Source organism: Stenotrophomonas sp. 2619 (genome assembly GCF_040548725.1).
Taxonomy (GTDB): Bacteria; Pseudomonadota; Gammaproteobacteria; order Xanthomonadales; family Xanthomonadaceae; genus Stenotrophomonas; species Stenotrophomonas maltophilia_AP.
In genome coordinates this window covers 173014-230684 of record NZ_JBEPSF010000003.1, presented here as the reverse complement: position 1 = coordinate 230684, position 57671 = coordinate 173014, and the positions used below count along the sequence as shown (strand labels likewise).

At 66.9% G+C, this 57671-nt stretch carries 46 protein-coding genes (2 of these 46 only partly in view); 20 read left to right on the top strand and 26 right to left on the bottom strand.

Features of this window, described 5'->3' with window-relative positions; genetic code table 11:
- Window positions 1-1714: the 5' portion of a TonB-dependent receptor gene (locus tag ABIA71_RS05345; RefSeq protein WP_354283725.1), read on the bottom strand. Its footprint begins 1418 nt before the window's first position; the window shows 1714 of its 3132 coding nt (coding positions 1-1714); the start codon lies at window positions 1712-1714; its stop codon lies off the left edge, out of view.
- Between the two features lie 322 nt (window positions 1715-2036).
- On the opposite strand from ABIA71_RS05345, the gene ABIA71_RS05340 reads away from it, so the two are divergent.
- Window positions 2037-3152, top strand: a complete 1116-nt coding sequence (locus ABIA71_RS05340) for a LacI family DNA-binding transcriptional regulator (RefSeq protein WP_502961032.1) — start codon at window positions 2037-2039, stop codon at window positions 3150-3152.
- Between the two features lie 491 nt (window positions 3153-3643).
- A complete protein-coding gene (locus ABIA71_RS05335) occupies window positions 3644-3922 on the top strand; it encodes a hypothetical protein (RefSeq protein WP_354283723.1) in 279 nt (92 codons plus the stop codon).
- Window positions 3923-3951: 29 nt separating this feature from the next.
- Here the strand turns inward: ABIA71_RS05335 and ABIA71_RS05330 are convergent, their stop codons facing one another.
- The 3 genes from ABIA71_RS05330 to ABIA71_RS05320 all read right to left on the bottom strand — a co-directional run bounded on the left by ABIA71_RS05330 (window position 3952) and on the right by ABIA71_RS05320 (window position 7799).
- Complete coding sequence (locus ABIA71_RS05330) at window positions 3952-5115, bottom strand: serine hydrolase domain-containing protein (protein WP_354283721.1); 1164 nt, start codon at window positions 5113-5115, stop codon at window positions 3952-3954.
- A gap of 188 nt (window positions 5116-5303) precedes the next feature.
- Window positions 5304-6308 carry an extracellular catalytic domain type 1 short-chain-length polyhydroxyalkanoate depolymerase gene (locus tag ABIA71_RS05325; RefSeq protein ID WP_354283719.1) on the bottom strand — a complete coding sequence of 335 codons (1005 nt, stop codon included), beginning with the start codon at window positions 6306-6308 and terminating at the stop codon, window positions 5304-5306.
- 87 nt (window positions 6309-6395) lie between these two features.
- A complete protein-coding gene (locus ABIA71_RS05320; protein ID WP_354283717.1) occupies window positions 6396-7799 on the bottom strand; it encodes a GntP family permease in 1404 nt (467 codons plus the stop codon).
- Between the two features lie 156 nt (window positions 7800-7955).
- On the opposite strand from ABIA71_RS05320, the gene ABIA71_RS05315 reads away from it, so the two are divergent.
- From ABIA71_RS05315 to ABIA71_RS05300, 4 genes are all read left to right on the top strand, one after another.
- Window positions 7956-10154 (top strand): TonB-dependent receptor, encoded by a 2199-nt coding sequence (locus tag ABIA71_RS05315; protein WP_354283715.1) that lies wholly within the window; start codon window positions 7956-7958, stop codon window positions 10152-10154.
- 11 nt (window positions 10155-10165) lie between these two features.
- Window positions 10166-11044, top strand: a complete 879-nt coding sequence (locus tag ABIA71_RS05310) for an alpha/beta fold hydrolase (protein ID WP_354283713.1) — start codon at window positions 10166-10168, stop codon at window positions 11042-11044.
- Window positions 11041-11526, top strand: coding sequence for a MaoC family dehydratase (locus ABIA71_RS05305; RefSeq protein WP_354283711.1), 486 nt, complete (start codon window positions 11041-11043; stop codon window positions 11524-11526). Before ABIA71_RS05310 ends, ABIA71_RS05305 begins: the two co-directional genes overlap by 4 nt.
- 69 nt (window positions 11527-11595) lie before the next feature.
- Entirely contained in the window at window positions 11596-14928 is a 3333-nt protein-coding gene (locus tag ABIA71_RS05300) for a hybrid sensor histidine kinase/response regulator (protein ID WP_354283709.1), read from the top strand.
- A gap of 7 nt (window positions 14929-14935) precedes the next feature.
- Here ABIA71_RS05300 and ABIA71_RS05295 read toward each other — a convergent pair whose 3' ends face one another.
- Window positions 14936-15610: a response regulator transcription factor gene (locus tag ABIA71_RS05295; RefSeq protein WP_354283707.1), complete on the bottom strand. Its 675-nt coding sequence runs from the start codon at window positions 15608-15610 to the stop codon at window positions 14936-14938.
- Between the two features lie 88 nt (window positions 15611-15698).
- Here ABIA71_RS05295 and ABIA71_RS05290 point away from each other — a divergent pair, with 88 nt between their 5' ends.
- Entirely contained in the window at window positions 15699-17537 is a 1839-nt protein-coding gene (locus ABIA71_RS05290) for a 3-hydroxybutyrate oligomer hydrolase family protein (RefSeq protein WP_354283705.1), read from the top strand.
- 25 nt (window positions 17538-17562) lie between these two features.
- Window positions 17563-19230, top strand: coding sequence for a fatty acid--CoA ligase (locus ABIA71_RS05285; RefSeq protein WP_354283704.1), 1668 nt, complete (start codon window positions 17563-17565; stop codon window positions 19228-19230).
- A 55-nt stretch (window positions 19231-19285) separates the two neighbouring features.
- Here ABIA71_RS05285 and ABIA71_RS05280 read toward each other — a convergent pair whose 3' ends face one another.
- Window positions 19286-20011: a hypothetical protein gene (locus ABIA71_RS05280; RefSeq protein WP_354283703.1), complete on the bottom strand. Its 726-nt coding sequence runs from the start codon at window positions 20009-20011 to the stop codon at window positions 19286-19288.
- A gap of 217 nt (window positions 20012-20228) precedes the next feature.
- On the opposite strand from ABIA71_RS05280, the gene ABIA71_RS05275 reads away from it, so the two are divergent.
- From ABIA71_RS05275 to ABIA71_RS05265, 3 genes are all read left to right on the top strand, one after another.
- Window positions 20229-21815: an SDR family NAD(P)-dependent oxidoreductase gene (locus tag ABIA71_RS05275; RefSeq protein ID WP_354283702.1), complete on the top strand. Its 1587-nt coding sequence runs from the start codon at window positions 20229-20231 to the stop codon at window positions 21813-21815.
- 461 nt (window positions 21816-22276) lie between these two features.
- Entirely contained in the window at window positions 22277-22483 is a 207-nt protein-coding gene (locus tag ABIA71_RS05270) for a DUF6229 family protein (RefSeq protein ID WP_038688320.1), read from the top strand.
- A gap of 83 nt (window positions 22484-22566) precedes the next feature.
- Complete coding sequence (locus ABIA71_RS05265) at window positions 22567-25461, top strand: type 2 lanthipeptide synthetase LanM family protein (RefSeq protein ID WP_354283701.1); 2895 nt, start codon at window positions 22567-22569, stop codon at window positions 25459-25461.
- Window positions 25462-25468: 7 nt separating this feature from the next.
- Here ABIA71_RS05265 and ABIA71_RS05260 read toward each other — a convergent pair whose 3' ends face one another.
- Window positions 25469-26833 (bottom strand): XAC2610-related protein, encoded by a 1365-nt coding sequence (locus tag ABIA71_RS05260; protein ID WP_354283700.1) that lies wholly within the window; start codon window positions 26831-26833, stop codon window positions 25469-25471.
- Window positions 26834-27045: 212 nt separating this feature from the next.
- Between ABIA71_RS05260 and ABIA71_RS05255 the strand changes: the two genes are divergently transcribed.
- The 3 genes from ABIA71_RS05255 (at window position 27046) to ABIA71_RS05245 (ending at window position 30715) form a co-directional block, all read left to right on the top strand.
- The gene (locus tag ABIA71_RS05255) at window positions 27046-28269 is read left to right on the top strand and encodes an MFS transporter (protein WP_354283698.1); all 1224 of its coding nucleotides are present in this window, start codon (window positions 27046-27048) and stop codon (window positions 28267-28269) included.
- Complete coding sequence (locus ABIA71_RS05250; RefSeq protein WP_354283696.1) at window positions 28266-28919, top strand: YcxB family protein; 654 nt, start codon at window positions 28266-28268, stop codon at window positions 28917-28919. Before ABIA71_RS05255 ends, ABIA71_RS05250 begins: the two co-directional genes overlap by 4 nt.
- A 344-nt stretch (window positions 28920-29263) precedes the next feature.
- The gene (locus ABIA71_RS05245; protein ID WP_354283694.1) at window positions 29264-30715 is read left to right on the top strand and encodes a TIR domain-containing protein; all 1452 of its coding nucleotides are present in this window, start codon (window positions 29264-29266) and stop codon (window positions 30713-30715) included.
- Window positions 30716-30823: 108 nt separating this feature from the next.
- Here the strand turns inward: ABIA71_RS05245 and ABIA71_RS05240 are convergent, their stop codons facing one another.
- The 7 genes from ABIA71_RS05240 to proP all read right to left on the bottom strand — a co-directional run bounded on the left by ABIA71_RS05240 (window position 30824) and on the right by proP (window position 37377).
- The gene (locus tag ABIA71_RS05240) at window positions 30824-31147 is read right to left on the bottom strand and encodes a thioredoxin family protein (protein ID WP_354283692.1); all 324 of its coding nucleotides are present in this window, start codon (window positions 31145-31147) and stop codon (window positions 30824-30826) included.
- Complete coding sequence (locus tag ABIA71_RS05235; RefSeq protein ID WP_354283690.1) at window positions 31144-31566, bottom strand: baeRF12 domain-containing protein; 423 nt, start codon at window positions 31564-31566, stop codon at window positions 31144-31146. Before ABIA71_RS05235 ends, ABIA71_RS05240 begins: the two co-directional genes overlap by 4 nt.
- Before the next feature lie 119 nt (window positions 31567-31685).
- Window positions 31686-32315, bottom strand: a complete 630-nt coding sequence (locus ABIA71_RS05230; RefSeq protein WP_354283688.1) for an ATPase — start codon at window positions 32313-32315, stop codon at window positions 31686-31688.
- A gap of 3 nt (window positions 32316-32318) precedes the next feature.
- Window positions 32319-32657, bottom strand: a complete 339-nt coding sequence (locus ABIA71_RS05225; RefSeq protein ID WP_038688332.1) for a type II toxin-antitoxin system prevent-host-death family antitoxin — start codon at window positions 32655-32657, stop codon at window positions 32319-32321.
- 140 nt (window positions 32658-32797) lie between these two features.
- A complete protein-coding gene (locus ABIA71_RS05220; protein ID WP_502961019.1) occupies window positions 32798-35140 on the bottom strand; it encodes a GH92 family glycosyl hydrolase in 2343 nt (780 codons plus the stop codon).
- 96 nt (window positions 35141-35236) lie between these two features.
- The gene (locus ABIA71_RS05215; RefSeq protein WP_354283684.1) at window positions 35237-35653 is read right to left on the bottom strand and encodes a hypothetical protein; all 417 of its coding nucleotides are present in this window, start codon (window positions 35651-35653) and stop codon (window positions 35237-35239) included.
- Between the two features lie 236 nt (window positions 35654-35889).
- Entirely contained in the window at window positions 35890-37377 is a 1488-nt protein-coding gene (gene proP, locus ABIA71_RS05210) for a glycine betaine/L-proline transporter ProP (RefSeq protein WP_354283682.1), read from the bottom strand.
- A gap of 371 nt (window positions 37378-37748) precedes the next feature.
- Here proP and ABIA71_RS05205 point away from each other — a divergent pair, with 371 nt between their 5' ends.
- From ABIA71_RS05205 to ABIA71_RS05195, 3 genes are all read left to right on the top strand, one after another.
- The gene (locus ABIA71_RS05205; RefSeq protein WP_354283680.1) at window positions 37749-38279 is read left to right on the top strand and encodes a hypothetical protein; all 531 of its coding nucleotides are present in this window, start codon (window positions 37749-37751) and stop codon (window positions 38277-38279) included.
- A 179-nt stretch (window positions 38280-38458) separates the two neighbouring features.
- Window positions 38459-38887 carry a PAS domain-containing protein gene (locus ABIA71_RS05200; RefSeq protein ID WP_354283678.1) on the top strand — a complete coding sequence of 143 codons (429 nt, stop codon included), beginning with the start codon at window positions 38459-38461 and terminating at the stop codon, window positions 38885-38887.
- A complete protein-coding gene (locus tag ABIA71_RS05195) occupies window positions 38887-40428 on the top strand; it encodes a flavodoxin domain-containing protein (RefSeq protein WP_354283676.1) in 1542 nt (513 codons plus the stop codon). The genes ABIA71_RS05200 and ABIA71_RS05195 overlap by 1 nt, the downstream gene beginning before the upstream one ends.
- 47 nt (window positions 40429-40475) lie before the next feature.
- On the opposite strand, the gene ABIA71_RS05190 is transcribed toward ABIA71_RS05195, so the two are convergent.
- Complete coding sequence (locus tag ABIA71_RS05190) at window positions 40476-41231, bottom strand: helix-turn-helix domain-containing protein (protein WP_354283674.1); 756 nt, start codon at window positions 41229-41231, stop codon at window positions 40476-40478.
- 11 nt (window positions 41232-41242) lie between these two features.
- A complete protein-coding gene (locus tag ABIA71_RS05185) occupies window positions 41243-42163 on the bottom strand; it encodes a M14 family metallopeptidase (RefSeq protein ID WP_354283672.1) in 921 nt (306 codons plus the stop codon).
- A 158-nt stretch (window positions 42164-42321) separates the two neighbouring features.
- On the opposite strand from ABIA71_RS05185, the gene ABIA71_RS05180 reads away from it, so the two are divergent.
- Window positions 42322-42750 (top strand): GNAT family N-acetyltransferase, encoded by a 429-nt coding sequence (locus tag ABIA71_RS05180; protein WP_354283670.1) that lies wholly within the window; start codon window positions 42322-42324, stop codon window positions 42748-42750.
- Between the two features lie 385 nt (window positions 42751-43135).
- Here ABIA71_RS05180 and fusA read toward each other — a convergent pair whose 3' ends face one another.
- Together fusA and ABIA71_RS05170 are read right to left on the bottom strand one after the other, a co-directional pair.
- Window positions 43136-45178, bottom strand: a complete 2043-nt coding sequence (fusA, locus tag ABIA71_RS05175) for an elongation factor G (RefSeq protein ID WP_354283668.1) — start codon at window positions 45176-45178, stop codon at window positions 43136-43138.
- A gap of 433 nt (window positions 45179-45611) precedes the next feature.
- On the bottom strand, window positions 45612-46364 hold the full coding sequence (locus ABIA71_RS05170) for a hypothetical protein (RefSeq protein WP_354283666.1): 753 nt from the start codon (window positions 46362-46364) through the stop codon (window positions 45612-45614).
- Window positions 46365-46622: 258 nt separating this feature from the next.
- Between ABIA71_RS05170 and ABIA71_RS05165 the strand changes: the two genes are divergently transcribed.
- Entirely contained in the window at window positions 46623-48824 is a 2202-nt protein-coding gene (locus ABIA71_RS05165) for a TonB-dependent siderophore receptor (protein WP_354283664.1), read from the top strand.
- Between the two features lie 142 nt (window positions 48825-48966).
- On the opposite strand, the gene ABIA71_RS05160 is transcribed toward ABIA71_RS05165, so the two are convergent.
- The 7 genes from ABIA71_RS05160 to ABIA71_RS05130 form a co-directional block, all read right to left on the bottom strand.
- Window positions 48967-49734, bottom strand: a complete 768-nt coding sequence (locus tag ABIA71_RS05160) for a heme ABC transporter ATP-binding protein (protein WP_354283662.1) — start codon at window positions 49732-49734, stop codon at window positions 48967-48969.
- Window positions 49731-50774 (bottom strand): FecCD family ABC transporter permease, encoded by a 1044-nt coding sequence (locus tag ABIA71_RS05155; protein WP_354283660.1) that lies wholly within the window; start codon window positions 50772-50774, stop codon window positions 49731-49733. Before ABIA71_RS05155 ends, ABIA71_RS05160 begins: the two co-directional genes overlap by 4 nt.
- A complete protein-coding gene (locus ABIA71_RS05150) occupies window positions 50771-51817 on the bottom strand; it encodes a heme/hemin ABC transporter substrate-binding protein (RefSeq protein ID WP_354283658.1) in 1047 nt (348 codons plus the stop codon). The genes ABIA71_RS05155 and ABIA71_RS05150 overlap by 4 nt, the downstream gene beginning before the upstream one ends.
- Before the next feature lie 46 nt (window positions 51818-51863).
- Window positions 51864-53240 (bottom strand): YncE family protein, encoded by a 1377-nt coding sequence (locus tag ABIA71_RS05145; RefSeq protein WP_354283656.1) that lies wholly within the window; start codon window positions 53238-53240, stop codon window positions 51864-51866.
- Between the two features lie 127 nt (window positions 53241-53367).
- Window positions 53368-54375 (bottom strand): alpha/beta hydrolase, encoded by a 1008-nt coding sequence (locus tag ABIA71_RS05140; protein ID WP_354283654.1) that lies wholly within the window; start codon window positions 54373-54375, stop codon window positions 53368-53370.
- A 187-nt stretch (window positions 54376-54562) separates the two neighbouring features.
- A complete protein-coding gene (locus ABIA71_RS05135; protein WP_038692209.1) occupies window positions 54563-54751 on the bottom strand; it encodes a hypothetical protein in 189 nt (62 codons plus the stop codon).
- A gap of 275 nt (window positions 54752-55026) precedes the next feature.
- The gene (locus ABIA71_RS05130; RefSeq protein WP_354283652.1) at window positions 55027-55557 is read right to left on the bottom strand and encodes a TetR/AcrR family transcriptional regulator; all 531 of its coding nucleotides are present in this window, start codon (window positions 55555-55557) and stop codon (window positions 55027-55029) included.
- 154 nt (window positions 55558-55711) lie between these two features.
- On the opposite strand from ABIA71_RS05130, the gene ABIA71_RS05125 reads away from it, so the two are divergent.
- Window positions 55712-56299 (top strand): NAD(P)H-dependent oxidoreductase, encoded by a 588-nt coding sequence (locus ABIA71_RS05125; protein ID WP_354283650.1) that lies wholly within the window; start codon window positions 55712-55714, stop codon window positions 56297-56299.
- Between the two features lie 57 nt (window positions 56300-56356).
- On the opposite strand, the gene ABIA71_RS05120 is transcribed toward ABIA71_RS05125, so the two are convergent.
- A protein-coding gene (locus tag ABIA71_RS05120) for an amidohydrolase family protein (protein ID WP_354283649.1) crosses the window boundary here: on the bottom strand, window positions 56357-57671 show its 3' portion. It continues 131 nt past the right edge of the window; only the last 1315 of its 1446 coding nucleotides appear in the window; its start codon lies beyond the right edge, outside the window; it ends in the stop codon at window positions 56357-56359.

Genomic DNA, 57671 nt, shown 5'->3' with positions numbered 1-57671 from the left:
TGAACAGCCCCACGATGTTGACCGGTTGCAGCAGGTCCATCAGCCCGTTGGCAACATCCCCGTCTACGTTGGCCACGCCCCAGTCACCCAGGGTGTTGTAATTCTCCGCTGCCTGGATGCGGTGGGTGGTCTGCTTGCTCGAGTCCACGCCGAACTGGAAGCGACCCTTGTCGAAGCTCCACTCACCGTCGACGCGACCCTGCTTGATCTCGCTGATCTGGCTCTGCGAATTGATGCGCAGTACCTGCGAACCAATCTCGCCCGGCACGAAGCCCGGGTTGACCACGCCGTTGGTCTTGGCGATGGCATCGGCCGTGCTTGGGTACCAGACCTGGGTGCCCACCGGCAGGCCGTTGTTGAAGTTCATTTCCTGCACCCATGACCCACCGCAATGCGGTCCGGTGGTGCAGTTGTTGGTGCCGGCGATGCTGCTGAAGATGGAGCCGCCCCCGGTGAGCGGATCGTTCGGCCGGCTTTCGTTCTTCGAATTGTGCGCGTCGAAGGTCAGCTTGAACCGGTCGGTGACGTTCCACAGTGCATTGAAACCGAGCGATCCCAGCTTGTACTTCTGCATGCTGCGCTGTTGTTCAAGCCCGAAATCCTTGGTCCCCGCGATCTCACGGATGTAGATCGGCGTAGCGACCGCACCGCTGGTGTCGAAGGTTACATCGGTGTAGTTGCTGTTCTGCAGCCACATGCCCTGCTCGCCACGATTCTCGGTGATCTCGTTGGTCGAATAGGTGTAATCCAGGGTCAGGGTCACCGCGTCGGTCGGGGCGAACTGCAGTACCGCCTGGCCATTGACGCGCTCACGCTCGAACTCGGAGAACGCGTAGCGAAGGTCGTTCGGGCGACCGTACAGCGCGCCCACCGCCGGTGCATTGACCACGGTCGGGTTGCCGGGCATGGTGCCGGTCCACGGCTGGATGTTCCAGTAGTTGTTGGTGGCCTGCACCGAGCCACCCTTGCGCTTCTGGTAGCTGGCACTGACGCCGACGCCGAACGTCTTGTCCGGATTGCTGTAGCTGAAGATGCCGGACAGCTCCGGCGTCAGGTCGTCGGCGAACGGTTGGCTCTGGTCGTAAACGGCTTTGGCGCCGACACTGGCGACGGTGCCCTCATGGTCGAACGGGCGCGCGGTCAGGATGTTGATGGTGGCGCCGATCCCTCCGCTGGGCACGTTGGCCTGGCTGGTCTTGTAGACCTCGATGCCATTGATGGCTTCGGCCGCCAACTGGGCGAAGTTGAAGGCGCGGGTGCCGCCGTCCACGCCGCCGATGGCCACCTGGCCCGACGCGCCGAACGCATCCGCGCCCGGCATCTGGCGGCCGTTGAGGGTCACCATGTTGAACTGGGGACCAAAGCCACGCGCGGTTACCTGTGCACCTTCACCATCACGACGTTCAATGGAGATGCCGGTGATGCGCTGCAGGGACTCGGCCAGATTGGTGTCGGGGAACTTGCCGATGTCCTCGGCACTGATCGCGTCCACCACACCGGCCGAGTCGCGCTTGATATCCATCGCCTGGCTGAGGCTGTTGCGGATACCGGTGACCTGTACGGTGTCCAGCTGTGTCGGGCTGGGCTGGGTCTGCGGCTGGGCAACCGGTGCCGGCGCTGCCGCGTCCTGTGCGAATGCGGGATTGATGACCAAGACGCCGCCCACGAACGTGAACATGGCCCTGGATGTGAACTTCGCCAGCGTACGGCTCATGAACGAGCCCTCCGGCCTGGGGTATGACGGATCGAAAACGCGCTCATGACTCTCCCCTCTGACATACGATCGAATGGATGTACCGCCCCTCCAGGGGGCACGTACGGGCGATGCCCGTCTTCCACACCGAACATCGCAGCGCGCTGTGCGCTCACTGCGACTCAACTCGCTTGCAGGCTTGCCAGAACAGCCGCGTGGTAAAGGGGGGGTACCCGCTGGCCTTACCCCGGCACAGTGGTAGCGCTACCATCACGTCACGGGCGCAGACTAATCACCCGGGATAACGCTTGTCATCATGCAGCGCAGCAAAGGAGCCGAGCCCTTGAAGAACAGCCCGAAAGCGGCCCGTCGCAAAGCGAGCGGCATCACCATTGACGACGTTGCGGCGCATGCCGGGGTGTCGGCGATGACCGTGTCGCGCGTCATCCACGGCCATGCAAGCGTGCGCGACGCCAATCGGGAACGGGTCATGCGCAGCGTGCGCGAACTGGACTACCGGCCCAACCTTGCCGCAAGCGCCCTGGCGGCAGCGCACCACACCTGCATCGCGCTGATCTACACCAATCCCAGTTCCAGCTACCTGCGCGAGCTGCTGGTGGGTGCGCTACGCGGGTCCACCCGGGCGGCGGCGCAGTTGGTGATCGCCACCTGGGACGAGCTAGGCACCCAGGCACGGTGCGAGGCGGCCCGGCAACTGTCCACCAGCGTGGCGGGCGTGATTCTTCCACCGCCCCTGTGTGAATCCAAAGCGATCGTCGACCCGTTCGTCGCCGCCGGCGTGGCCGTGGTTTCGATTGCGTCCAGCCAGTTGAACGACAGGATTTCCTGCGTGCGCATTGACGATCGCCAGGCAAGCCACGACATGGTGTCCCACCTGATCGCCCACGGACACACCCGCATCGGGTACATCAAGGGAGATCCGAACCAGACCGCGAGTGCACACCGCTGGCAGGGCTACCGGGATGCGCTGGCGGATGCCGGCATCGGTTACGACCCGGCGCTCGTCCAGCCCGGCTTCTTCACCTACCGTTCGGGACTGGACGCGGCCGAGCGGCTGCTGAGCCTGCAGCCGCCGGCCAGCGCGATCTTCGCCAGCAACGACGACATGGCATCGGCGGTTGTTTCCGTGGCGCATCGTCGCGGCCTGGAGGTGCCGGGTGATCTTTCGGTGGTGGGCTTCGATGACACCTCCGCCGCCACGATGGTATGGCCGGAACTGACCACCATCCATCAACCGGTGGCAGAGATGGCAGACAGTGCGGTAGACATCCTGTTGCGGGAGATTCGCCGCACGGACTCCTCGGGACGCGTAACGGTCAACCAGGTTCTTGCGCACCAGCTGATCACGCGTGATTCCGTATCGAGGCCTGTGCTGACGCCTGGACGGCTGCCCTCGCCGGAAGCAACGGACCGAGTCACCGACATCGATGCGCAATGACGCTGAAGCAGCCTGAGGCTGCCTCTTCCACAATTACTTCGGAGGCGCTGACGCCTGCGGGGAATCGGGCTTCGCAGGCGAGGCCATGTCGGCCGTGGCGTAGGCGCGCGCTTTGACACGGAAGGGAGCCATGCATCCGGCAAGGGGAATGCAGAGGGAGACGGACAATGCAACCAACGCCAGTGTTTTCATCGAGGGTGCCATGCGGTGGGGTTACGTCCCTTCAAGCGCCGGAGCGTGGCGCTGGTCATTGTAGACCTGTAACCGGTTCGGGCTCCTGAAGGGAGGCTTCCAGCAAGGCTACGCATGCCGCGAGAATGCCGCCAACGACGAATCCGATGCCCCCTGTACCGATCCAGGCATCCTGGCGCGAAGTACGCGCTTCCGCCTGCCCTGCTCCCGGCGTCCTCTGGACCCGAGCCATCTGACCACGGCATCTTCACCGCGTCGCCCTATGCTGGAGACCCTTCGCGTCCAACAGGTAAAGCGCCATGACCAAACTGCACTCATTGATGATTGCCGGCTGCCTGTTGGGTTTCAGTGCCGTGGCATCCGCTGAAACCGTCAACCTGACCAACAGTGCGGACGGCGCAAACCGCGATGCCGGGATCACGGCGGTGAAGAAGAAACTGCAGGACGCCTGCACCGACCGCAAGGGCACGCCGGACGCCGATTCGTTTGAAGTGGTTTTCGAGAAGACCAGCGACAACCCGAATGTGCCCAAGCCCTACTACGTGGACGGCAGGATGACGTGCGAGCTGCCCGGCTGAGGACACCCGGTCGCGGCCGGCCCGGCGCTTCAGGTCTTGGCGGCGCCCTTCTCACGCGCGGCGATCCTCTCGACCAAGGTATCGATCGCCGCCTCCATGGCGCGTGCCGTGTCGTCGCCGCTCTGGTTGGTGATGACGAATATGCCAAGGTCGTACTTGGGCACGATGTAGATGTAGCACTGCGACCTTGGCACGCCCCCATGGTGCGCATAGTAGACGCCCTTCACGGCGTCGCTGCTGACGATATTCCAGAAGTAGCCGATGCTGAACTCTGGATCGAACGTGACCAGGGCGCGGTGCGATTCCGTCACCACCGGCCCACCGGCCAGCTGGAACGTGAGGTACTTCAGCATGTCCGACGTTGTCGCCTTCACGTTCCCGGAAGCGCCCCAGGGTAACTGCGGCATCGGCGTGGTCGGCACCGGATTGTCGCTGTGGTAGCCAATCGCAAGGCGAGCGGCCTCGGCGTCGCCCAGCCGGATTCTGGCCCCAGTCATCCCGACGGAGTCGCCAAGGAAGTCGCGCAGCAGTGTTTCGTAGTCGCGCTTGTAGACCACTTCCAGGATATGCGCCACCAGCTCCGTTCCGGCGCTTGAGTAGGCGTACTCCTTTCCAGGCAACCTGCCGATCTGGACGCTGTGCAGATCCCTCAGGAAGTCCGCCTGACCGTAACCGGCGTACACGGCGTTGAGTTCGCCCGGCGTACGGTGATCGGTGAAGTCGGCGAGCACCGTGTTCGCACGCTCCGGCAGCATGTTCGGCAGACCACTGGTATGTGAGAGCAGGTTGCGAACGCGCAGGGGCTCGCCCTTGTACTGCAGGTTCGGGTAGTCCCCCTGCAGGTACATCCGAATGTCGTCGTCCAGACCCACCTTGTGCTCCAGGACGGCGTTGGCCATCAGGGTGCCGGCCAGGGTCTTGCTCAGCGAGCCGATTTCGTAGAGGGTCGCGTCGGTCGGAGGGCCTGGCTTCCCTGCGTCCATGTCGCCGCGATGCCGGATGAACTCCTTGCCCCGGTACACCACCGCGATCGAGGTTGAGTGCAGCAACGGCTGCTCGATGAGCGTTGCTGCGACCTCGTCGATGTCGGCGGCCAGGTCCTTCGCTGGGGCCTTTTCGTCGCCGCAACCGGCGAGCAGAAGCGCAGCGCACAGTCCGACGCCACTCAGCCATTGCCTGTTTCGAGCGATCATCGAAGTAGCGTGCATGCGTCGGCGCTTGGTCGAGGGCGAAAGGGTTCACACGATAGCGGATCGACGGCGTGCACGCCTGTAGCGGATGTCGGGGTGGCGAACGACCGGGGGCCATGCCGAGACGGCAGCGGACCTACGGTCCGCTCTACGGGATCCCCGGCCCTTGCGCGGGCCGGGGGTTTACAGGCTCAGCGCAGCTGATCCTTCAAAAACAGCCACGTAATCAACGTGGCATCCGGCCCTTGGGGATCGGTAAACGGCAATCCCGTCTGGCTGCCACTCCACGCGTGCCCCATCCCCTGCACCACGTAATGCTGGGCCAGCGTCCTGCCGCCGTAGGCATAGGTGTCAACGCGATACGCGCGGCCACCCGGTACCTGACCGTTGTAGGTGCTGGTGGGCACATACTTCACCGAGTCGTTGTCCAGGCCATCGTCGGCCAGGTCATTGGTCTGCAGGAACTGGCGGACGGCCTGCTGGCCGTTTACCGGATTCACCGTGCTGTCGGCGGTGCCATGGAACACCAGTACCGGGATCGGCCGCGGCGTCGGCGAGCCGGAGCACTGCCAGGCCAGCCGCCCGTTGCTGTCCGGCGAGTAGATGCTGCCGGCCAACAGCGCGTAAGCGCTGCCGGACACGGTGGTGGCGCCCTTGTACATGCCGCCGGAATGGATTGCACCGGCGGCGAACACATCGGAATAGCAGGCCAGCATGATCGAGGTCATCGCGCCGCCAGCCGAAATGCCGGTCACGTAAACCCGGCGCGGATCAACCGCGTAGCTGCCCTTCACCTGGTCCACGATCCCGGCCAGGATCGAGGCCTCACCGCTGCCCCGGGCCTGGTTGATCGGCAGCTGCCAGTTCCAGCAGCGTGCGGGGTTGGCGGTGACGTTCTGCCGGGGATAGACCACGAGGAAGCCTTCGGTATCGGCCACGTCGTTGAAGCCGGAGGCCTCACCCATCAGGTTTGGCCCGGTCACGCAGCCGTGCAGCACCAATAGCACCGGCAGCGAGTGCGCGTCGTCGTAGCCCGCCGGCACCCACACCTGGTACTCGCGGGCGCCGAAAATGTTGCCGAACAGGCCGACATCCCAATGCCCGGCGGGCCCTGCCGCGAACGCGCTGCCTGCCGTTGCCAGCCAGGTGCACAGCACCAGCAGCGCCGCCTTGATCGAACTGATTCCAGAGTTCATAGCCAGATCCTCATGCGTGAGTCGTGGATGAAGTGGTTCCGGGAATCCTCGGGGTCCGGCCGGCCAGAGGGTGCTGCGACGCCGCTGTCACACCCAGCCGGTGGCGTAATAGATGCCGATCACCACGAACACCGCGAGGGTCTTGATGACGGTCACCGCAAAAATGTCCTTGTAGGCCTGGCGATGAGTCAGCCCGGTCACCATCAGCAGGGTGATCACCGCACCGTTGTGCGGCAGGCTGTCCATGCCGCCGGACGCCATCGAGGCGACACGGTGCAGCACCTCCATCGGGATGCCGGCCGCCTGCGCGTTGGCGATGAACGTCTCCGACATCGCGGCAAGGGCGATGCTCATGCCGCCGGAGGCCGAACCGGTGACGCCGGCCAGGCCGGTCACCGTGACCGCTTCATGCAGCAGTGGGTCCTGGATCGCGCCCAGCGCGTTGGCCACCACCATGAAGCCCGGTAGTGCGGCGATCACCGCACCGAAGCCGTATTCCGATGCAGTGTTCATGGCCGCCAGCACCGCACCGCTGATCGCCGCCCGGGTGCCGTCGGCAAACTGGGCGACCACCGGCCGCCAGGCCAGCGCCAGCACCGACAGGATGCCGACCACCAGCGCACCTACCACCGCCCAGATCGCACCGATCTTCGCCACGTCCTGCACCACCGGCGCGGCGTTGCCCATGATCGAGGGCACGAAGCTGTGCGCGCCGCCGTACCAGTGCGGAATGCCCAGGGTGAACAGTTTGTTGGAAACGAATACCAGCACCAGCGGCAGCACGGCGATGCCGGCGTGCGCCAGATGAGTGCCGGCGAACGGGGTGGGCTCGTTCACCAGGGTCGCCGGGTCGCCGTAGCCCTCCCCGCTGCCCAGCGCCACGCGGCGTCGCCACTCCAGGTACGCCATGCCCACGGCAAGCACGAAGATGCTGCCCAGCGTGCCGAGCACGGGCGCTGCCCAGGTGTCGGTCCCGAAGAACGTCGTCGGAATGATGTTCTGGATCTGCGGTGTGCCCGGCAACGCATCCATGGTGAAGCTGAAACCGCCCACGGCCAGCGTCGCCGGGATCAAGCGCTTGGGGATGTTGCTCTGGCGGAACATCTCGGCCGCGAATGGATACACCGCAAACACCACCACGAACAACGACACGCCACCGTAGGTAAGCAGGCCGGACACCAGCACGATCGACAGCATCGCGCGCTGCGGGCCGAACAGCCGGATCGCGGCGCCCACGATGGAGCGGGAGAAGCCGGACAGTTCGATCAGCTTGCCGAACACCGCCCCCAGCAGGAATACGGGGAAGTAGAGCTTGAGGAACCCGACCATCTTGTCCATGAACAAGCCGGTGAACATCGGCGCCACCAGCGAGGGGTCGGTCAGCAGCACGGCGCCAAGCGCGGCGATGGGCGCGAACAGGATCACGCTGTAACCGCGGTAAGCCACCAGGATGAGGAACCCCAGCGCTGCAAGTACGATCAGTAACGACATACGGCGCTTCCAGGTGAGGACGCGCCCAGTATCCGGATCTGGCGATCGCTGCCGACTGGACCTAGGTCCACTCGCCGGTGCGCCATGGCACCGCTAGCCTAGGCTCCATGGGTGGCAATGGGCCATCCGCAACGTGATGCCTTGGGGGAGGACCGAATGAAACGGAATTGCTTGAGCCTGATGATCGGCGCGCTGTTGGCCTCCGGGCCGGTACTGGCACAGGAGGCGCCCCGCGCCGCACCGGCGGCAGGCAAGACCGCTTCGGCCACCACGCTGGACAGCGTCACGGTAACCGCGCGCAAGCGCGAGGAAACCCTGCAGGAGGTGCCGGTGGCCGTCACCGCCTTCACCTCCGAGGCGCTGGACAAAATGAATGTCCAGGACATCAGCGACCTGGATGGTCAGGTGCCGAACCTGACCATCTACGCCGCGCGCGGCGCCAGCAGCACCGTCACCGCCTACATCCGCGGCATCGGCCAGTCCGATCCCACCTGGGGCGCCGATCCTGGCGTGGGCATCTACCTCGACGACGTCTACATCGCACGGCCGCAGGGGGCGTTGCTGGACGTGTTCGACGTGTCGCGCATCGAAGTGCTGCGCGGCCCGCAGGGAACGCTGTATGGCAAGAACACCATCGGCGGGGCGATCAAGTACATCTCGCGTGGCCTGCCCACCCAGAACGAAGGCTTCGCCCAGATCACCGTGGGCAATTACGGTCAACTGGATGCCAAGGCGGCCATCGGCGGGCCGGTGGGCGGTGCCGACAGCGGCCTGCGCGCGCGCGTGGCGGTGGCCAGCATGAACCGCGACGGCTTCGGCGAGAATACATTCAATGACCAGCCGGTCAGTGACAAGCAGATCAATGCCGCGCGGCTCAACGTGGGTGCGTACGCCGGCGACGATTTCGACGTGCAGTTCGCCCTGGACTGGATCGACGACCAGTCCGGCATGCGCGGGTCCAAGATGCTGGCGCCCAACCCGTTCACCCCGGCGTATCCGCCGATGGATGACCGCTACGATATCCGTTCGGGCATGCGCAACCTCAACAGCGTCGAGACCAAGGGCGCCTCGGCAACGGTGAACTGGCGTCCCAACGAAGACCTTGCATTGAAGTACGTGGTGGCCAAGCGCGAGTCGGACAGCGACGCCAACATCGACTTCGACAGCACGCCGGTCAAGCTGGCCGATGTGGGCGGCGCCTACACCGACAACCAGGTCAGCAACGAGGTGCAGCTCAACTATGATGCCGGTGGCAGGGGGCGCGGCGTGGTGGGCCTGTACCAGTTCAGCGGTGAAGCCGGCGGCCAGATCCGCAACAACTTCTTCAACCTGCAGTTCGGCGATACCCGCGGCAAGGTACTGACCGACAGCATCGCGCTGTATGCCGATTGGACGTTCGACCTGACCAGCAAGCTGAAGCTGGACGTCGGCGCCCGTTACACCGACGAGGACAAGCGCGCGATCGTGTTGAACCGCTTCTACGCCGATGCGACCTTCAGCAGACCCATCGCGGTGGCGGCGGATTTCGACAAGAAAACCAACTTCACCAACGTCTCGCCGAAGGTGTCGCTGGACTACCAGATCACCCCGGACATCATGGTCTACGGATTGGCGACGCGCGGTTTCAAGTCGGGCGGCTACAACATCCGTGCCAATGCCGTGGCCGTGCCGCGCTCGGCCGAGCCGTTCGACGACGAGACCGTCGACAGTCTCGAGATCGGCAGCAAGATGGCCTTCCTCGACCAGCGCCTGTTCCTGAACCTGTCGGCCTTCCACAACAAGTACAAGGATATCCAGCTGTCGGTGTTCACCGGCATCGATACCAATGGCGACGGTATCAATGACGCCTTCTTCGGCGACTTCACCAATGCCGGCGCCGGCACCATCAACGGGCTGGAAATCGAGTACCAGTACCTGCCCAGCCAGCACTGGCTGATCTCCGGCAACCTGGCCTGGCTGGATGCCAAGTACGACGAGTACATGGACCGCGGCGTCAACGTGGCCAAGCAGATGAAGTTCACCAACGCACCGGAGTTCTCGGGTGCGTTGAACGTGGAATACCGCACCGATCTGTCCAACGGCGGCAACCTGTCCGCACGGGTGGGCTACAGCTACCAGAGCGAGGTGTGGCCGACCACCGACCTGAGCCCGGTGATCCGCCAGGATGGCTACGGACTGGTCAACGCGGGGGTGATCTGGAGGCTTGACGATGCCTGGACCTTCTCGCTGCAGGGCACCAACCTGGCCGACAAGGAATACCGCACCACCGGCTACAACATTCCGGCGGTTGGCACGCTCATTGGCTTCTACGGGCCGCCGCGCCAATATAGCCTCAGCGTCCGTTACGATTTCTAGGAAGCTTGTGCATGACGCCGTCTTACGATGATCTGTACTGGAACAGCAACGATGGCCTGCGCCTGCATGCGCGCGACCATGCACCGGCCGCGGGGCAACCGCCCCGTGGCACGGTGGTCTGCATTCCGGGGTTGACCCGCAATGCGGCCGACTTCGATGCCCTTGCACACGCGCTGACGTCCGTCGGCTGGCGGGTACTTGCCGTTGACCTGCGCGGGCGTGCACGTTCGGCGCGTGCGCCGGACCCGTCCGGGTACAACCCACGCGCGTATGCCGACGATATGGTGGCGCTGCTGCAGTCGCAGAACATCGACAAGGCGGTCTTCATCGGTACGTCGCTGGGCGTGCTGGTCACCATCACCCTCGCCTCCCGTGCACCCGACCGCATTGCTGCCGCGGTGCTCAACGACGCCGGCCCCAAGGTGCCGCGCGAGGCCCTGGCGCGGATCGGCAAGTACGCAGGCAAGCCGGTGCCGCCGATGGACATGGCGCAGGCCACGGCCTATGTGGAAACCATCGGCAAGGCCTCCTTCCCGCGCTTCACTGCGGACGACTGGCGGACCATGGCCGCAAACACCTTCCGCCAGCGCGACGATGGGCTGCTGGAGCTCGATTACGACCCGGCGATCGTCCGCACCACGCGGCCCTGGGTGCTGTGGCTGCTGCGCCCGGTGCTGTGGCGCGCGGTGCGTGGGCTGACGGCGCGCGTACCGGTGCTGGTGGTTCGCGGGGCGCTGTCGGACATCCTGCCGGCCGATGTGGCACGCAAGATGGCCGCGACGTCCCCATCCGCGCGCCTGGTCGAGGTGCCGGACGTCGGCCATGCGCCGACCTTGTCCGAGCCTGCGGCGCGGGATGCGGTCCTGGCGTTGCTGGAGCGCGTGCCATGAGCGCCGCCCCCTGGGTGGATGAACTGCCGGCCGGGCTGCAGGCGCTGGGGAAGTGGGCCGCAACCGAGCGCGTGGGTGGCAGCACGCACATCACGCAATCGCGGATCGATGCCTTCGCTGACGCCACCGGCGACCACAACTGGATCCACGTCGATCCGGGCCGCGCACAGGCGGAGTTGCCCGGGGGTCAGACCATCGCCCATGGCTTCCTTCTGCTCTCGCTCACCGTCGAAGACGATGTGGCCGCACTGACCGGCTTCCCCGGCATCGCCCACGTACTCAACTACGGCTTGAACAAGGTCCGCTTTCTGGCGCCGGTACCGAGGGGTGCCGAGGTCCGGGTGCGCTCGCGGCTGGTGGCACTGGAACCGCGCAACCCCGGGCAATGGCTGTTGACCCAGCACAAGACCGTGGAGGTTGTCCCCGGCGACGACGTGGCGCTGGTCGCCGAGCAGCTCTCGCTGATCGTGCTCAGCGCCTAGCGCCGCAGTGCCCCACCCCACCGCGCCGGCCTACTGCCCGGCGGCTGCGGTTCTCTCTACACTGGAGCGATGTTGACCCCCACCATCGTCCTGATCGCCTGCATCGCGTGGACCGTGCTGCTGTTCGGCGTCGCCCTGTGGGGGGAGCGCCAGGGGCACCGCCTTTCCAGACTCTGGCCGGCCATTTACGCGCTGTCGCTGGGCGTGCACTGCACGGCATGGACGTATTACGGGGCCGCCTCGCAGGGCGTGCAATGGGGCTTTCCGATACCCCCCACACTGATCGGCATGGCGCTGATCTTCGCCTTCGGCCTGCCGTTCCTGGCGCGGCTCGGGCGACTGGCCAAGCAACACAACAGCGCCACCATCGCCGACCTGGTGGTCGCGCGGCTGCGTACCGACCAGGGGTTGGGCGTCACCATCACCCTGGTGGCCCTGTTCGGCATCATTCCGTACATCGCGCTCCAGCTCAAGGCGGTCAGCCAGGGCCTCGGTGCCCTGCTGGGCGACCAGTTCGCGCCGGTCGGGTGGCAGCTGGACATATCGTTCTGGTTCGCCCTGACCATGGCCGCGTTTACCCTGCTGTTCGGGGCGCGCAAGGCGTCGGCCACCGAGCACAACCGCGGCATCGTGGTCGCACTGGGGCTGGAATCGCTGTTGAAACTGACGGCGCTGCTGGCCATTGGCCTGTATGCCGGGCTGTCGGTGCACCAGGCCGGCACACCCCTGCTGGACAAGATGGCGCATCTGCCGCCGCCGGCGGTCATTCCGGATTTCCTTACCATGGTCGCGCTCGGCGCGATGGCCGCCTTCACCCTGCCCCATCAGTTCCATGTGGGCGTGGTCGAACTGCGCCAGTCGTCGGACCTGAAGACGGCGCGCTGGCTGTTCCCGCTCTATCTGTTGCTGATCGGCCTGCCGTCGGTGCCGATGGCGCTGTCCGGTGCCGCGCAGCTGCCGCCGTCGATGTCGCCCGACCTGTATGTGCTGGCCCTGCCCCAGGAACGCGGCCACCACGTGCTGGCGCTGCTGGCGTACCTGGGCAGCCTGAGCGCCGCCACCGGCATGATGATCCTGTCCGGGCTGACGCTGTCGATCATGCTCGGCAACCACGGTGTGGGGTCGCGTCTGCTGAGCGGCGTGACCGGCTTCAATACCGGCGCCGACCTGCGCCCGCGCGTGCTGGCCTTCCGTCGCGCCGGCATCGTTGCCGTGTTCCTGATGTCGTGGCTGTACAGCCGCGCGATGAGCGGCACCGAGGCGCTCAGCGACTTCGGCCTGATGTCGTTCACCGCGCTCTCGCAGCTGGCACCGGCGGTCCTGCTGGCGGTATATCGCCCGCGCACGCCCTCCCCGGCCATCATCGCCGGCATCGTGCTGGGCTCACTGGTCTGGCTGTGGCTGGTGTTGCTGCCGATGGTGATTCCGGCCGCGCCGCCGTCGGCCAGCCCCGAGGGGCTGCACTGGCTGGCGATGTTCTCGCTGCGCATGCAGCCGGGCCACATCGCCATCAGCATGGGCGCCAGCCTGGCGGTCAACCTGGCCACGGTTGTGCTGGTGTCGCGCGCGGTGCGCCCTTCGCTGCCGCGGCAGCGGGACGCGGTTGCCGCCGCGTCGATGCGCAAGACCGCCGGACGCTTCCTCGGCCCGGAGCGGGCACGCCAGCTGATGGACGGGCACGCCGGGCAGATGCTGGATGACGAACGGGTCACCGCCATCGAACGCGAGCTCACCGCCGTGGTGGGCGCTGGCATGGCGCGGCTGCTGGTGGAGGCCGCGCGCGACGGCGGCGCCGCGCCGCTGGACGCGGTCACCCGCGCCGTCGGCGAGGCCACCCAGGTACTGCGCTTCAACCAGCGCCTGCTGGAAGCGGCCCTGGAGAACATGAGCCAGGGCATCAGCGTGGTGGATGCCCAGTTGCAGCTGGTGGCCTGGAACAGCCGTTACGCCGCGCTGTTCAAGTTCCCGCCGGAACTGCTGCAGGTGGGGCAGCCGGTGGTCAACCTCACCGCGTGGGCATTGGGCCAGCTGAAGATCGGCGACAGCCCCGGCGATACCCGCGACAAGGCATTGCAACGGCGCGTTGCGCACATGCGCCGGGCGACCCCGCACTTGTCCGAACGGATCTTCCCGGACAACACCATCGTGGAAATCCGCGGCAACCCGATGCCGGGCGGCGGGTACGTGGCCACGTTCACCGATGTCACCGCCTTCCGCCGCACCGAGGATGCACTCAAGCGCAGTAACGAAACCCTGGAGCGCCGCGTGCAGGACCGCACCGCCAGGCTGGAGCAGGCCGTGCACGAAGCCGAGCGCGCCAACGTGGCCAAGACCCGTTTTCTCACCGCCGTCGGCCACGACCTGATCCAGCCCCTGCACGCGGCGCAGCTGCTCACCGACGCCATGTCCCAGCATATTGAATCCGAGTTCCTGGACAGCTTCCTGCGCCAGATCCGCGGCGCCCTGGATTCCACCGATGACCTGCTGTCGGGCCTGCTCGATATTTCGCGGCTGGAGGCCGGGGGGCTGGTCGCCGATCCGCGCCCGTTCGCGCTGGCCAGCGTGCTGGATCCGCTGGCGCAGGAATTCGCCGTGCTGGCAGCGGCGCGCGGCCTGCAGTTCCGCCATGTCCGCACCCGCGCCTGGGTGCACAGCGACCCATTGCTGCTGCGCCGCGTGCTGCAGAACTTCCTGGCCAATGCCATCCGCTACACCCGCAGCGGCGGCGTGCTGCTCGGCGTGCGTCGCCGCGGCGACATGCTGTCGATCAGCGTGCATGACAGCGGCCCGGGCATCGCCGCGGAGCAGCAGGCGGTGGTGTTCGAGGAGTTCCACCGCGGCGACCGCAGCAACGGCCAGGGCCTGGGCCTTGGGCTGACCATCGCCCATCGCATTGCCGACCTGCTGCACGCACCACTGGAACTGCACAGCACAGTGGATCGCGGCTCGGCTTTCTCCATCACCGTGGCACACGCCACTGCGCCCGCCGCGCCGCGCATGGAACCTGCGGCCGGTACCAGCACCATCAAGGGCATCCGCGTATTGGTGGTCGACAACGACCCGGACGCGTTGGAGGCCATGCGACAGATGCTGCTTGCCTGGGGCTGCGAGGTTGTCGCGGTGCGCGACGCCAGTGATGTCGGCACGGGTGCACATGAGGCCGCGCTGTGGCTGTTCGACTACCACCTTGACGATGGCGACACCGGGGTTGCGCTGTGGACGCGCCTTGCCGCCGCGCATGGGCCACGACCCACGGTGATTCTCAGCGCCGATACCGGCAGCGACACCCGCGACGCGGTGCGCGAGGTGGGTCTGTCGCTGCTGAACAAGCCGTTCAAGCCGTTGGCGCTGCGCTGGGCCATCAACCACCTGCTGGCCACGCCCCGCCCGGCCACCGCCTGACGCGGGCTCAGGCGTCCTGCGCCTCTTCGATCTGCCGCGAGGGATCGGCCAGCCCCATCTCGTGCAGCACCCGGATGGCCTGCGCGCGATTGCGTACGCCCAGCCGGCCCATGATGCGGGTCATGTGCGCCTTGACCGTGCGCAACTGCACGCCCAGGCGGTCGGCGATCTGCTTGTTGAGCAGCCCTTCGGCGACCAGGCTCAATACCCGGTACTGATGCGCCGACAGGCTGGACAGGCGCGCGGCAAGGTCGGCGTCCTTGCTGAAGGGCGCCACCCGCGCCACCGGCTCGCGCAGCAGCGCGGGGATCCAGCGTTCGCCTTCCAGCACGCTCAGCAGCGCCGACTGCAGGTCGGTCAGCCCCGAACTCTTGGGAAGGTAACCGGCAGCGCCCAGGTCGATGGCACGGCGGATCACGTGCGGCTCTTCGTTGGCCGACACGATGATGATCGCCAGCCCCGGCTGCAACGCACGTATGGTTGCCAGCCCGGCAAGCCCGTGGTTGCCCGGCATATGCAGGTCCAGCAGCATCAGGTCGATCTGCTGGCTCTCGAGTGCCTCCAGCACGCTGTGCAGGGAATCGGCCTCGCTGATCTGCAGATCGGCAACGGCTTCCTCGGCCGCGCGATGCAGTGCCGCGCGGAACAAGGGATGGTCGTCGGCGATGAGCAGGGTCGGCATGTCCAGCCGAGGTTAGCAAATCGCCCACGGCTCGGCACGGGTACCTAGGTACGCTGGCGCGTGCTGACGGGCTTGCTACGGTGGCGCCATGAACATCCATCGCTCCCTTGCTCCGCTGTGCGCCGCGCTGGCCCTGTTGCCGGGCGGCATCTCCGTCGCTGATGCCGCCGCGCCCCGCTCGACCGCTGCAGCTCCCGTGTTCGAGCAGTGGCGGGAAACCGCGCATCGCGGCAACGATGACCTGCTGGTTGCCGGGCTGGGAATCGACGCCCTGCGCTCACCCACCGCGCCGGCGTTTGCCAATGCGACCCAACCCACGGCCGAGGAGGCCCGGCGCCGCGCGATCTGGAGCAGCTGGCGCGGGATTGCCGACCTGACCCCCGGCGGCGGGTTCGGCGATGTCTACGGCACGCTGCAGTCGGTACCCGGCCGCGAGTTCTCGGCCTATGCGCGCATTCCCGGCGCCGGCCACCCGCATCGCGTACTGGTGCAGGTGCCCGATTCCTTCGATGCCGCACGACGCTGCCTGGTGGTCGCCGCCTCCTCCGGCTCGCGCGGCATCTACGGCGCCATTGCGGTGGCCGGCAGCTGGGGCCTGGCGCACGGCTGTGCCGTGGCGTATACCGACAAGGGCACCGGTAGCGACTATTACGACCTGGACGCCCAGGTTGGCGTGCAGGCCGACGGCACCCTTGCCTCCCAGGGCGCATTGGCCTTCGTTCCTGCCACGCCACACGCTACCCACGGCATTGCGTTCAAGCACGCGCATTCGGGCGACAACCCGGAGGCCGACTGGGGCCGGCATCTGCTGCAGGCGCTGCAGTTCGGCTTGCAGGCGCTGGACCGCGCCTACCCCGACGCCGCCCCGTTCACACCGGCCACGACGCGCACGTTGGGTGTCGGCGTCTCCAACGGCGGTGGCGCGGTGCTGCGTGCCGCGGAGATCGACGGTGATTGGTTCGATGCGATGGTGGCCGGCGAGCCCAATGTCTCGGTGGCCGGCGCGCCGCCGCTGTACGACTTCGTCACCCAGGCCGCGTTGCTGATGCCCTGCGCGCTGCTGACACAGCAGGATCTGCCACAACCGCCGCTGCACGCACAGGCCGCGGCAGCCGGTAGCCAGCGGTGCGCCCTGCTGGAAGCCGCCGGCCAGGTGCAGGGCGATGACACCGCCACACAGGCCCTGTCCGCACGGCAGCAACTGGCCGACGCAGGCCTGAGCGACGCCGCGCTTCGGGCGGGCGCGTTCTCGACCGGGTTCGATCTGTGGCGCGCCATCGCAGTGACCTATGCCTCGGCCTATGGGCGCTTTGGGGCGGGCGAGCATCCCTGTGGGTACCGGTTCTCGGCCGCGGCCGCTGACGGCACCCCCGGCCCGGCCGCGGCGGCGCTGCGTGCCACCTGGTGGAGCGAAGGCAGCGGCATCCCGCCGGGCAGCGGCGTGCTGCTGGTGGATGGCAACGCCGCGGCAGAGGATCCGCTGCGCGGACTGAACTGCCTGCGCACGCTCGGCCGTGGCGACGGCCCCGATGCCCGCCGGGTACGCGCGGGCATCACCGAGGCGGCCGCCAAGGCCCCACGTCGCGGCCTGCCGATCGTGGTCATGCACGGCCGCGACGACGGGCTGGTGCCGGTCAGCATGACCAGCGATCGCTACGTGGGCTTCGCACGCAAGGCGGGGGCGCAGATCGCGTACTGGCAGGTGGATAGCGCACAGCACTTCGACTCGTTGCTGGCCTTCCCCGATTACCGGGCGCGCTACGTGCCGCTGCTGCCCTACATGTTCGCGGCCATGGACCAGGTGTGGGATCACCTTGAGGATCCCGCCCGCGCCCTGCCGCAGGACGCACGCATCCAGCCCACCCCGCGCGCGGAAGCACCGTTGCTGCGTGAGCAGCTGTCCATTCCCGCCGCCCGCAGCCGTTGACACGCGCCCCACCAGGAATCCCCCCATGTCATTTTCCCCGCCCGCAGATGCATCCGCCCCCGACGCCCATGCCTACCCGCTGCTGATCAAGCAGCTGCTGCTCACGCCGCTGGCGGTGCGTCCCGAGCAGGAGATCGTCTACGGCGACAACGTGCGCTTCGACTACCGCACATTGCAGGCGCGCATCGGCCAGCTGGCCGGGCTGCTGACCTCCCTGGGGGTCAAGCACGGCGATACCGTGGCGGTGATGGACTGGGACAGCAACCGCTATCTGGAAAGCTACTTCGCGGTTCCGATGCTCGGTGCGGTGCTGATGATGGTGAACATCCGGCTGGCGCCCGAGCAGATTGCCTACACCCTCAACCACAGCGGCGCGCGCGTGATCCTTGCCAACCGCGCCTTCCTGCCGGTGCTGGCAGGCATCGATGCGCAGCTGCCGGATCTGCGCACGCGAATCCTGCTGGAGGATGAGGCCGGCCAGCCGCTGCCGGCCGGTTTCGTGACCGAGTACGAGGCCGGGCTGCGTGCGGCCACGCCGGTGAGCCAGTTCCCGGACTTCGACGAGAACACCCGCGCCACGATGTTCTACACAACCGGCACCACCGGCCTGCCCAAAGGGGTCTACTTCAGCCATCGGCAGCTGGTCCTGCACTCGCTGGCGGGGATGGCCGCGCTGGGCAGTGCGGCCACCCAGGGCCGCCTGCACCGCGACGATGTGTACATGCCGATCACGCCGATGTTCCATGTCCACGCCTGGGGCCTGCCCTACGTGGCCACGCTGATGGGCATCAAACAGGTGTACCCCGGTCGCTACCTGCCGGGGCAGCTGCTGGCGTTGATCGCCCGCGAGAAGGTGACCTTCTCGCACTGCGTGCCCACCATCCTGCACATGCTGCTGGGCCATCCCAACGCGGCCGACACCGATCTGCGCGGCTGGAAAGTCATCATCGGCGGCGCGGCCCTGCCCCGCGCACTGGCGCAGCAGGCGCTGGCCCGTGGCATCGATATCTTCGGCGGCTACGGCATGTCCGAGACCTGCCCCCTGCTCACCCTTGCCCAGATTGATGCCAACGCCGTGGCGGCGGGGTCGGACGAGGCGCTGTCGCTGCGCACCAAGGCCGGCATTCCGGTGCCGCTGGTCGACCTGCGCATCGTGGACGAAGACATGCACGACGTGGCCCACGATGGCGTGGCCACCGGCGAAGTGGTGGTGCGTGCGCCCTGGCTTACCCAGGGCTACCTGCACAACCCGGACGCGTCGGCGGCCCTGTGGGCTGGCGGCTATCTGCATACCGGGGACATCGGCAACATCGATTCCGGCGGCTACCTGCGCGTCGCCGATCGCATCAAGGACGTGATCAAGACCGGTGGCGAGTGGATCTCCTCGCTCGCCCTGGAGGACATCATTGCCCTGCATCCGGCGGTCAACGAAGTCGCGGTGATTGGTGTCGCCGACGAGAAATGGGGCGAGCGGCCGCTGCCGCTGGTGGTCAGGCACGCCGGTAGCGAAGTGACCGAAGCCGAGATCATCGAACTGGTCGCAGCGCGCAGCCGCTCAGGCGATATCTCCCGCTTCGCGATCCCAGACCGTGTCAGCTTCGTGGATGCGATTGAACGCACCAGCGTAGGCAAGATCAACAAGAAGAAGCTGCGCGGCCTGCATGACCCGGGGGCAGCGGCCGACGCCCGCTAATGGGCCGCTTGCAGGGCAGCTGTCGGCTCTGCGGCGACGCGTTGCCAGCCCCTGCTCAGCGCCCGACTGCACCATCGATCTCTTCCTGAAGCGCGCTCTCCAGTAAATGCACGTAAGTATCCAGTCTGGTGCGGAGCCCGATCAGGAGCCAGCCTGCCGCATACAGCAACACCATCATCCAGATCAGCAGGCCAGCCACGAGATTGACGTCGAACGCTGCCGCCCAGTCGCCCCACTTCCACGTGCGGAACTGAAGATAGAGGGCGATCAGCACCGGAAAGATGCCCAGTCGCTGGATGCCACCGTAAAGCAGGCCCATGCGCTCATTCATTCGCATCCGCAACGCGCTGGCGAATCGCAGCTTCGCTTCCCGTTGGCATCTCGGGAACAGGCGAAGTTCGTTCACCATGCCCTGCCAATAGGCGAAGTCGGAATCCATCTCTGCTGCATGGGTGAGACGAGGCTTGCGAAATTGAGGTAGCTCGCGCGCGATCATCAGAACCAGGTACACGGCGAACGCCGCCAGCTCAATAACAAGGCATGCACGCAATGCCACTGCGGCCGACGCTGGCGCGAGCACCTGCGGGGACAGTGCCGCGACGAGCAAGCCAATGCCGGCGGCCCCCAAGGCAACCCACAGCGCGTACCGCTCCCATGGGGACGGCCGTGGGGTCAGGCTGTGGGCAACGTACCCCGCAACCTTGGCGTGCAGCCAAGAGAAGGTAAGCTCAGCCCCCTCGCTGCTGCCTTCACATCCAACCTGACGCGAGATGGCGTCCATAAGTGCCCCCTTGGGCGTTCCCTGCCAAGGCCGCGATCATAGCCCCACCAGCGCGCTCCAGGCCCGGCGCCCGGCCCGTTCGACCCCAGAAGAGGCTCGCGAACATCCCTCTGACCCCTCGTTTGGGCAACCAGACCCAGGATCAGGGACAATAGCGCCCCAAATGTGCGCCCTGCGCGCCCGCCCCACGCCAGCCATCGCGCTATCCGGACCCGATTTGAATACCATCGCCCCACCCCTCGACGCCGACGACCTGCCCCTGACCGACCGCCTGCGCGCCGCGCTGGACCTGCTGGAGGCGATCGAGGCCGACCGCACCGTGCTCGACACGCTGCCGGAGGCCGACCGCGTGCGCCTGCACCAGGTGGTGGCCAAGGTCTACCACCCCGAACCCAAGGCCCGCCGGCAGAAGCTGAAGCAGCAGGCCAAGCAGCGCCACCAGGAAAAGGTGGCCAAGGCCGAAGCCCTGCTGGAGCAGACCGGTATCCGCGCCCTGCGTCGCAAGCCGGTCTTCAGTACGCCGAACTATTTCCCGCCGCACGCCGCCGGGCTGCATGACGCGAGCAACGGCGAGAACGCCGCCGAGACCCCGGAGCCGGTGCATTCGCCGGAGCTGCGCCACTGCTACGTGTGCAAGCAGAAGTTCACCCAGCTGCATCACTTCTACGACCAGATGTGCCCGGCCTGCGCCGAGCTCAACTTCATCAAGCGTACCGAGACCGCCGACCTGCACGGCCGCGTTGCGCTGCTGACCGGTGGCCGGGTCAAGATCGGCTACCAGGCCGGCCTGAAGCTGCTGCGTGCCGGCGCCGAGCTGATCGTCACCACGCGCTTCCCGCGCGATTCGGCCGCCCGGTACGCCGAAGAGCCGGACTTCGCCGAGTGGGGCCACCGCCTGCAGGTCTATGGCCTGGACCTGCGCCACACCCCCAGCGTGGAAGCGTTCTGCAACGAGTTGCTGGCCACGCGCACGCGCCTGGATTTCATCATCAACAACGCCTGCCAGACCGTGCGTCGCCCGCCGCAGTTCTACGCGCACATGATGGCCGGCGAAACCGCAGCGCTGCACGAGGTTCCGGAGACGCTGCGCAAGCTGATCGGCGACTACGAAGGCCTGCGCAGCGCCGAGCTGCTGGGCGCAACGTCGACTGCGTCGCTGCCGGTGGTGCAGGACCAGGGCTTCAACGGTGCCAACGGCCTCACCCGCGCCGCCGAACTGTCGCAGGTGCCGCTGCTGGAGGATGAGCTGGTGGCCCAGCAGCATCTGTTCCCGGACGGCCGCCTGGACCAGGACCTGCAGCAGGTGGATCTGCGCGGACGCAATTCCTGGCGCATGCTGATGGCCGAAGTGCCGTCGGTGGAACTGCTGGAAACCCAGCTGGTGAATGCCATCGCGCCGTTCATCATCAACGCGCGGTTGAAGCCGCTGATGCTGCGCACGCCGGGCCGCGACAAGCACATCGTCAACGTGTCGGCGATGGAGGGGCAGTTCTACCGCAACTTCAAGACCACCCGGCATCCGCATACCAACATGGCCAAGGCCGCGTTGAACATGATGACGCGCACCTCGGCGGCCGATTACCAGAACGACGGCATCCACATGAACAGCGTGGATACCGGCTGGGTGACCGACGAGGATCCGGCGGACATCGCGGCCAAGAAAGTGCAGGAAGAGCGCTTCCATCCGCCGCTGGATATCGTGGACGGTGCCGCGCGCATCGTTGACCCGATCATCCATGGCATCAACACCGGCGAGCACGTCTGGGGCCAGTTCCTGAAAGACTACGCGCCGACCGATTGGTAACACCGCCACGCGCTTCCCCGCAGCCCGGCACTCCGGGTTGCGGGGCATGCGACACCCTTTCCGGGTTTCTCTGGTCAGCAGGCTGCTGGCCGCCGACATAATCAGCGCGCTGCTTCACAACAGTGGGTCCTCACAGGCGTGCATTTTCCGCCATCGAGTGAATATCCCCAGGTGATATTGGCCTCGTCCATCCGTTGACCCGTCGATGCTGCAGCACCGCATCGCACTGCGGAGTAGGTATTTTCCTACACGGTCACGAGCGCACATACGGAATGGTTCTGAGCACCATTTCTCAGTTTGACCTGACAAACAATTATGTGCATCTTAGAAATGCGGCCTGACCATCGTCACTCCGTATCGCCAGGCGTCCTCGCCTTGCCATGGAATGGCCGTATCCCAGAGGCGCCAGCTTCGTCCTGGCGCCTTGATCGCTTCATTGTTGATCAACAGGAGAAAGCGGAATGGAACTGAATGACAACGTCGTTGCAGGTTGGCTCAATGGCGCAGACAGCGTCGACGGCTGCGAGAATCCGGCGGGTTCGCTCTTCATCTACGGCCAGGACGCAACCGATGCCGCGCTGACCGCCATGGCACCCACCATGGTGACCGGCGGCACCGGCAACTGCACCACCACCATGTCGGTGATCAATCACTGCATGTGTTGCTGATCTAGCCTGTACCGGCGCGCAGCCGCAGGTGCTGCGCGCCGTCTCCAGCAATGCCGCATCCGGACACTATCGCAGGGAAGGCAATGGCGGGCACAACCGTAGTCGATTCGTTTGCTCTTGTTCTCAACCACATCACCGCAGACCAGCGCGACGCGCTGACCAGACGGCTGAACAGCCTGGCCCCCGGCCTGAGTGCCGCGGAAATTGCGCTGATCAACGCCCAGGCCCAGGCCGCACTGCTTGAAAACGCCCACCTGAAACTCAACCGGCTGTTGCTGCTGGAGCTGCACGCAGCGGTCCGCAGCGGCGCCATCACCGCGACCGACAACGCGGGGCAGTTTGCGCAGTTCGTGCAGCTTGCCACCCATCCCGATTTCAGCGCTCACCTGGACCAGCGCTACCCTGCGGTGCGCCCGCGGTTCCAGCAGATGCTGGCCGCGCAATGCACCGCCGTTGAAGAACTGGCGGCGCGCATCGTCGCCGACCGCGACGCCTTCCCTGCCCTGCTCGGGCGCCCGGCCGGCCAGCTGCTGTCGGTGTCGCTGGGCAAGGGCGACCTGCATTCGCAGGGGCATACCGTTGCCCGGCTTGCATTCGAAGGCGGCAACCTGATGTACAAGCCGCGCTCGCTGCGTATCGACGCCACGCTGGACGCCTTCCTGGGCGCGGTGTTCGGCGACGTGCCGGACCGGGTGCGGGTGCCGCGCGTGATCGATCGCGGCAGCCACGGCTGGGCCGCATTTGCCGCGCATCGCTACTGTGACGGTGACCAGGAACTGCAGACCTACTACCGCGGGCTGGGTCACTGGCTGGCGGTGCTGCGCCTGATCGGCGGGACCGACATCCACCTGGAAAACCTGATCGCGGTCGGGCCGGTGCCGGTGGTGGTCGATGCCGAGAGCGTGTTCGCGCCGGTGATCGAGATCGAAACGTCCGGCTACGGGCAGGCGTACGACATCGCCGTGAAGCTGATGATGAACTCGGTCCTGCGCACGGGCATCGTGCCGTTCCGCACCGCTGGCCTGGGCATGGCCGGCGTGGATCTCTCCGCCGCAGGTGCCCTGCCGGGCGAGCAGCCGCGCGTGCGCGTACCGGTCATTGTCGAGGACCCGGCGGACGGGCCGCGCCTGGGCATGGTCGACGCCGACTTCGCCGCGTCACAGAATCATCCCTCGCCGCATCCGGACGTGTCCCGCTACTGGGACCAGATCAGCGAAGGCTTCATGCAGGCCAGCCAGCGGCTGCGTGCGCTGGACGCGTCGGGGGCACTGATGCCGTTGCTGGCCTCCTTCGAGGGCTGCCAGGTGCGTGACGTGCGCCGCCCGACCATGGCCTACGCCGAGATCGGGCGAATGCTGTGGCACCCGGCATCCCTGCATGACGAGCCCAAGGCGGTCGCGCGCGCGATGGATCTGCTGGTGCGTAATGCGCAGGTGGTGCGTGCGGCGCCATCGGATCCGGCCGCCATCATGGGCGAGATCGACGACCTGCGGCATGGCGACATCCCGATCTTCGCCGCCCCGGTGGCGTCGGAGCGGATCCGCGCCGTGGTCGCCAACTGGCGCGACATGCGCATCGACCTGGAAGACGTCACGATCCGTAGCACGCTGGTGGCGACCGACCTGAACCAACATGCCCTGGCCCGCGCCGAAGCGCGCGAAGGCTACTCCTACGCTGCCCGCGACCCCCGCCCCGACAACCTGGACGTGCGTCGGCGCGCGCTGGCCAGCGCTGCGGTGGAAAGCCTGCTGCGGTTGTCGGTGCGGGGCGACGATGGCTCGATGACCTGGATCACGCCGGAGATCACGCCCAACGGCTGGACCGTACAACCGGTCCGCCCGGACACCTACTTCGGGCTGGGCGGCATTGCGTTCGCACTGGCCGGGTACTGGCTGGAAGTGCAGGCAGGACGTGCGGATCCGGTTGCCGGCCTGGACGCTGCCCTGGAGGGCGCGATCCAGGTGCTGGCCAGCATGTCGCGGCTGGACCATTCGGAGATGGACGGCGGGTTCGTCGGCGCAGGCTCGCGGATCTGGGCACTGCTTGCGCTGGCCGACATGCTGGACCGCCGGGACCTGCTCGACGACGCACGGCACTGCGCGGCGTCGCTGGAGCGGCACAGTTTCGATGCGTCGCCGAAGTTCGAAATACTGGACGGCGTCAGCGGCGCCCTCCTGCCCTTGATCGGGCTGGCCGATGCCACCGGGGAAGCGCGCTGGCTCGCGCTGGCCGCGCGGGTGGCGCGCGTTGTGCAGGCCGCTGCCATCGTCGACGGTGACGGGGCGCGCTGGCCAAGCCCGCAGTTCGACGAACCCATCGGCGGCTTCGCCCACGGGGCGATGGGCATCGGCTGGTCGCTGGCGCGGCTGGCCGCGACCGACGCCGGCACCGCCGCCGAACGCGAGGAATGGCGGCAGCTGGCCGCGGCGGCATTCGCGTTCCAGGAGGCCCTGTTCGAGCCGGCCACCGGACGCTGGCGCGACATCCACCTGAAGGACGGCCAGAAGAACTTCCCGACCTGGTGCCACGGCAGTGTCGGCATCGGCCTGGCCCATGCCGACCTGTATGCGCGCACCGGCAGCGAACAGCACCTGCGCGGACTGCGCCGCGCGGTAGCGGATGCCGCCGGCAAGTGGGGCTTCAGCCACACGCTCTGCCATGGCGACCTGTCCACCCGCGAGCTGCTGCTGCGCGCGGCGGAACTGGACCCGGCCTGCCCGTACGAGGTCGATACCGCCGCCATCGAGGTCATCTCATCGATCGAGGAGCATCACGGCATGGTCGGCGGCTTGACCCGCGCCGCGTTCACGCCCGGCCTGATGATCGGCCTGGCTGGCGCGATCTATGGGTTCTGCCGGATGCACCCGGCGTGCGTGATGCCATCGCCGTTGTTGCTGGAGCGTGCTCCCGGCGCGGTGCGGCGCAGCCAGAAAGCCGCACCATCGACCCGCGAAGCCGTTCCCGCGTACGCCGGCTAGACCGGCGTTACGGCCCGTCGGGCGCCGCGCGGGCCCGCGTGGTGCGGTACTGCATGCGCCCGTTGCGCCAGGTGCCGCGGGTGGTTTCAACATACTCCCCGTCGGCGGAGAGTGTCTCTTCCCAACTGCCCACCTGCTGCAGCGCGCCGTCACGGTAGCGGTAGGTTTCCGAGGCATGCGAACAGCAGCCTCCGCGCGACGCGGAGGTAAGGGTGCGGTCTTGGGCATTGATCGACAGCTGTGGCAGTGCCGACAACGTGGCGTCGTGCACGAACGCGCCGCTGGCCGGGTCGAACAGGAATACGTTGAAGGTGCTGTTCGGGCCGGCACCGCCGGACATGCCCGGTGCCAGCAGATCCGGGTGGCCATCGAAGTTGGCGTCCACCACCTGCAGGAGCGCGTCGTCGTCGCCGACCGGATCGGCCTCGAAATCGCGCAGAACCTGACGCCGCTGGCCGGTGTGGGCGTCCAGTACCTCGATCGCAGCCAGCCTGGCCCCGTCTTCGTCCTGCGCAACGCCCGCACGGAACCTGCTCTCCGGGGTGGCGGCCGCCTGTGCCACCCAGGCAAGCGGGGCCAACGCATCGCGGTCGATCCAGCCGCGCACGGCGCTGCCGTCCTGCGCGATCTGCTCGACCTGGTACCACGCCGGGGTGCGGCGCAGCACGGCCAGGAAGCTGCCGGCGGCAATCGTCGCGACAACGTCCGCGTCGTTGGCCTGCGCGTGCAGGGGCACTGCCGTGCCGACATGCAGTACATCCACATAGTGCCGCGGCTGCTGCAGCGTGAACCGGTCGCTGTAGTGCACCACCTCGTACTGGTTGATGTGGCGCCCGTAGGCCTCTGGCGCGCAGACATCGGCGATGGCGCAGGCACCGGCTTCCTCTGCGGTGGGTGCACGCCGCGGCGGCACCTGCACCGCCCCCAGCAACTGCTTGCGGTCGGCCCAGCGCACCCAGAACGCGGTGGAGGTCCAGTCCAGTGCCGCTTCCCGGTCGTTGGCGCCGATGTTGGTGCGGCAGTAAGGCTGCGCCTCCGAATGCGCGTTCCAATCGGGGAATGCATACGCCGGACACAGCAGGTTGGCGCTGTTGATGTCGTACTGGTAGGCCGGGTCGGTAAGGAAGACCAGCTTGTTGAGCCCTGCCTGCGGATCGCGCGACACGAACGCATAGCGCACCCCGGCCGCCGCCGGAACGGCATGCGCGTAGCGCTGCTGGTAGTTTTCTCCCGCCGGCGGGGTTGCCGGGACGGCAAGCAGCTGCGCGTCGGGCTGCAGCGCATACAGCCCGGGCTGCAGCAGGTCGGGCGCAGCTGCAGTGCTGCCCGCCACGGCCACGGCCAGGGCCAGTACAGGCAAAAGGAAGGCCATGGGATGTCTCGTTGGCAATACGGAAGGCCGGCGCATGCTACCGCGCCGGCGCACATGCTGCCCATGTGCCGGCCATTCGCCCGGTCCGGCACAGGACGGCGCCCCGTAACCGGCCTATCCTTGGCTACCCCTTACCTACGGGCCAGGGACCCCGCGGCGCCCGGGTGCGCATGCGGGGTGCCACTGACCGCACTCCGCTTCCGATACCGTCCATGACTTCGCCTTCCCCCGCGCAACCACCGCTTCCCGTCGCCGCCACCGCCACCGCGCCAAACCAGGGCTTTGCGATCCACATCGTTGGCGCGGCCGCCTTTGCGCACCTGCTCAACGACATGATCCAGGCGGTGCTGCCGGCGGTGTACCCGATGTTCAAGAGCGAGTTCCAGCTCAGCTTCGGCCAGATCGGCGTGATCGCGCTGGTGTACCAGATCACCGCGTCGCTGCTGCAGCCGTGGATCGGGATGTACACCGATAAACGACCGCTGCCCTACCTGTTGCCGTGCGGCATGATAGCCACGTTCATCGGCATCGCGATGATGGCCCTGGCCGGCAGTTACCCGATGCTGCTGGTGGCCGCCGCGGTGGTCGGGGTGGGCTCGGCCACCTTCCACCCGGAAGCGTCGCGCGTGGCGCGGATGGCCTCGGGCGGGCGCTTCGGTACCGCACAGTCCACCTTCCAGGTGGGCGGCAACACCGGCTCGGCGATCGGGCCGCTGCTGGCAGCCGCGGTGGTGATTCCGTATGGGCAGCGCTCCATTGCCTGGTTCATGCTGGCTGCCGCGTTGGCCGTTGGCGTGCTGTTCCTGCTCACCGGGTGGACCATCCGCCACGGGCAGGCAAAGATGAGCAGCCTGGCGCGCAGCACCGGGGTCGGGCTGGGGCGAGGCAAGGTGATCCAGGCCATCGCGGTCATCGCGGTGTTGATGTTCGCCAAGTTCGTCTACATCGCCTCCTTCACCAACTACTTCACCTTCTACCTGATCGAGCGCTTCCATCTGAGCGTGCAGCAGAGCCAGATGTACCTCTTCATCTTCCTGGCCTCGATCGCGCTGGGTACCTTCATCGGCGGCCCGGTGGGCGACCGGATCGGGCGCAAGGCGGTGATCTGGATTTCCTTCCTGGGCGTGGCCCCGTTCGCGCTTGCCCTGCCCTACGCCAACCTGATGGGCACCGCAGTGCTGGCCGTGGCCATCGGTCTGGTGATGTCCTCGGCGTTCGCCGCCTTGGTGGTGTACGCGCAGGAAGCCGTGCCGGGCCGCGTGGGCATGGTGTCGGGCCTCATGTTCGGCCTGATGTTCGGCATCGGCGGCCTCGGCGCCGCCGGCCTGGGCAAGCTGGCCGACGTGCACGGCATCGTGTGGATCTACCACTTCACCTCGTACCTGCCGCTGCTGGGGCTGGCCACGGCCTTCCTGCCCCGGACCCGCGCGCGGTGAGCGAAGCGTGCGGGGATCTGCGCTACACGATTACCGCTGCGCACACCCGCCACTGGGTGGATGAGGCACTGGAACGTGAGATGCGCCGCGACGATGCGCTGGCCGAGCGTCTTGGCGGTATGCAGCAGCGGGCGGTCCTGCCGATGCTGATGCTGCTGCCGGCGTGCGGCGCCGGTTGGCTGCTGATCCATCGCGGCGCCACCCTCGAAACGGGGATCACGCTTGCGCTGGCGGCGCTGCTGCTTGTACCGGCGTGGCATCTTGCCCGCCCGTTCGCTGCGCGGCTGCGCAGCACGATGGCGCGGCAGCAGGCTGACAGCACGGCGACCGGGCGTCCGCTCAATCGTGCCCTCGCCCGGCTCACCCTGTCGATGCGCTTCAAGCGATTGCAGGGCGCGTACCGGGTGCAGTTCGATGCCCAGGGCATGCAGGTATCGCGGGCAGGACAACGACCCGCGTCCCTGCGCTGGAACGAGGTCGTGCATGTGCGGGAAACGGACGCGTTCGTGGTCGTGGCCTGTGCCGCGTTGCATCGCCGCGGGCAGGCGTACTGGATTCCGAAGGACACCGATGCGATGGACCCGGCGGCCTATCGCCAGGGGATGGCCGGCTTGCTGGACCATTGCAGGGCAGCTCCGACGATGGCCTGACCCACCGAAGGTCGGTGCATAGCACCCTCCTAATCACCCAGCGTAGTCGCTTCTGCGTAGCCCCGCGCGAGCGCTCACAGCATCATCCGTAGCAGTCCGCGCCATAAGATCTGAATACGTTAACGACCGCAGTCTCCTCGCAGAGAACTTTACGGGAAAGGCCTGCGAGCGCGGAACTTCATGTTGTGAGGAATTCCGAGGCCACATCCATAGCCGGCAGTGAATCAGAAGCATCATGCTTCGTCCATCACTGCGTCATTCGAGGCTGCGGTTTTAAGCATCAAATACTGCCACTTACTTCTTTCGCGTGTAATCTATCCGATATGAGTTGTAGAGGGGACTACATGGACACCAAAGCCCTTGTGAACCTGACAATGACCTCATTGTCCTGTACGCAGCGGAGCTTGGCAGAGCTGATTGGCGCTAGCCCTGCCCAAGTCCGTCTTTGGAAAAATGGCAGACAGATGCCTGACAGGATTGAAGGCATGCTCCGTGAATTATCTGGAATTGGCCGGCTTGATCCTGAATTTGTGTTGATGGCAGGCTCCGTAGATCAAGCAGAGAAGTGGGCACGAATGATCCACGTCCTTGCCGACTTTGCGCTGGAGGACGCCGAGACTGGATACGACACAGCACCCCTGCAGCGCGACATTGAAACCAGAGATATTCTGATTTCCGAGACATTTAATTTAATCAGGGATCTAGGAGTAAAAATTCCGAAAGTGTTTCCTGTTGAAATTGACTTCGGCCCGATTGATTCCCTTGATGATGACTCGCACGAGCACTACCTGGAAGCGCTTGAAAATAACGTCTACTCATCCCTCATCAAGCGACTGTACGAGGCGCTAAATGACTTGTATGGATTCTATGCGGCCTATATTTCCGAGCTTTACAATGACGATGAGCTTGAGCTCTTTGACACGCCCGCCGAGAACATCGAGCCCTGCCTACTGTCCCTTGCAGCGTGCAAGATAGATTTCCCCGATGCGCTTTGCGTCAACGCTCACCAGTACCGTCACAAGGTAATAAGCAACTACGAGAAATGGCTTGGAATCGTAAAGGAACGTGCGTTTCGCGCTGGTGTGGCGATCCGCGCCGAACCACTTAACCTTGTGTACGATTGCTGTGATAGCTTGGGCCATGCCGCTGAAGCGGAGGCGCTCGGATTCAACACTTCCCGCCTTCACCCCGATGTTCATATGAATGAGCTTCTAGTCGGCATGAGAATAATTCATCAAGTATTGCCAACGATTATGGAAAAGCTGAACATCACTGATTCTTTCAAGCTTGACACCTCCGAGCTCGCGCTTGGCCGCCGCCTTGATAATTTATCTGGACTAGTCAGAGATCCGCCATTTGATCCAACTTCAAAGGGTGAGGGCGCGTTTGATGTATTCATTTCGCACGCCTCAGAGGACAAGGACGCGATCGTAAGAACGCTGGCCAACTGCTTGATTTCGAAGGGCCTTAAGGTCTGGTATGACGAAATGACCCTTCGAATTGGAGATAGCCTTCGACAAAAAATCGACAAGGGACTTGCGTCAAGTCGCGTGGGACTGGTTGTCCTTTCACCCGCCTTCATTAGAAAGGGCTGGACAAACCATGAGCTAGACGGAATTGTCACACGCTCCCTGTCAGGAGAGCAGGTGCTTCTCCCAATATGGCATCAGATTACAAAACAAGAAGTGATGGACTTCAGCCCATCACTTGCAGACAAGGTCGCACGAAGCACTACAACGCACACGGTGGACGAGATAGCGACGGAGATCTGCGAATTGCTTGATTCACGCTCGTAGGCATATCGCACTAAGTTGCGCGTCAGACCCCTCATCACTAGGCCGCTGCTAAAGGCGAGCCTTTTGGAGTGGATGTAGTCCAAGCCTCTAATGAAGAAGTCTGGCGACTTAGAGATACGCCGCCCTGTTGAGCAAAGCCAAATCCGCATCCGCACGCGGGCGCACGACCCGCGCCACTTCCTGCCCGTCATGCAGCAACACCAGCGTCGGCCACAGCCGCACCTGGAACGACCGGCCCAGCGGTCGCCCCTTGCCGTCTTCGATCTTGAGATGGGAAATGTCCCTTGCCTCCAGCCAGTCCTTCACGGGGGCCTGCGCGGCACTGCAGTGCGGGCACCACGGCGCGCCGAATTCCAGCAGTTGCCAGCCGGGAGCCGCGTCGATGGCGGCCCGGCTGGGTTCCTGCGCGGCATAGGCGCGCGTGTAACTCATCGCGGGGACTCAAGCGCCCGCTGGATGTCTTCAAGCGGTGCGTTGGTGAGGTCCTTGGCGATATCGGTGACCAGGCGGGCCTGGACCTCCTTGTGCAGCTGCGGGCGGATACGCCCCAGAGTCTGCGGGTCGGCGATCAGGACCAGGTGCGCGTAGCGGTTGTTGAGGGCGTCTTCATTCAACTGTCCGGCAAGCTGCTTGGCGAAGGTGGCTTCGTTCATCTGCGCGATGCTGGTGTCCTGCGGCATCGAGCCGGACGGACCCTGCCCCGAAACACCTTGCGCGCTGATGTCCTGCAGCTTCAGCGCCTCCTGCTGCTTGAGCTGCAGGGTATGGCCACTGCCGATGTTGGTGAACACGCGGGCCGAGCCGCCGTCTGCGACGACAATCAAGGTGCCTTCCGGGATCTGCTGCTGCATGGTGAACTCCTGTGGAAAAACGGGTGCCAGTGCACCCAGGTCCACCGTAGGCGGGCAGGTGTAAGGACCGCGCATACGAATGTGTTCGCGATGTGTGCAGCGCACGCCCGGCGCAGGGGTCAGGACGCGCTGGCGTGCAGTTCCATCGCCCGCATGACGATCGGCTTTGCCCAGTCCGGGGTATGCAGCAGCTCGGCCACCGACACCGGGTAGTGCAGCCCGCGGCGGTCCCAATGCAGCAGCGGCAGCGGGTTGGCGCAGCCCTGCGCGTCCAGCGGTGCGCTGTTGTCGTAGACCTGCAGTTCGGCCAGGTGGGGCAGCAGCGCCAACAGGTTTTCACGCGATGCGTCGTAGCGGGCGTGAATCTTGTCCTGCGGGATGTCGTGGCCACCCTTGGCAACGCGCGCGGCCACCCGATCGATATGCAGCTGCACGCTGTCCAGGCCGCAGAACCAGATCGCCACGTCATGGGTTTCGCACGCCTCCCGCAGCAGCCGCGCGATGGTGTTGCCGCCCAGGGTGGTTTCAAAGGCGAAATCGCTGCCCTCGGCCATGGCGGTGCGCAGCCGCCGCGCGCCTTCGTGCCAGGCGGCTGAGTTGGCCTCTTCGGCCGCCCAGCCCGCCTGGACCAGGGCGCGGGTGAAGGAATCGGGATTGAACCAGGTCAGGCCATCGGCCTCCAGCCAGGTTCCCAGCAGCGAACTCTTGCCGGCGCCATTGACGCCGGCAAGCACCAGTATCTGCCCCATCGGTCAGAGCGACTTGCCGGGGGTGATCCTGCCGCGCCGGATCGGCTGGCCCAGCACCTTGCCCAGCCCGCCGTCGCGGTTGAGGCTGGCCAACTGCACGTCGAACTGCGCGCGCAGCCGTTCCAACTCGCCGCCGCGCTCGTCGGTGTCGGCTTCGGCGGCCTTGGCCAGCAGCTCCTGGTAGGCCTTGATGTCCACGATCACCGCTTCGGGGTGGTTGTGGTTGGTGATCACCAGGGCCTGCTTCTCGCGCACGGTGCGCATCAGGCTTGGCCAGCCACGGGTTTTTACCGACGATGCAGTGGCCTTTTCAAGGCCGGGCAGGTCCAGGGGCAGGGTCATGGCAGGCTCCAGCGCGGGATATGGGCCCATCATACGCCTTTTGGCCAAATTGGACATAAATCCCAATTTGGCCCTACCCCAGGCCTCGCGAGCCGGGACACCCCCTGCCCGGCAAGGGCGGGACGGGTCCCGGCCACGGGTCAGCGCGACATCGAGTACGGCGCCTGCGCGCCCTCCCCCGGCCATGCCTTGTTCGGCGCGGCCTGCAGCGTGAAGCGCAGCTCGCCGCCGGCCAGGATCTCGGCATGACGCAGGAAGGTGCGCTGCAGCGGCTTGCCGTTGAGCGTCACCGAGCCCACGTACTGGTGACCCTTGCCCATGCCCTCGGTGACGATGCTGAAGCGCTTGCCATTGGGCAGGTTCAACGTGGCCTTCGGCAGGAACGGGCGACCGATGATGTACTCGCCACTGCCCGGTGCCACCGGGTAGAAGCCCAGCGCGGTAAACACATACCAGGCCGACATCTGGCCCAGGTCGTCATTGCCGGCCAGGCCATCGGGACGGTCGGCGTACTGGGTGTCCATGATCTGCTTCAGCCGCGCCTGGGTGCGCCACGGCTGCCCGGCATGGGCGTACAGGTACGCCACGTGATGGCTGGGTTCGTTGCCGTGCGCATACCAGCCGATCAGGCCGGTGATGTCTTCCATGTGCTCGAAGATCGACGGGTCGACCTTGGCCTCGAACACCTGGTCCAGGCGGGCCAGCAGTTTCTCGCTGCCACCGTGTGCGGCGGCCAGCCCGGCCACGTCCTGCGGCACGTACCAGGAATACTGCCAGGCATTGCCTTCGGTGTAGTCGGTGCCGTACCCGCTGGCCGACGGATCGAACGGGGTGCGGAAGCTGCCGTCACGCTTGCGCGCGCGCATGAAGCCGGTCTCTGCGTCGAACGCGTGGCGCCAGTTGCCGGCGCGACCGTCGAAGGTGGCCTGCACGTCCTTGCGGCCCATGGCCTCGGCCATGCGCGCGATGGTCCAGTCGTCGAAGGCGTACTCCAGCGTCTTGCTGGCGGCCTCCCCCTCTTCGTCGATCGGCACCCAGCCCAGTTCGCGGTACTGCGCGATGCCGTCATACGGGCCGTAGTTGGCGGTGGCCACCATGGCATCCAGCGCCTTGTCCGCATCAAAACCGCGGATGCCCTTGACGTAGGCATCGGCGATCACCGGCACCGCGTGGTAGCCGATCATGCACCAGGTTTCCTGGCCGTGGAACGCCCACACCGGCAGCATGCCGTACGCACTGTGCTGCTGGTGGGCGATCAGCGAATTGATGAAATCACTGTTGCGCTTTTCCGGCTGCACCAGGGTCAGCAACGGGTGCAGCGCACGGTAGGTGTCCCACAGCGAGAACGTGGAATAGTTGGTGTAGCCGTCGGCGCGGTGCACGGCATTGTCCGAACCGCGGTACTGGCCATCGGCATCCATGAACAGGGTTGGGCCCAGCATGCTGTGGTACAGCGCGGTGTACGCGCTGCGCAGGTCATGCGCGGGGGCCTCGATCTCCACGGCGGACAACGCCTGGCGCCACTGCTGCTTCGCCTCGGCGCGGACGCGGTCGAAGTTCTGGTCTTTCGCTTCGGCGTTGAGGTTGGCGATCGCGCCCTGCTCGCTCACCGACGAGATGGCCACGCTGACCACCAGCGGCGCATCCAGCGTGCCGAAATCGAACGTGCCCACCAGTTGCCGCCCTTCGATCTGCGGGCGCTGCGTGGGGTCGTTCTGGCCCGGCGGCGGGAAGCCCTTGTAGGCAATGTCGGTTTCGGTGTTGTGCAACGCGTGGCCGGTCAGCGGGCGCGAGAAACGCATCGCGAAATACAGCTGCCGACCCGGGGCCCAGCCGCGGGTTTCGCGGAAGCCGGTGACCGTGCCATCGGGCTGCAGGCGCAGCCGTGACCACAGGATCTTGCCCGGGTAGTCATACAGGCTGGTGCGCAGGTCGAGCAGCACCCGCGCCTTCTCGCCCTTCGGATAGGTGTAGCGGTGCACGCCGGTGCGGGCGCTGGCGGTGAGCTCGGCGCGTACCTTGTAGTCGTCCAGCGTTACCGCGTAGTAGCCTGGCTCGGCTTTCTCGTTGTCGTGGTGGAAGCGCGAGGCATAGCCACTTTTGGGCGTGTCGGGGTCGCCGCGCTCCAGTCCGGGATCACCGGTGAACGGCATCACCAGCACGTCGCCCAGGTCCGAATGGCCGCTGCCGGAGAAATGGGTGTGCGAGAAGCCGACGATGCTGCTGTCGTCATAGCGGTACCCGGCAGCCCAGCCGTAGGCTTTTTCGCGCGGCTGGATGCGGGTGTCCGGACTGAGCTGGACCATGCCGAACGGCACCGTGGCGCCGGGATAGGTATGCCCCTCCCCGCCGGTACCGATGAAGGGGTCGACGGCGGCGTAGGCACGTTCACCCACGTTCGCCGGTGCCGCTCCCGCTGCGCCGGCCACCAACATCGCTCCAACCGCGAGCCCCAACCACCGCACCGTCCCCGTTTTCGTCATGGCGTTTGAATTTAGATCGATTCAAGGTGGGTTCGATCCTAGCACCGGTGCGACGGCGTCGCATGTTGCGGTGCGGTTGGACGCCCTCAGACCCGCTCAACACACGCTCCCGCGCGACCTGAGGCAGAAGCTGCCCCAATAACTGATCAGGTCTGATCGCTTCACGGCGACGGCATTCAGCCGGAAGGTATAACGACCGACTTCGGTCAGAGCGGACGGAGGCACGTCCTGCGTGTAACCGGCGAGGTCGGTGCCATGGAGCAGGCATTGTCCGGGCCTCAACACGAATCGTTGCGATGCCGGCAGCGCACTGATGCTCCAGACCCGTTTCGCGCCGGCCCTGCTCTCATGGATCAGCCAGACCGACTCGACGGAGAAATTCTTCTTCGCGCCAGCCGGTACACAGATCGCCGGAGCACCCTCAATCACGCTCACCACGCCAGGCCCGTGCCGTCCCCATGGCGTGGCTACGACCGGGGCTGGAAGCAGCATCACGCATGCCGCGATCAACATGCCGTACCGCACGTTGGGGAGACGTCTCATATCGTGTCCAATTGGCAACGGCGGGGTCGGGCGCGCAGGCCAGTTGCAAGCGCCAGTCCACGCGGGGACGCTCTTCAATGCCGGTAGCGCAGGGTGCCGATCCCATGACGCCGTTGATATGAACATTGTTGTAGTTCGCGCCGGCCGTAACGCCGCTGCTCACGCGACTGCGCCCCTCGCCTTACACCGAGGGGCGCCCATTCGGATCACGCCGGCCGCGGGTCTTCCGGCACGACTGCCTCGGGCAACGTCGGCTGCGCGTTGTCCACGGTCATCGGAGCGTCGCTGCGCAGCAGGGCCCTCGCTTCGGCCTCGCTGGCCACAGCCGGCGGCGAGCCACGTAGCGGCAAGCGCGCGGTTTCGTTGACGAACAGCATGGTGATGATGCCGATGACGGCCGCGCCCATCAGGTAGTACGCCGGCACCAGCGGGTCGCCCGTGCGCTCGACCAGCCAGGCGGTGACCAGCGGCGTGGTGCCCCCGAACAGCGACACCGAGACATTGAACGCGATCGACAGCGCGCTGTAACGCACCGGGGTGTAGAACAGTGCCGGCAGCGTGGAGGGCATCGAGCTGGTGAAGCACACCAGGGCAAGGCCCAGCAGCATCAGGCCGAGGAAGATCAGCCAGTCGTTGCCGGTACCGATCAGCTTCAGGCACGGAATGGCCAGCGCGAACAACGCGATGCAGGCGCCGATGATCATCGGGCGACGGCCGAGCTTGTCACTGAACAGGCCGCCCACCACGTTGAGCGGCATCATCACCAGCATCACGATGATGATCAACAGCAGGCCCTTGCTTTCGGCGTAGCCCATGGTGACGCTGAGGTAGCTGGGCATGTACGTCAGCAGCATGTAATCGGTGACGTTGAACACCAGCACCAGACCCACGCACTTGAGCAGCTGCGGCCAATGCACGCGGAACAGCGCACCCAGCCCGGGACGTTCGTTGTCGCGCTTGTCGGCCTCTTCGGCGTAGGCACGGAACGCCGGGGTCTCTTCCAGCTTCATGCGCATGTACAGCCCCAGCAGGCCCAGCGGACCGGCCACCAGGAACGGAATGCGCCAGCCCCAGTCCAGCATCTGCGCGCTGCTCAAGGCCATGTGCAGCGCGGTCACGGTGCCGGCGCCGGCGATGTAGCCGCCCAGCGTGCCGAACTCCAGCCAGCTGCCCATCAGCCCGCGGTTGCGGTCGGTGGAGTACTCGGCGATGAAGGTCGCCGCCCCGCCGTACTCGCCGCCGGTGGAGAAGCCCTGCACCAGCCGCGCCAGCAGCAGCAACGCCGGCGCCCACAATCCGATGCGGTCGTACGACGGAATCAAGCCTATGCTGAAGGTGCCCAGCGCCATCAGGATCATGGTGAAGGCCAGCACTTTCTGGCGACCGTACTTGTCGCCCAGCGGCCCGAATACCAAGCCGCCCAGCGGCCGCACCAGGAAGGCCACGGTGAACGTGGCGAAGGTGGCGATCAGCTGTGCGGTCGGATTGCTGGCCGGAAAGAACACCTGCCCCAGGGTGACCGCGATGTAGCCATACACACCGAAATCGAACCATTCCATCGCATTGCCAAGGGCGGCGGCACCCACGGCCTTCTTGAGCATCGGGCGATCAACAACGGTCACTTCATCCACCTGGACGTGGCGACGGCGTTTGAACCACCCGAAATGGGCGTGTGCGGCATGCAGGTCCTGCATTCTGCTTTCTCCTGGAAGCATGGCCACCACCACGCCCGAGGTCCCGCGCACGGCACAGGAAAGAACCGCCTTCGAAAGAACGCGGCACAAGGCGCGAAGAAGGGGTGGCAACAGGCGTTCCCGGACGGCCGCGTGGAATTCCACGGCGCTGCAGGAAGGGTGACCGAGAGACGGGCAACGGCCCGAGACAATGATCAAGCGATGCATGTTACTACACATCGAAAATGTGATCTCCACCTCATCTTCACATTGCGAAGTTGAAGCGCTATCGACGGACACCCCGAATCGTGCAGAATCCGTGCGCCGCCGCGGCGTGCTCACACGGAACGTGCGCGCGGCATCCCACTACCAGCACGAAGAGATACCACCCGATGTCCATCAAGACCACCACCCTGTGCGCCCTGCTCGGCCTGCTTGCACCGACCGCCGCCATGGCCCAGGACAGCACCGCCACCACGCTGTCGCGCCTGCTGGAATGCAAACTGACCGCCGACCAGGTGGCCGCCTTCACCGACAGCATCAACGCCGAGGAAATCACCGACTTCGCCCATGCCGGTTCGGCCGCGTCGGGCGACGCCGCGCTGAGCCTGTGGAAGAGTGACGCGCCGATCACCGCCTGGGGCGAAACGTCCGACCTGGTGCACCTGTCCAGTACCACCGAAATGCTGCTGGCCTTCAAAGTCACGCCGGGGCAGGAACTGGCCCGCGGCAAGGCCATCGTGGATCGCATCGGCGGCATGTCGCCGCGTCCGGACCAGGCCGCGATGGAAGAAACCTACGGCTGGAAGGGCATGGACTACCGCAAGGCGCTCAGCGGCAACCGCAACGCGCGCGTGCTGGTGGACCTGAGCTATTCGCCGGGCTGGGTCACCGTGGGCTGCGCCTACGGCGACATTCTGTAACGCACCGGCAACCGGTAGAACAGACGGCGCGGGAAGCGATTCCCGCGCCGTCTGCGTTTGCGCTGCGACGTTGTGTCGCAGCTGTGGCGCCGGCCCGCTTGATTTTTGTCATGGTCGCCCCGGGGTGGCGCGCCGATCCTGTACGGGACACGCAACCAACTCTCCACAAGGATCCGGCCATGCACTACGCCCCCGACAATGCCCAGCTGTTGAATGCCCTGCAGAACGTCATGGTGATTTCCACCACCGACCTGCAGGGCAACATCACCTATGCCAACGACCTGTTCTGCACGCTCACCGGCTTCACCCGCGACGAACTGATCGGCCAGCCGCACAGCATCGTGCGCCACCCCGACGTGCCCAAGGCCGTGTACAAGGACATGTGGGACACCATCAAGGCCGGCAAGAGCTGGACCGGCATCGTGCCCAACCTAGGCAAGGGCGGCGCCCTGTACGTGGTGGACACCACGGTGCAGCCGCTGTTCGACGCGCAGGGCACCATCACCGCCTACATCAGCATTCGCCGCGTGGTGAACGAACTGATGAGCAACTTCGACGCAGTGGAGTTCAGCAAGGAAAAGTTCGACGCCTTCTACGCTGCCGCCTGATGGACGCTGCCTCCCCGATCCAACGCGTGCTGGTCGGATACGGCTCCGAATCCGGCAACGCACGCGCCCTGGCCCATCGCCTGGGCGCGTTCCCGGCCCTGCAGCGGCACGCGCCGCAGGTGCTGGCCTTCAACGACATCGACGTCGCCTCGCTTGGCGCGGGCGACGTGCTGCTGGCGCTGTCCAGCTCCTTCGGCGACGGCGAGCCGCCCGCCAACGGCGAGCGTTTCGCCGAGGCGCTGCGGCAGACCCCTGCCCTGCCCGGGCTGCGCTACGCCGTGTTCGGGCTGGGGGATACCGGCTACCCGCGCTTCTGCGGCTTCAGCAAAACCCTCGATACCCTGCTGGGTGAGCGCCAGGCACGGCCGATCATGCACCGGGTCGACGCCGATGCAGGCTACGAGCACTTCTTCGACCAATGGGCGCCGGTGCTGGGCGACGTGCTGGACGGCAACGAAGCGGCAGGCCGCGACCTTCGCCTGCAGGTGACCGCGTATGCCGAGGACAATGCGTTCGCCGCGCCGATTACCACGCGTCGTCGCCTCAGCGCACGCGATCCGGCGGCATGGCACCTGGAGCTGGACCTGCGCGGCAGCGGTATCGCCTACCGCGCGGGCGACACCCTGCATGTGGTGGCCCCGAACGACCCGACGCTTCTACAGGCACTGGCGCGCTGGTATGGCCAGGACGAAGCGGTCGACCTGGTGCGCAACAAGGAGCTGCGACTGCTGGGCAGGACCGTGCTGCGCGAGCTGGCACGCCTGGGCGGCAGCGACGCACTGAAGGACCTGCTGCGTAGCAGCCAGCGCCCGGCACTGGAGGCCTACCTGCACGGTGCCGACCTGCTGGATGTCCTGAATGACCACGCCAGCCCCGACCGCGTGCCACTGGCGCGGTTGGCGGAGCTGCTGTCGCATTGCCTGCCGCGCGCGTATTCGATCGCGTCGGCCGCCGGCAGCGCGCAGGCCGCCCTGTGCGTGCGCGAGGTGCGCTACACCCGCAGCGGTCGCGAGCGTCGCGGCACCGCCACCGGCTGGCTGCTGGACGGCGACGGCAGCGCCCGCGTCTACTGCCGCGCCAACCCGGGTTTCCACCTGCCCCGCGACCCGACCGCCCCACTGCTGCTGGTCGGCACCGGAACCGGTATCGCGCCGTTGATGGGGCTGTTGCACGAGCTGGACGCCGCCGGTCAGCAGCGCGAGGTGCACCTGGTGTTCGGCGAGAAGCATCGCGACCACGACTTCCTCTACCAGCAGCACCTGGAGGCGTGGCGCGCCGACGGTCGGCTGCATGGACTGCACACGGCCTTCTCGCGTGACGGCGTGGCCAAGTATTACGTCCAGCACGCGCTGGCCGAGCAGGCCGACACGGTCGGCAACCTGCTGCAGCGTGGCGCGCACGTGTACCTATGTGGCAACAAGCAGCATCTGGGCACGGCCGTGCAGGCGGCGATCAACACGATCGTGCCGGCCCGCGACGGCGGCGGCACGACGTGGGACACGTTGCAGGCGCAGGGGCGACTGCACCGGGAGCTGTACTGAGCGTCACCCGGGCCGTGCTGCGCGCTGCCCGGGCCTGCGCCCGTCCGTCAGCCGGCCGCCCCTGATGCGTCGGTTGCCGCCGCCAGTGCAGCCAGCCGCTCTGGCTGCAGCACCTGCATTTCGCGCTGGTTGACGGCAATCACGCCGTCATCGCTGAGACGGCGCAGCACGCGGCTGGCAGTTTCCGGCGCCATGCGCAGGTAGTTGGCGATCTCCACCCGGCTCATGCTCAGGTTGAAACGCAGCGGCGAGAAGCCGCGCCGGGCATACCGCTCGGACAGGTCCAGCAGGAACGCGGCCATGCGCTCCTCGGTGCGATGGTTGGCCGCCATCAACGCCACCTTGCCGATCTCGGCACTGAGTAGACTGAACAGCTTGGCCTGCAGGCCCGGCATGCGCGTGGCCAGCAGGCTCATGCGCGGGAACGAGAACCGGCACAGGTACACCGTGTCCAGCGCAACAGCGTTGCAGGGGTAACGCGCACCATGGATGGCATTGAGCCCGATCACCTCGCCCGGCAGGCTGAAGCCGAGCACCTGCTCGTTGCCCTGGCTGTCGTTGAGGTAGGTCTTGACCATGCCGCCGCGCACCGCGGCGATCGCATCGAAGGCATCGCCCGCACGGAAGATGTGCTCGCCCGCGCGGAACGGACCCACGTGATCCACCAGCACATGCAGCTCGGCCAGCGCGCTCTTGTCGTAGCCCTGCGACATGCACGCATCGGAAAACGCGCAGGTGCTGCAGAAATGCAGCGCGTCGCCGTCATCGGCGGCAGCGGGGTTGGGGGTTCCCGGCGACGACATGACGGTGGTGATCAGGGCTGGGCCAGCGCGAAGTCCAGGCCGGCGCACACGGCCGCCACCTGTGCATCGTTGCATTCCTGCGGGTTGGTACGCGGGCTGTCCGGATAGACCTCGGTGGTGGTGGCATAGCGGGCGTTGGTGAAGCCGGCGCAGGCACCGATCGAGCGGGATTCCCCCCACACCACCCCGTTGGACTGCAACGGCATGCCGATCAGCTCACCCTTGGCATCGGCCGGCGCGATATGCGTGACCTTCTCCACCGCCGCTACCAGCGCCTGCTGGAACGCCGGCTGCGGGTCTTCGCTGTTGCCGATCACGTAGAAACCATCGGGAATGATGTCCGGCACCAGTTCCTTGCCGTCGCGCGCGCAGCGGGCCGGATCGAATTCCTCCAGGTCGCTGTTGGTGGTTTCGTGCAGGTCCAGATGCACCAGCAGGCCATCCGCGCGTGCGCCCACCCAGCGCATCAGCGCGGCCGCCTCTTCGATCTGGCCACCGTCACGGAAGCTGCGGTTGGGATCGATCGCGTCGGGGTTCCAGCGCTGGATGCGCTCATAGCCCCACGGGCTGACGCACGGGGCCACGATAAGGTTGATGCGCCCGGCGTAAGCCTCAGCATGCTGGTCCAGGAACTGCAGCGCGCCATGCACGCCACTGGTTTCATAGCCGTGCACGCCGCCGGTAACCAGCGCGCTCGGCAGCGCCGGGTCCCACGCCTGGCTCACCACCGCAAACAGCGGGTAGTGGTCCGGGGCATAGTCGAGCTGGCCATACTGGACCACGTCGAACCGCTCGCCCAGGCGCTCAAGTGCGGTCACCACGTCCCCGTGATAACTGCGCTGGCGCTGCTGGCTGGCCCGCCACTGCGCGCGCTCGGCGTCGCCCCAGGGCTGGCCGGGGGTGCCGATCGGGTAGAAATGCGCAAGGGTCATCGGAGGCTCCAGAAGTCGGGAAACGGGCCCGCGCGAAAACGCGTGGCCCAGCCCGCTAGTGTAAATGCAGAAGGCCTGGCCGGTCCCAGCGGCGTCCGCGCAGGCCAGAATGGGCAAGGTGCCGGCCGGCACCTGACACCCCGGAAGGAAGGTAACGCGTGATCGACATCGCCCCTGCAGTTCCCCACCAGGTAGAGGCCCTGGTAGCCCTCGACAGCGTGGCCGGTCACGACCCCGGGCGCGCCGCGCAGATCCGCGCATGGGTGCAGGCCGGCACGTGCCACGTGCTCTGCGTGGACGGGCGCGCAGCGGCCTACGGCGTCCTGCATCACCAGTTCTTCAACTGCGGATTCATCGAAATGCTGATGGTCGGGCCCGGATATCGGCGCCAGGGCCTGGCCCGCCAGCTGGTCGAGCACCTCCGCGCGCAGTGCGCGCGCCCCAAACTCTTCACCTCGACCAACCGCTCCAACACCGCAATGCACGCGCTGCTGCTGCAGGCCGGATTCCAGCGCAGCGGTTACATCGACAACCTGGATGAAGGAGATCCAGAATGGGTGTTCTTCTGCCGGGTGAGCGGCGGCTGATGTTGGCCCCCAAGTGCCACGGCAACGTTGTGGTGATCCGCCTGGCTTTTTCCGTGGCCACCACCCACCCCTTGCTGCAGGATAGGCAACGACACCGCGCTTTTTGGGCGGTGGTCGGCGGGTCGGGCGCTGGGTCCCCATGCCCTTGGAGGCGAAATAAAGGGGGAGGTGGCGGCCGCAGGCCGACGCCGGAGGACATTCGCCGGAAAGGGCATGGGGGCCCAGCCCCCGACCCATCGACGGCCGCGTTTCGAAAGCGTCAAGGCACGCTTCTGCTTGCCCCGCATATGGGCGAAGACCAAAAAAGGGGGGCCGGTTGCCCGGCCCCCGCATGCACCGACCAACGGTCGGTGCCTACCGACGTGTGTCGGTGCCCACCCGCGTGTCATGCGGCCTGCACTTCCTCGTAGCCGTTGAAGCGCATGTCGCTGGACGCACGCCCCTGGGTCAGCGAGCGCAGCGCCGTGGTGTAGCCGGCCAGCCGCGCCAGCGGCGCATAGCCCAGCACTTCCACCTGCGCGCCGTGGTCCTCGATGGACGCCACCCGCCCTTGCCGGCGGTTGAGGTCGCCCACCACATCGCCCACGTTGCCCGACGGCGCATGGATCGCTACTTCCATCACCGGCTCCAGCAGGCGCGTGCCTGCCGTGGCCAGCGCCGCTTTCACCGCCTCGCTGCCGGCGCGATGGAACGCCATTTCCGACGAGTCCTTGGCATGGGTCTGGCCGTCGGTCAGGGTCACCTCGATCCCGACCACCGGATGCCCGCGCGGACCCTCTTCCAGCGCCGCGCGCACGCCCTTCTCCACCGCCGCCACGAACGCCTTCGGAATGACCCCGCCCACGGTGCGGTCGACAAAGCGCACCGCATCGTCGCCGGTGGGCGCCACCTCGATCAGCACCCGGGCGAACTGGCCCTGGCCGCCGGTCTGCTTGGCCACCTTGCCTTCCACGCCCTGCACCGCGCGCGACGGCGTTTCCTGGTAGGCCACGCGTGGTTCACCCACCCGCACCGGCACATTCCACTCGCTGCGCAGGCGCTCCACCATCACCTCCAGGTGCAACTCGCCCATGCCCCAGATCAGGGTCTCCCCGGTCACCGCGTCGGTCGCGACGCGGAACGAGGGATCTTCCTGGGCCAGGCTCGACAGGCCCTGGCTCATCCGGATCAGGTCGGACGCCTTGTCAGCATTCAACCGCCAGGCCAACACCGCGTGCTGGGCATGGATGGTGTCCAGCAACAGGGGCGCGGACGGCGCACTGAGCGTTTCACCGCTCACCGCATCCTTCCAGCCGATCACCGCCACGATCTCACCGGCGACCGCTTCGGTGATGTCGTGGGTGTGGTCGGCCTGCACCCGCACCAGCCGACTGATGCGCCGACCCTGCGCGTGCTGCGAACTGGCCACATGGTCGCCCACCTTCAAGGTGCCCGAGTACAGCCGCACGAAGCTCAACGCGGCATGGCTCTGGTGGGTGATCTTGAACAGCAGGCCCGCCAGCGGTCCCTTCGGGTCCGGCGGCAGCAGCACCTCGTCGTCGCCACGGGTGGCCACGACCGCAGGACGGTCCAGCGGCGAGGGCAGGAAATCCACGATCGCGTCCAGGAGCGTGTCGATGCCCTTGCTCTTGAACGCCGCCCCGGCCAGCACCGGCACGCCCGCACCGGCCAGGGTGGCCCGGCGCAGCGCAGCGCGCAACAGCGCGTCATCCACGGCCTCGCCCGCCAGCCAGGTGTCGGCCAGCACGTCGTCATGGTTGGCCACCGCCTCGATCAGACGCAGACGATACGGTTCCCACTGCGTCTGTTCGTCTGCGGTCCATCCGCTGCGGGTCGGGTTGCCGGCGTCGTCCCACTCCACGCGTTGCCGGGCGATGAAATCGACCCAGCCGTGGAAGTGGTTCTCATCGCCCAACGGCCAGCCGAGCGCCCACGGACGCGCCTGCAGCTTGTCCTGCAACTGCGCCAGCACGCGCTCGAACGACGCACCGATGCGGTCCATCTTGTTGACGTAGGCGATCAGCGGCACGCCGTGGCGACGCGCCTGGTGCCAGACCGTTTCGGACTGCGGCTGCACGCCATCGACCGCGGAAAACACCGCGACCGCGCCATCCAGCACGCGCAGCGAACGCTCCACTTCGATCGCGAAATCGATGTGCCCGGGGGTGTCGATCAGGGTCAGCCGATGGTCGTCGCCACCGCGCGGCGCCCAGTGCGCCTGCACGGCGGCCGCACCGATGGTGATGCCGCGTTCGCGCTCGATCGCCGAGAAATCGGTCGTGGCTGCGCCGTCATGCACTTCGCCGACGCGGCGGATCTCGCCGGTTTTCCACAGCAGGCGTTCGGTGAGCGTGGTCTTGCCGGCGTCGATGTGGGCAATGATGCCCAGGTTGCGCCAATGGGAAAGGGTATGGGTGTGGGTGTTCATGGTGGGTACTCGCATCGCCAACATCGGGGAGCCGCACGCCGCCGTTGGCTAACGGGCGTGCGGCCAGGTTTGGGGCTCGGCGATCTGGTGCATGGCACGTTCTCCTTTGAGGCGTTCTGTAACAGGGGAAGGAAGTAAAACGCGGAAACGAAAAGAGCGCCCGATGGGGCGCTCTGTCTGGGTCGTTCAGGGGGATCGGGTATCGATCAGCCGCCGGATGAGCCGCAGGGCAGACGCGCCCGTTCCACGCTTGCGCGGGTCTGGGTAAAAAACGTCAGGAGCGGTTGCGAACGCATCGGGGTGGCCTGGTAGGAATGGCGCCATTGTAGACCTGTGCCGGCCGGCAGCAAGGGCTTTTATGCACTACCGGCAGAACACTGACGCCCATGCGTCACGCGAATCTCCACTGGCAGAACAATAGAACCGGGGTGTCTCAGTCCTTGCAGCCCGCCGCCGCCCGCGCCTCGCCCACCGTCGCGGCATGGCCTTCGCCCGAGGACACCCAACCGGCGAGGGAGAACGCCGGATCGATGCGGGCCGCCTTCGGCTGCGTACCGATCAACACCTCCATCCAACTGCCCACGGCCGGCAGCTCGGCGATCCTCGCGTCACGGTCGTCGTCGGTGCTGAAGCCGGCATCAGGCCCGGAACGCGGCGTGGATTCTTCCGTGGCGGTCTTGCGCGCACGTACCCGCAAGGCACCGTCGGGCATGCGCTGGGTAGTCACTTCGGCACGCTCCACGCCATAGGCCCACTTTGATTCGGCGCTGCGCGTGGTTTCGCTGCCGTCGTCGGCCACCTCCACGTTCTCACCGGTCCATTGCATCACCTGCACCACGCCGCCCACGCTGCCCATCATCGCGGCGTACACCAGCATCTGCCGCTGCTCCAGCGGCAGCGTGGCCACCTCCGGCTTGTCGGCGGGCACCTTGATGTAGCCGACCTTGCGGCACAGCATCATCACCCCGCCGTCGGCCCAGGTGGTCAGCTGGTCGCCGTCGGCGAAATGCTGCGTCTGCATCCGCGCGATCTCTGCGCCTGCGCTGGGCAGGTGCTGCACATCGATGCTGGCGGCAGCTTCGCTGACCTTGCTCAACGACACCGTGCTCAAGGCGGCTGCATGGGTGGCGCCAGCGAGAGCGAGGAGCGCGGTGGCCAGTGCGATGCGGGTGGGCGTGTGGGTCATGGGATCCATCCTTTGCGGTAGCGCGTCGATCAAGCTCGACGTCGAACAGGGCCGCGCATGATACGTGGGCGAAACGGCGCCGTGGCCCGCTGCGACCGGATGTCGCAACCCCGCATATGCGAATGGGTTGCAATTGCATCAGAGCGCCAACCGGTTAAAATGGCGTGCAGATTCCCCTTGCCTGGATTGGAATCGACGTCCGCAGTGTTGCGCATCGCCGCCGGCCAGGCATTCGCCCCCTTCGTCCCGAGCCGCGCCATGCATTCTCCTGCCCCCCTCCCCTCCAGGCTGCGCCGCACCCTGTTGTCCCTGGCCTGCACCGTGGCCGCCACCACGCTCGCATTCGATGCCCTCGCCCAGCAGGCCACCGCGCTGGATGCGGTGCGGGTCAACGCCTACCGCGCTGCCAACAGCACCAGCGGCGCCACCAAGACCAGCACCAGCATTGCCGAAACGCCGCAGTCGGTGTCGGTGATCGAACGCGCCGAACTGGATGCGCGGGGCGTGCAGTCGCTCAACGACGCGATGCGCTACGTGGCCGGTGTGAGCCTGGAAAGCAGCGGCATCGACAACCGCGTGGACGACTTCCGCATCCGCGGCTTCGATGCGGGCAGCTGGTCCAACAACGTCACCCTGGATGGCATGCGTGCGCCGCAGGGCAGCCAGTGGAACCGCAGCATGTTCGACAGCTGGAACCTGGAGCGGGTGGAAGTACTCAAAGGCCCCTCGGCGGTGATGTACGGGCAGATCGCCCCGGGCGGCATGGTCAACCAGGTCAGCAAGACGCCCATGCCAGACCAGGCCCAGCAGCTGCGTCTGGGTGTGGATGCCAATGGCCAGTACAGCGCCGCCTTCGACGTGGGCACCGGCACCGCCGACAACGACCACCTGTTCCGCCTGGTCGGGCTGTACCGCGACGGCGACACCCAGATCAACCATACCGAACAGAAGCACTGGTTCCTCGCGCCCAGCTACAGCTGGCAGATCGCCGAGCGCACGCGCCTGACCCTGTTGGGCATGTACCAGAAGGACGACGGCGGCTCCACCTACCAGTTCCTGCCGGCCGCCGGCACGCTCAACCCCACCCGCTACGGCTACATGAAGAACAGCACCTTTATCGGCGAGCCGGGCTGGAACACCTTCGACCGCACACTGTGGACGGCCGGCTGGCTGTTCGAACACGCGTTCAACGACCACCTCACCCTGACCCAGAGCGCACGCCGCACGCATGTGGATTCGCTGTACCGCGGCGTGGTCACCTTCGGCGCGCTCAATGCCGACGGCCGCACCCAGAACCGCCGCGGCGTGATGGGCACCGGCGACTCGGACGGCGACACCTTCGACACCCGCCTGCAGGCCCGCTTCACCACCGGCGCGGTAGACCACACCGTGCTGCTGGGCTGGGACTGGCAGCGGGCCGACTGGGAAGGCGTGCGCAGCGCGATGAGCAGCCCGCGTCCGATCGACATCTTCAACCCGGTGTACTCGACCTACGTGCCCACGCTGAGCACCGAAACGCCCACCGCCGGCGTCAACCGCCAGAGCGGCGTGTACCTGCAGGACCAGCTGGCGCTGGGCAACTGGCGCCTGACGCTGGGCGGCCGCTACGACTGGACCAAGGACGACAGCAGCAGCGCCAACCGCAACATCAGCACCGGCATTTCCACTCCGGGTGGGCGCAACGTGATCAAGAGCGAGGCGTTCACCGGCCGCGCCGGCGTGCTGTATGTATTCGAGAACGGCCTGACCCCGTATGTGAGCTACGCCGAATCGTTCCAGCCCTCGACCAAGTCGCCGCTGGACAGCTTCACCCAGGCCACCTTCGAGCCGGTCACCGGGTCGCAGTGGGAGGCCGGCCTGAAGTACCAGCCGGCCAGCGTGGATGGGCTGGTGACGCTGGCGGTGTATGACCTGCGCCAGCAGAACATGATCGTCGACGACCCGGTGGCCAGCCACCGCAACTGCGGCGCTACCGGCACCGCCACCTGCTCGATCCAGGGCGACGAAGGCCGCGTACGCGGGATCGAACTGGAAGGCCGGATCACCCCGTTCGAGGGCTTCAGCCTGATCGGCGCGGCGTCGCAGATGGACGCGGAGATGACCCGTTCGGCGCCCTACAAGGGCAAGGCGCTGGCGATGGTGCCCGACTACAGCGCCTCGTTCTGGGCCGACTACACCTTCCAGGGCGGCGCACTGCAGGGCCTGAGCCTGGCGGCCGGCGCGCGCTACAACGGGGTGAGTTACGGCGACAGCGCCAACCTGTACCGGATTCCGTCGTACACGCTGTTCGACGCCGCGATCCGCTACGACGTGGGCCAGATCGGCAACACCACGGTGCGCCTGGCACTCAACGCCAGCAACCTGGCCGACAAGCGCTTCGTGTCCACCTGCACCGGGGTCTCGTCGTGCTACTACGGCAGCGGCCGCACGGTGACCGCGACCGCGACGCTGGGGTGGTAACGGGGCGATGAAGCGCGGCGGGTGAATCGCACCCCCGGTAGAGCCGACCGTTGGTCGGCTGCCCTTGATCCGGGATTGCGTGGAGCCGGCCAGCGGCCGGCACTACCGGTGCGCGACCCTCATGCCGACCAACGGTCGACACCTACGCGTCGGCCACCACCACCAGCGGCACGCCGCGCTGCGGGTGCTGCAGTACGATCACCGGCTGCTGGTACACGCGGCCCAGATGGGCTTCGGTGAGCACTTCCGCGGGCGTGCCATCGGCGGCCACCCGGCCCTGCTCCAGCAGCACGATGCGGTCGGCGTAGCCCGCCGCAAGATTCAGGTCGTGCAGCACCACGATCACGCAGGCGCCGGCATCGGCCAGCGCGCGCACGCTGCGCAGCGTGCGCTCCTGGTGACGCAGGTCCAGCGCCGCGGTCGGCTCATCCAGCAGCAGCAAGGGGGTCTGCTGGGCCAGCACCCGGGCAAACGTGGTGCGCGCCGATTCCCCCCCGGACAGCTGCTGCACCTCGCGCAGGCGCAGCGCCTGCAGTTCGGCCGCGGCAATGGCCGCTTCCACCTGCGCATCGTCGGCGGCCGGGTCCGGCGGATGCGGCAGCCGCCCCATCGCCACCACTTCCTCCACGCTGAAGGCGAACCGCACCCCGTGCTCCTGCGGCATCACCGCACGTTCGCGGGCCAGCGGCCCGGCCTTGTAATCGGCCAGCGGCCTGCCCTGCAGCAGCACCTCGCCCGCATCGGCCTGCAGGTCGCCCGCAGCCACCGCCAGCAGGGTCGACTTGCCCGCACCGTTGGGCCCGACCAGCGCCGTGACCGTGCCCGGCACAAAATCCAGCGCGATCCCATGCAGGATCTCGCGCTGCTGGCGACGCACGATCACCCCGCGCAGGCGCAACAGCGCGCTCATGGGGTGTCCTTGCGGCGCTGCTGCAGCACAAGCCACAGGAAGAACGGCGCGCCCAGCGCGGCCGAGAACAAGCCCAGCGGAATCTCCGCGGGCGGGTCCAGGGTGCGTGCGGCCGTATCGGCCACCACGATCAACAGCGCGCCCAGCACGCCCGACACCGGCAACAGCCAGCGATGGCCCGGGCCCACCAGCATGCGCGCCACGTGCGGCACCACCAGACCCACGAACGCCACCGAACCGGCAAATGCCACGGCCGCCCCCACCAGCAGCGCACTGAAGGCCACCAGACGGCGCCGCGTGCGGGCCACGTCCAGGCCCAGATGCTGGGCCTGGCGTTCGCCCAGCGCCAGCATGTCCAGCGGCGTGGCCAGGCGCTGCAGCGCGAACGCGCCGATGGCGAACAACGGCAGCACCGCCACCACGTCGCGCCAGCTGGCCCGCGCCAGCGACCCCATCTGCCAGAACACCAGCGACTGCAGCTCGCTTTCACTGGCGATATAGGTCAGGAAACCGATCAGCGCCGAACAGAACGCCGCCATCGCAATGCCCACCAGCAACAGCGTCGCATTGCCGCTGCCTTTGCCCGGCCGCGCCAGCAGGTAGGTCAGGCTGATCGCCACGGCGCCGCCGACGAACGCGGCCACCGGCACGATCCAGCCGGCCGCACCGGCCGCGCCCAGCACGATGGCCGCTACCGCGCCGAGGGCCGCGCCCTGGCTGACCCCCACGATGCCCGGGTCGGCCAAGGGATTGCCGAACAGCCCCTGCAGGCTGGCACCGGCCATCGCCAACGCGGCGCCGACCATCGCCCCCAGCAGCGCGCGCGGAATGCGCAACTGCCAGACCACCGCCAGGTCACGGCTGCTCACCGCCTGCGGGTCCACCAGCCCGAGCTTCACCCCGAGCGCCTGCAGCACCTCCAGCGGTGGCAGCCGTAACGGCCCCACCGCGAACGAGGCGAGCACCGCCAGCAGCAGCACCACGGCGGCCAGCAACAGCATGCCGCGCCCGCGGCGGCGGCGCCGATCGGCCGGACTCATGCCTTGGGCAGCGCCGCCAGCGCCTTGGCCAACGCCAGTGCGCCCACGCCGGAACCGACGCTGGCGTACTTGAGCTGCACATCGGGCATCACCCAGACCCGGTTGGCCTGTCCGGCCGGGGTCTGCTTCAGGGTCGGGTAGGCCTTCCACAGGCCGTCGGCGCCGCCGAACAGGGCCAGGTCGTGCTCGGTCACCAGGATCACCTCCGGTGCCGCCGCCACCACGCCCTCGTTGCTCAGCGCCGAGTAGTTGGCCACGCCGGCTTCGGTACCGATGTTGAGGCCACCGGCCAGCGCGATCAGCTTGGCCGATGCGCTGTCGGTGCCGGCCACGGTCGGCGCGCCACCGGCACCGGTGGCCGAAACGTGGATCACGCGCGGTGCGCGCCCACTGGCCTTGCCGATGGCCGCCGCTTCGTCCAGCTGCTGCTGCACCTGGCTGGCCAGCGTCTGCCCGGCGTCGGCCAGGCCCAGCGCTGCGGCGATCTTGCGCACCTTGTCCGGGGCCGGCTGCAGGTCGTCCACCACCACCGCCGGCTCACCCACCGCGCGCAGCTTCTGCGCCAGTTCGGTGTGGCGGCGCAGGCTGTTGCCCAGGAACAGCGAGCCCTGCAGGCTCAGCACGCCTTCCACGCCGGTGGTGCGGTTGAACAGGAACTGGTGCGGCGCGGCGCGGCCGGACGCGGTCGTGGTGTTCTTCGGGGCGGCAAACACCTGCTTGCCCAGACCCAGCGCATCGATCACCGCAATCACGTCATCGCCGCCGACGATGATCCGGCTGGTGTCATCCACCTCGACCTCGGCGCCATCATCGGACCGCACCTTGGCCGGCAGCACGGCGGTCTGGCCGACCAGACGCGGCAGCGCGCCGCCATCCAGCCGCGTCCAGCCGGCAGGCACTGCGTCGGCGGCAGAACGCTCGGCGGCGGGCGCGGTGGTGGCCGCTGGCGCGTCGGTCGCCGGCGGGGTGGCCGGGCCACTGCAGGCGGCCAGTGCCACGGCCATGGCGAGCGGCAACAGCCGCAGGGAAGTATTGGTTTTCATCATGACTCCTTCGACAGGGCGGCCGATGACCGCCCTGCCCGTTGGCTCAACGCTGGCGCAGCGCGATGCGGGTGATGCGGTCGCCCTTGGGATCGTCGGTGCCGCGCGACTTGTTCACCGCGAACACGTTGCCCTTGCCGTCGGCACGCACGTGGTTGGGGAAGGTGCCGCCGTCCAGGTTGCCGACCACCTTGCCGTTGCGGTCCACCACGGTCACGGTACCGGCACCGCGGTTGGTCACGTAGGCCAGCCCCGCCTTCGGGTCGAAGGCAACGTTCAGCGCACCGGCACCCACTGCGACGTCGTGCAGCACCTTGCCGCTGGCGACATCCACGATCAGCAGGTTGTCGGTGCCCTGCGAGGCCACGTACAGGCGGTTCTGCTGCGCGTCATAGGCCACGCCCGAGGCGCTGATCGAATTGCCCAGGTCGATCACCTTGTCGACCTTGCCGCTGGCCACGTCGATCACCGCCGCTTCGGGTGTGCCGATGCTGACGGTGAACAACTTGCCGCTGGCCTCGTCCAGCACCAGGCTCATCGGGACGAACTTTTCATCGTCCACGCCCGACGCCAGCGTGATCGGTTCCAGCGCCTTGAAGGTCTTCGCATCGAACACCGACAAATGGTCTTCACCGGTCGCCGACGCGAACACCTTGCCGCGCTTGGCATCCACCACCACGTCGCGCGCGTGCGGCACCGTGCCGACCGGGAACTGGTGCACCAGCGAGAGATCGGACTGGCGGTACACCGCAATGCTGTCCTGGCGGGTGTTGGTCACCCACACGTTGCCGTTGGCATCGTCCACGCCCACGCCGTACACGGCAAACACGCTGCCGCCCTTGGCATCGGGCACCTGTGCCGGGGTGATCGCCTTGATGACCTTGAGCGTCTTCGGGTCCACCTTCAGCAGCTGCGACTGGGTCACCGGCGGGCGGCCCACGGCCGAGGTCACGAAGACCGCGTTGCTGGCCGGGCTGTAGGCCGACTGGTACAGGCCCTGCACCAGCTTGTTGGACTGGGTGGTGAACTGCTCCTGCCCGGACAGCGGCAGCTGCGGCGACACGCGCAGCTTGAGCACGGCCGCTGCGGCCGGCTGGCTGGCGCGCACCACCACCGGGTGGGTACCCGGCACGGCGTCGGCGGGAATCTGCAACTGGGTCTTGAAGTTGCCTTCGGCATCCACGGTCAGCGGCTGCCCGTTGAGCACGGTGTCGCCCCGCAGCAGGCTGACCTGCTGGCCCGGCACGAAGCCGCGACCGATCACCTCGGCGCTGCTGCCCGGCACGACGTTCTCACCACGCGAGACAACTTCGCCCTTGAAGACGCTGGCGGGCTGGTCGAACACGGGCTGCGCGTTGCCCACGACGGCCAGCAGCAGGCCGGCGGCCAGGGTGGTGAGACGGAGGGAAGAACGGAATGACATGACAGGCTCCTTGCACGGGGTACCGCGCAGCGCGCGGTGGTTCATTGGTTGCCTGGGCCGGTGCAGAGGCGCACGGAAAGCCTGGGTAGCGGGGGTGCACGGCCAGGCCGTGCAGAAAAAGGGGAGATCAGGGCTGCGCGGGCGCTTCCCGGCTGCGGTCGCCCACGCCATACAGCGCGCTCAACGCGGCCTGCAACGACGCGGACAGCATCGGACCGTGGCCCAGTCCATCGAATTCGCGGTAGTGCACGTCCAGCCCGGGCACCTTGGACAGGCGCTGCGACAACTGCATGGCCGCATCCGGCGTGGCACCGCCGATCCGGCGCAGGTGCGCCACCACGCGCGGGTTGCTCATGTCGCGCTTGCCGCGATCACCCACCCGCTCGGCGCCGCCGAGCATCACCCACACCGTGGCGGGCTGGCCGTGCTGGTTCTCCAGGAACTGCCGTTCCATGTCGCCCAGCGGTGCACCCTGGCTCCACCACAACGAGGGGCTGGCGGCCAGGTAGTACTGGAACGCCGCCGGGCGGGTGTAGAGCGTGCTCAGCACGAACAGGCCGCCCAGCGAGTGGCCCCACAGCGCCTGCTGCTGGCGGTCGATGGTGGCGCGCTTCTCCACTTCCGGCTTGATCCGCCGTTCGATCAGATCCTGGAACGCAAACGCACCGCCGCCCACCACGGTCGGCTGCCCACCCTCATCGTCGGCCCGGTCGATCCAGGCGGTGTAGTCGGTGGTGCGGGCAGGCGAGTCGATGCGCAGGTCGTTGTCGTAGCCGATGAACACCAGCACCGGCGCAGCCTTGCGCGCCGCCAGCTCGGCCAGCAGCGGCTGGTCCATCACCATCGCCGCGGCGTTGCCGTCGAGCATGTACAGCACCGGCGCGGGCGCCTTGCCGCCGCGCAACGGGATGCCCACGTTGACCTGCCAGCGACGCTGCCCGTCCGGGCTGTCCAGGCTGAAGCGCTCGAAGCGATAGCTTTCGGCCTTCTGCTCGAAGATCGTGTTGCTCACCCGCTGCTGCGGGTTGCGCTGCTGTGCCGATGCGCTGGGCAGGCTGAAGGCCAGGCTCACCATCAGACCGGCAACGGGCAGCAAGGCATATACGCGGCGGCGGGCCGCAAAGGACAACGTCATGGGCACTGGTGGGCGGCAGCACAGGGCCACGCCGCCCTCTTCACATGGAGAAAACGCAGTGTAGCCTAAATGCGAATGCTTATCACATAGATCCCTGTAACGGCGTGTATCCGCGCGCCGCCGGCTGCAAAAGCAGAGGCCCGACCAAACGGCCGGGCCCCTGCGCAGTGTTCAACCGGCAGCCGACTTATTCTTCTTCGTCCTGCCCACCCTGCTGACCAGCGCGCTCGCGCTTCTGGTCCTGATCCTGGTCCTGCTGTTGCTGCTGCCCCTGGCGCTGCGGATCGCGCTGCTGCTGTTGCTGGCCCTGCTGACCCGGCTGGTTCTTGTCCTGCTGGTTCTGTTGGTTCTGCTGCGGGTTCTGGTTGGTACCCATCTGTGCATCTCCGGTGTTCGGCAACGAAATGATGCCGGTGACTGCACCGTAGATGTGCACGGGTTAGCAGCGCGTGCGAAGTTGGGCGCCGCGCGTAGACGCCACCCGCATATCACTAAACAATTCATGACACCGCCTGCAACTGACACCGCAACGACTGCGCAAGCGGGAACTACGCGCGCGTTTTCGGGGTCGCGGCTGCGTCCGGTGGCATATGCAGACCTGCATGTTTCATAAGCAACGTGCGCTGCCTCGACCCCGTCGTGGCACCGCGCTCAGGCGCGCGTCACCATCGACACGATCGTCCCGGCCAACTCACGCTGTGCCTGCGCCTCGGTGATGTCGCCGTTGACGGCGGCATACGACACGCCTTCCGCCGCACCCAGCATTGCCCATAACCCGGCCGACGGCAGCGTGCCCGCACGCGCGAACGGCGCCAACAGCGCGCGGCATTGCTCGATGAACACCGTCTCGTACTCGCGCTTGACGCGCGCCAGCTCCGGCGAGCCGGCCAGCGCCGCCACCACGCCGGGAATCTCGCGCCCCTGGGTCTGCACGCACGCCACGTATGCCTGTGCGATCACGTCGGCTTTTTCCTGCAGCGTCGGGCCGGCAGCAGCAAGTGCCGCCTGCAACACCAGGTCCTGGCGCTGGTCGAAATCGCGGTACAGGGCGGCCAGCAAGCCGGCGCGGGTGCCGAAATGGTCATACACCACCGGCTTGGTCACGCCGGCGCGCTCGGCCAGCCGCCCCAGCGTCAGGGCGTCGGCGCCCTCCTCGCGCACCAGCCGCCAGGCTTCGGTCATCAGTTGCTGCTGACGGTCGGCGCGACTCAGCCGGCGACGGGGCGCGGCATCCACAGCTTCAGGCAGGTGGCTTGACATGGCTATATACCAATCGTAACTTACAGTCCGTAACTTACCAAAAGTATACACCCTCCCCCGCCGCCCGGATCTCCCCATGCACACGTTGATCGTCACCTCCCACCCGAATCCACTGTCCCTTACCCATACCGTGGCCGCGCGGATCCGCGACGTGATCACCAGCGCCAACACCGCCGCCACTGTCGAGATGGCCGACCTGGCCAGCGAAGGCTTCGACCCGCGCTTCACCCAGGCCGACCTGGACGGCCACCAGCGGCGGCAGCCGTTCCCGGACGACGTGCTGGCCGAGCAGGCACGCCTGGACCGCGCCGACACGCTGGTGCTGGTGTTCCCGGTGTACTGGTGGGCGATGCCCGCACAGCTCAAGGGCTGGATCGACCGGGTCTTTTCCAACGGCTGGGCCTACGACGACAGCAGCGGTCGTGTGGAGAAGAAGCTGTCGCGCCTGCAGGTGCATCTGGTCGGCCTGGGCGGCGCGGACCAGCGCACCTGGACCAAACGCGGTTACGAGACCGCCATGAAGACCCAGATCGACACCGGCATCTTCGACTACTGCGGCGCGCCGGCGGTGTCGTCCACGCTATTGCTGGAGGTGGACACCACCGCGCCGGACGCGCACCTGGAGGCCAGCACGGCCCTCGGCCGCGCCATCGCGGCGCGGTGATGGACGGCGCGCAGCAGGGTCAGGCCGCCCCGGCCAGTCACTGCCGGGGCGACGCACTCACTTCGCTGCCGCGTGCCACGCCGCTACTTTGGCCCGGGTCTGTTCCAGCATCGCATCCAGTGCCTTGCGGTCGTACACCTGGCCACGCAGCAGCACGGTGTCGATGCGGCGGGTGGCGTTGATGTCCTGCAGCGGGTTGGCGTCCAACAGCACCATGTCGGCCGCCTTGCCCGCCGCGATGCCGCCGTAGCGATCCAGCAGCCCGAACCACGACGGCCCTGCCCGCGTTGCCGCCGACAATGCCTGCGCGGGGGTCAACCCTTCGGTCACGAACAGGCGCAGTTCGTCGTGCAGGCCAATGCCGGGATAGTTGAACGAATTGAGGAAGCCGGCATCGGTGCCGGCCATGATCGTGACGCCGGCCTGCTGCAGCATCGGCAGCACCGCGGCCACCTGGTGATACTCGCGATGGCGCGCCTCGATCTGCGCCGGCGTCGCCTTGGCCGCACGCTCGACGCGCCAGGCATAGGTCGCCTGCAGCTTGGGACCGATGTAGGCCAGGTACGGATCGTTGGCATGGTCATCCTGGTCGAGGAAATCCAGGATGCGCCCGCCGTTGAGCGTGGGCGTGACGTACACGCCCTTGGCCGCGAAACCGCGGTAGGCCGCCATCGCCGTGGCCGGGTCGAAGCCGGCGTCCAGCTGCCGGTTGGCTTCGGCACGATCGATGCGCTTGTCCGCGAAGGCCGCTGCAATCTCCGCTTCGTTCCTGACCCCGGCCTTGTACGCATAGTCCAGGTGTTCGATGGAGCTGATACCAGCGTCCACCGCCTGCTGCACCGTCAACGCCATTGGAATGTGGCCCGAGGCACGCAGCCCGTTGGCACGCGCGCCACGCACCGCCGCCAGGAACAGGTCCGGGGTCAGCGTGCTGTCGGTGATTTTGACGAAATCGACCTTGTCCTGCTTCAGCCGCACGAAGGCCGCATCCAGATCGGCCTGGTTGCCGACCTCGATGGTGCCCTTCCAGACCGGCTTCACCCCTTCGATCTTGGCGCCGGAGGTAAACAGCTGCGGCCCCATCAGGCTGCCGTCACGGATCTGCCCCCGCCATTGCAGCACCTGCGTTGGCAAGTCGCCGGAGGCGTCCCGGATGGTGGTGATGCCATGGGCGATGTACAGCGGCAGCAGCGCCTTGTTCTCTTCGATCAGTTCCGGACCGCCACCGAAATGCACGTGCATGTCCCACAGCCCGGGAATCAGATACCGGCCCTTGGCCTCCACCTGGCGCGGCGCGCGCCACTGCCGTGCGATCGCCTTGTCCTCGCCGACGGCGACGATATCGGCGCCGCGCACCACCACGCTCTGGTTG

What these genes read in the sequence shown, in the direction of transcription:
- ABIA71_RS05305 (WP_354283711.1), top strand. Translation starts at nt 11,041, where the DNA reads ATGAGCGCCGCCCCCTGGGTGGATGAACTGCCGGCCGGGCTGCAGGCG.
- ABIA71_RS05235 (WP_354283690.1), bottom strand. Translation starts at nt 31,566, where the DNA reads ATGCAGCAGCAGATCCCGGAAGGCACCTTGATTGTCGTCGCAGACGGC.
- ABIA71_RS05320 (WP_354283717.1), bottom strand. Translation starts at nt 7,799, where the DNA reads ATGTCGTTACTGATCGTACTTGCAGCGCTGGGGTTCCTCATCCTGGTG.
- ABIA71_RS05285 (WP_354283704.1), top strand. Translation starts at nt 17,563, where the DNA reads ATGTCATTTTCCCCGCCCGCAGATGCATCCGCCCCCGACGCCCATGCC.
- fusA (WP_354283668.1), bottom strand. Translation starts at nt 45,178, where the DNA reads ATGAACACCCACACCCATACCCTTTCCCATTGGCGCAACCTGGGCATC.
- ABIA71_RS05310 (WP_354283713.1), top strand. Translation starts at nt 10,166, where the DNA reads ATGACGCCGTCTTACGATGATCTGTACTGGAACAGCAACGATGGCCTG.
- ABIA71_RS05240 (WP_354283692.1), bottom strand. Translation starts at nt 31,147, where the DNA reads ATGAGTTACACGCGCGCCTATGCCGCGCAGGAACCCAGCCGGGCCGCC.
- ABIA71_RS05150 (WP_354283658.1), bottom strand. Translation starts at nt 51,817, where the DNA reads ATGAAAACCAATACTTCCCTGCGGCTGTTGCCGCTCGCCATGGCCGTG.
- ABIA71_RS05300 (WP_354283709.1), top strand. Translation starts at nt 11,596, where the DNA reads ATGTTGACCCCCACCATCGTCCTGATCGCCTGCATCGCGTGGACCGTG.
- ABIA71_RS05160 (WP_354283662.1), bottom strand. Translation starts at nt 49,734, where the DNA reads ATGAGCGCGCTGTTGCGCCTGCGCGGGGTGATCGTGCGTCGCCAGCAG.
- ABIA71_RS05295 (WP_354283707.1), bottom strand. Translation starts at nt 15,610, where the DNA reads ATGCCGACCCTGCTCATCGCCGACGACCATCCCTTGTTCCGCGCGGCA.
- ABIA71_RS05270 (WP_038688320.1), top strand. Translation starts at nt 22,277, where the DNA reads ATGGAACTGAATGACAACGTCGTTGCAGGTTGGCTCAATGGCGCAGAC.
- ABIA71_RS05290 (WP_354283705.1), top strand. Translation starts at nt 15,699, where the DNA reads ATGAACATCCATCGCTCCCTTGCTCCGCTGTGCGCCGCGCTGGCCCTG.
- ABIA71_RS05315 (WP_354283715.1), top strand. Translation starts at nt 7,956, where the DNA reads ATGAAACGGAATTGCTTGAGCCTGATGATCGGCGCGCTGTTGGCCTCC.
- ABIA71_RS05190 (WP_354283674.1), bottom strand. Translation starts at nt 41,231, where the DNA reads ATGTCGTCGCCGGGAACCCCCAACCCCGCTGCCGCCGATGACGGCGAC.
- ABIA71_RS05200 (WP_354283678.1), top strand. Translation starts at nt 38,459, where the DNA reads ATGCACTACGCCCCCGACAATGCCCAGCTGTTGAATGCCCTGCAGAAC.
- ABIA71_RS05135 (WP_038692209.1), bottom strand. Translation starts at nt 54,751, where the DNA reads ATGGGTACCAACCAGAACCCGCAGCAGAACCAACAGAACCAGCAGGAC.
- ABIA71_RS05145 (WP_354283656.1), bottom strand. Translation starts at nt 53,240, where the DNA reads ATGTCATTCCGTTCTTCCCTCCGTCTCACCACCCTGGCCGCCGGCCTG.
- proP (WP_354283682.1), bottom strand. Translation starts at nt 37,377, where the DNA reads ATGCAGGACCTGCATGCCGCACACGCCCATTTCGGGTGGTTCAAACGC.
- ABIA71_RS05125 (WP_354283650.1), top strand. Translation starts at nt 55,712, where the DNA reads ATGCACACGTTGATCGTCACCTCCCACCCGAATCCACTGTCCCTTACC.
- ABIA71_RS05130 (WP_354283652.1), bottom strand. Translation starts at nt 55,557, where the DNA reads ATGACCGAAGCCTGGCGGCTGGTGCGCGAGGAGGGCGCCGACGCCCTG.
- ABIA71_RS05335 (WP_354283723.1), top strand. Translation starts at nt 3,644, where the DNA reads ATGACCAAACTGCACTCATTGATGATTGCCGGCTGCCTGTTGGGTTTC.
- ABIA71_RS05195 (WP_354283676.1), top strand. Translation starts at nt 38,887, where the DNA reads ATGGACGCTGCCTCCCCGATCCAACGCGTGCTGGTCGGATACGGCTCC.
- ABIA71_RS05325 (WP_354283719.1), bottom strand. Translation starts at nt 6,308, where the DNA reads ATGAACTCTGGAATCAGTTCGATCAAGGCGGCGCTGCTGGTGCTGTGC.
- ABIA71_RS05215 (WP_354283684.1), bottom strand. Translation starts at nt 35,653, where the DNA reads ATGTTGATCGCGGCATGCGTGATGCTGCTTCCAGCCCCGGTCGTAGCC.
- ABIA71_RS05230 (WP_354283688.1), bottom strand. Translation starts at nt 32,315, where the DNA reads ATGGGGCAGATACTGGTGCTTGCCGGCGTCAATGGCGCCGGCAAGAGT.
- ABIA71_RS05155 (WP_354283660.1), bottom strand. Translation starts at nt 50,774, where the DNA reads ATGAGTCCGGCCGATCGGCGCCGCCGCCGCGGGCGCGGCATGCTGTTG.
- ABIA71_RS05185 (WP_354283672.1), bottom strand. Translation starts at nt 42,163, where the DNA reads ATGACCCTTGCGCATTTCTACCCGATCGGCACCCCCGGCCAGCCCTGG.
- ABIA71_RS05260 (WP_354283700.1), bottom strand. Translation starts at nt 26,833, where the DNA reads ATGGCCTTCCTTTTGCCTGTACTGGCCCTGGCCGTGGCCGTGGCGGGC.
- ABIA71_RS05165 (WP_354283664.1), top strand. Translation starts at nt 46,623, where the DNA reads ATGCATTCTCCTGCCCCCCTCCCCTCCAGGCTGCGCCGCACCCTGTTG.
- ABIA71_RS05220 (WP_502961019.1), bottom strand. Translation starts at nt 35,140, where the DNA reads ATGACGAAAACGGGGACGGTGCGGTGGTTGGGGCTCGCGGTTGGAGCG.
- ABIA71_RS05245 (WP_354283694.1), top strand. Translation starts at nt 29,264, where the DNA reads ATGGACACCAAAGCCCTTGTGAACCTGACAATGACCTCATTGTCCTGT.
- ABIA71_RS05280 (WP_354283703.1), bottom strand. Translation starts at nt 20,011, where the DNA reads ATGGACGCCATCTCGCGTCAGGTTGGATGTGAAGGCAGCAGCGAGGGG.
- ABIA71_RS05140 (WP_354283654.1), bottom strand. Translation starts at nt 54,375, where the DNA reads ATGACGTTGTCCTTTGCGGCCCGCCGCCGCGTATATGCCTTGCTGCCC.
- ABIA71_RS05255 (WP_354283698.1), top strand. Translation starts at nt 27,046, where the DNA reads ATGACTTCGCCTTCCCCCGCGCAACCACCGCTTCCCGTCGCCGCCACC.
- ABIA71_RS05265 (WP_354283701.1), top strand. Translation starts at nt 22,567, where the DNA reads ATGGCGGGCACAACCGTAGTCGATTCGTTTGCTCTTGTTCTCAACCAC.
- ABIA71_RS05225 (WP_038688332.1), bottom strand. Translation starts at nt 32,657, where the DNA reads ATGACCCTGCCCCTGGACCTGCCCGGCCTTGAAAAGGCCACTGCATCG.
- ABIA71_RS05330 (WP_354283721.1), bottom strand. Translation starts at nt 5,115, where the DNA reads ATGATCGCTCGAAACAGGCAATGGCTGAGTGGCGTCGGACTGTGCGCT.
- ABIA71_RS05205 (WP_354283680.1), top strand. Translation starts at nt 37,749, where the DNA reads ATGTCCATCAAGACCACCACCCTGTGCGCCCTGCTCGGCCTGCTTGCA.
- ABIA71_RS05170 (WP_354283666.1), bottom strand. Translation starts at nt 46,364, where the DNA reads ATGACCCACACGCCCACCCGCATCGCACTGGCCACCGCGCTCCTCGCT.